This window comes from Flavobacterium xizangense (assembly GCF_054075145.1).
The window spans coordinates 94,060-151,730 of sequence record NZ_JBSIPG010000011.1; the positions used below are offsets into that span (position 1 = coordinate 94,060).

Sequence of the window (57,671 nt, forward strand, 5' to 3'; positions counted from 1 at the left end):
AATCAATCAATCAATCAATCAATCAATCAATCAATCAATCAATCAATCAATCAATCAATCAATCAATCAATCAATCAAGCAATCAATCAAGCAATCAATCAATCAATCAATCAATCAATCAATCAATCAATCAATCAAGCAAGCAAGCAAGCAAGCAAGCAAGCAAGCAAGATATTGTGCCACTCGCCAAGAAATCTGCAAAAGCTTGCTTGTAAAAGTAAAGGGTGATAATTGGAAAGTCTTAGTTTTTAACAGTTTTTACCTTCCATTAAAAAGCACACCGTAAAACCACTTAAACAGATTCCGAAGAATGGAATCTTAGAAGAAATTGCGTTATTAAATCAATATCCTGCTTTGGGATTGTGTGCACAGATGCAATCCAATCCATGCATCTGAGAATAGTGTGCAAGAAAGTACTGAACACTCTATTTTTTAGGATAAGAAACAGGATGCCAGGATCCGCAGCCAAATAATTGTTTTTGCAAGTTCTTTTTTGATGAAAATGCAAACAGATAAAAGTAAGTTGTTTTTTCAATAGACCAGAAGAACCATAAAGCAAAGATAATCGGGCGTCAAAATATGAAAAGTTAATTCACCGGTCATCATTCTTGATAAAAAATTAAATAGAGCTGATACAATAATCCAAAAGGATTTTAATATGAGTGGATTTCCTTTAAAACTTTTGATAAATACAGAAATATCCAACACGAAACGGATGTGATTTCCAGAATGAGACAAAAAATATTGATTCAAGATCCTTATATTGCAGTGGCAATAGATGTAAGTCTTGTAAAAGACTTCATGGCTGCACCAATTGCATGAAAATGAAGTACCATAAGCTGCTCATAATCCGAATCATTTATGAATAATCCTAAAACTAGCCTCAATTTCCAAATTCTTCACATAAGGGATCGCTATGGATGAGTTAAAAGTGTCTTTTTATGTCGTCCCTTCACCAAGGCAAAACAAATTAAAGTTTTATGAGCATGAAGCAGGCGTTTAAGCTAAGAAAAATATCAACCCCGCCCCGAGCTCATAACCTCTTTCGCTAACTGCTTCATCTTTTGGCATAATTTTTAGAATTAAAACTGGAATGATTCCAGAGAAAACCTACTCCCTAAATTGATTATGCCAGCCCATAAAACTATAATTTTGCATCAAATAATCCCAGTTTTCTATAAAATAATCCGTTCAAATCATTACTATAAGGCAGTACGGTCCAAAATAAGAGAACAAAGGAAGCTCTTGGAGTCCCACAAACTATTACCAAAATAGTTACTCCCACCTTATAACCGCCTACTGCACAATATTCAGTTTTTCATTTCCAAATTATTTTTGTGATTTTTTAGACAAGAGAGAGGATAGGTCTCCCTCTTGAAAAAAAATAAACAACAAATTAACTAAATGAAAGTGACCGGTAATATCAATTTTTGATTAAAAAAGATGCATTGCCACAAATTCTTGTGGCGTCTTTCTAAACTTGCTTTTAAAATTTCTATTAAATGTCGCACGGCTGTTAAAACCAAGGTCCATATAAACTTGTTTCATCAAAAAATCTTTCCTGTTGTGCGTTTTTATTTCTTCAACAAACGCATTTAACCTATAGTCATTGAGATAACTTTTAAAGTTATTCTTTGTGCAATAATTTACTGCCGTGGAAATTTGAATAACATTCAAGCCTAAGTCCAACGCTAATTGCTCTAGGCCATAATCCGAACTCCTCCATGGCTGCTCGGTCCTCATGTAAAGATCAATCCTTTCAAATATTTTATGGTAGGAAAGTTTAACGTTACTTTCAGGCTCTTGTTTCTGATCATAACTTATTTTTGTATCCAATTTTTTTCTAGCTTTAAACAAGAGTATTGAATTGTACTTATTTATTTCGGTCCCATAGTATAGTATCATAAAGAGCAGAATCAGATTAAATACCAAAACAAAGCTAAAGGCGAAGTTTTCATATAGCCCGGTATGCTTATATGGTTCCCAATAGGAGCCATATAGAAGGTCTGCAGGATATACAAACATAGTGCTGCAGGTAATCAAGATCGTTTTTCTTAAGGGAAAAAACATATATAATATCCAAGGATATAAAAAAATGTTTAAAAAAAGGAACAACCAAGCGCTATGGTTTAAAACTCCGTACACCAGATCGAAAAATAGAAAAAACACGCAGCTTGTATTGACAAGCTTGGCAAGATAATCAGGTGAAAAAAGATAGGACAAATAAACACCTAAAACGATCCCTACAAAAACAGCACCTGCAATAACTGATATTAAATTACTGAAATAATAATTTACTATAATCAAAAAAAAATGTTTCAAGGCCAGGATCGGCAGGCAATGCCTAACAAAGGCACATTTCAGCATATTTATTTTCAATTCAACTTTATCCATTGTAAAAACCGTTTAAGCATTTTCTCTGTTTTAAATGAGAATGCATTATGAAATCTAAAAAAAATGAATATCTACTGTCGTAAATTTCCATGGCCCAATCTCTTTTAAAATATCCTTACTATTACTAATTAAACATTTCCCTACTCTGAAAATTCATTTTGAGGACTCGTAGCTTACCTGACCCGATACTGTGCATCATTCTTCTGTAGGGTCAGCTGCAATGCCCTTCGGTTAAAAAAGTGAGGACAGGATACTAGTTTCTAACTATTAATATCGCCATTATTCTAATCTAATGACGATTTAATCACCTATGAAAACCAGATTAGCATGAATATTCCCTTGATTATGAATTTTGAAAACAAAAAAGTAAGATCATCCTGTATACAAGTAAGTCCTTCTGTCAACCCTCGCTAAAGACTTTGAATAGGCTCGAAAAATCAATCAGAGTTTCCAATTCTCAAATTATTAAAATCTTTATGGTTGCTTTTTAAAAGCTTCTTGGTCGTTGGATGCTATCAGGGCGTGATGCAGTCTTTCCGCCATCTTTTCTATACTGTCAGTTATAGAATCCATCACCATTTCCATACGACGGTGCTTTTCATTTTTGATCAATTTTAAAATTTCCTCTACAAAATCGCTATTATATTTTTCAGCAACTGAATCCTGAGTGTTTGTAAGCCTGATGATATTATCGTTTACAAAGATTGTGACATTAAAATGCTGTTCTTCATTGCTGATGTAATATTTCCCCCCCAGTTCATCATAATTTATATCTGTACTACCTGATTTTAACAATTCCGTTATTATCCCACAGATATGACTTTCAATTTTAGAATGAACCCTGTCTTTTTTTTTGAAGAATTTAAAGATGTATAAATACCTATAAGGGTCCAAATATCCAAAACTCATAATATGGGATTCAATTTCCAAAATATTGGAAAATTCAAAAAAATTAATCAAGTGTCCCGACATGCCGGAATTTGTCAAAAATTACATTACTTTAGGTAATGCCCAATCATGCTAAACACTCCTCAATACTATTTAGAAATAGAAAATCATACTGGCAAAAGAATCTCAGATGCCTCCGCTGATGTCGACAAAACACTGTATAATAAACCATACCATTAAGAAAAAAATCAACATCGTCGCGTAGCTATAGACTTTAAATTTAAATTTATCATTTTCATTCATACTTCGTTCATTTATGTTATCATTACTCTTAATTGAGAGCATATCGCAGGATAAGCTTCAATTGATCTGGTTTAAGCCTTTGCATTAATTCCGAAGTCAATCTGTTTTAAAATTTCAGATTTTAGGGTGAAACTATCGAGAAATCGCACAGTTTCCGCATCAAACTTCATTTCATTGAATTCTTTTTTTGTAGATACGATCAATAAAAATCTAACCTTAGACTCGATGAATTTCACATATATTAAATCATCGTAACCATTTATATTGATAAACCCGAAAGAATATTCTTGAAGTTGACCACCAGTATCTCCCTTGTTATTGTTTTTATTTACGTCAATATTAAACTTATTGCAATAGCGATTCTTGATAAACCTTAAAAAACCATTCGAGGAATCATGTACAAGAATCTTTTCTTTTAACATCTCTTTCATATTATAAGTTTTATTGTGAATATTATAAACTGACAAACGATTGTGTTAGATTCTTTTGATACTATCTTCAAAATCAAAAACAATATATTTCTCCAAGCCCTGCGGGCAAAGCGTATGGACAAACTTTCCACAGGCTAGAACTGATTCTTCTTTAAAATTTCAATCTAAAATGAAAAAAACTGTAAATATTTTTTGTAAATGTTGTAATTATAGCCCAAGTACACTACTTAAAAGTAGTTAACGAGAAAAATTTCTGATTATCGGTCGAATCTTCTGATAATCGTAATTTCCGAAAACTTAAAGTTTTGATAGTCTGTTTAAAAGGGAAATGGACAACTGTATGTCCACGCATGAGCCTTGCTGGAAAAATTCAAAAAAAATTGCAATAGATTACTGGCAAAAATTACAAGTTCTGATTCCTCAAAGCCCAAGGCTTGAATATAATAACAGACTTAACCTGCCTTTTTTGGCTGAGAGCAATGGAATTGGAGAAATGGAAAAAACAAACATGAAACAACAGTAGTCTAAAGACCCAGAATGCAAAAAAGCAAGAACAAAATGTCAGATAAAAAGTCAAAAAAAAAACTCAGGGATGCAATGAATTCGCTCGATCAAGCTATACTATGACGGCAAGCAACTATTTTATGGTAGGTCTTTCCTTAATGGCAAAATTGCCAGGATAAATTGATCGCCAATATCACCAGATTTAAACATAATGTTGCCTTATGACATTCAAAAACATATGTCAAGGTAATCAGGCTTGGAGGGTTTTCTTTACAAGAGGACTAAATTAAGCAATAGAATATGCTGCAATCCAGGCACCGATCACTAAAGAAAAATGTGGTGCCCAAATAAGCAGTTTCCGCAGGATCATAATTAGATCATATTAATTCTTAATTTTTAAGAACCTGTTGAAAAGCTCCTGTTTACGTTTTGAAATGGGTAAAAACATCCCATTTACCAATTCACAGTAACTGCCGTCTTTTTTTATTATTCTGACTGTATATTTTATATTAATAATATATGATTTGTGGATTCGGAAAAAAACAGCTGGATCCAATACACTTTCATAAAAAATCAGATTTTTATTTGAAACATGTGCTTTTCCGTTAATTAGAAAAAACGTCGCATATTTACTGTCGGAACCTACATAAAGGATATCTGCAGTCTTTATTAATTCAACCTTGTCTATTGAGGCAACAGCTATATAATCTCGGTTATCCGAAAAATCTTTTTCGATCTTATCAATATGAATACTGCTAAAATCAAAGTAATTTTCCATCTCTATTTTTTTTATTGCCTTATTAATGGATAAAATCAAGTCTTCTATAATAACCGGTTTTAAAATATAGTCTATGGCGTTATATTTTATCGCTTTTAAAGCATATTCATCATGCGATGTGACAAATATAACCTGTGACTTTGAAATTTTTATCTCATCGAGCATTTCAAAAACTTCTCTGCCGTTGAGCCTTATATCCAATAGAAGAATATCGGGGTTCATTTCATTAATAACATTTATTGCATCATTTATTGTTAAGGCTTCTCCTATTATTTCTATATTGATACAATATTTACTGATAAGATGTTTCAGCAGCATAATATTGTTTACCTCGTCGTCAACCAAAATTGCTTTGTATTTTTTCATAATCTTAGAATTATTAGCGGAATTCCGCTTCGTTTTTGCCTAAAAAAAAATTTAAAATTAAAATTTAAGATCTAATCATGCGTTATTTTAAATTTAAGATAACTGTCGCGTGCGACCTCAAGCCCTTTAAATCATTGACGTGAATCTCAAAAGATTTATCCTCTCCAGAAAAGGAAGCATTGAAGACTTGTGTCCGTTCTCCGCCAATAGATGTTCCCCCGGATTTTTAATGATAATCTTCTTTTTATTATTCAATTTAGGCATTGAGTTGCATCTTGCTGATGAAAAGGAATTTCCAATACATCCCCGTTCGTTGGTATTCCTGTCAAATACAATTTATCTCATATCATCATAATACTTTTTTATATTGGGAAGCACTTTAAATAATTGTTGTTTTACTTTCAGCACATAAAGGTTGGCGAGAGCAAAAAAAACATTATCCGCACTTTTATTCAATACATTACTTGAAATAAAAAACTTAAATGTCAATGAGTCCAAAAAATTAATATTATTATTTCCTTTATCCCACATTCCGATATAAAATGCCTTGCCCGACAAGGCAAAAACCTTGTCCGGCTGGTATAAAAACCAATACCAGGCAATTCAAATATCTGCAGATCTAAATAACGTAAATAAAAATAATACATTTTTATCTTTAATATTAAATCTCCACTTTTGTTTTTTGCAAAAATATGCGCATGGATATGCAAACAAAAACTGGAGAAAAAGTTAAGCTACATTTTTATTATTAGTTCGTTTGTCAAATTCTTCAATTGTTTTATAGTTCAAAGCCGAATTCCTTCTTTTTTATTGTACCAATTTCGATGTATTCACAATAATTAATTTACTGCCATAAACCAAATCCATCTTTTACCTGTATATAGATGATATCTAAAAATCAAGCCTGTGCTGGTTCTGTTGCTGTAAATTCCCTTTTTAGAATATCACGTTCTAATTCTGTTTCTTTTAATTTTTTTTCAAGCCCATGGATTTTTGCCTGTTCAGGGCTAAACTTGAATTTTCCTTTCCCAGGAAAACTTCCTGTTCCAAATTCATGGTAATCTTCAGGCCATATGTGCAGCAAAGGAGCTTGTTCCAAGTTCCTTGGCTATCTTTGAGATCATATCTCTTTAATAAATTGATTGGGCAGCTTTTTCTTTAAAATCGTCATAAGCTTTACAATTCTCTTTCAAGCTCTAAAGTTAAGATTTAGTTCTTGACTTTTTCTCCATGCTAAAATAGCAAATCCATATCAACAATAGGCATTAAAAAGCCAAGGCAATTTAGTCGAAAATCATCTTGGGAAACAATCTTGGTGGGATCGAAAACAAAAAATAAGAAAACCGCAAACCCTTCTCATAGTTTTATGACGGCGCGTACTATAGTATGTAAGATTGAAAGCCTGCTGAAGTAAGGTATTTTAGAGATCAACTAAAGCCGCACAAAGGCCGGCTGTATCTTGCCTGCCAATAGATTTTTGAATGCAAACTCATTTCTTGCTTTAAGAGAAAATCCAAAAGGAAAACTCTTCATCAGGTCCATTGAATAATCTTTAAAGATATCATTATCACTCATAACGTTATGACTCTTTATATCAAAGTATCGGTATTAATAAATTTATCATTAATATAGTCCAAATCAGACTCCCTACAAGAATTAAGGTCCATGTAATTTTATTTAAATTTTTCATAATTATTTCGATTCTTGTTTATTGATACTGAATTAACAGAAGTTGCTTATGCACAATTATATTGTATAGAGTTTTGCGGCAGAAACATTTACCTGCAGGATGGTGCAAGGCAACTTGTTTACCTATCCTACAAATTAGACAACTACCTATTTAGATTAAAGCAACAATACCCTTTGGCCTCCTTGAGCAAAAAATGTTACTATTTGTGTCAAATATTATCTATTTCCGATAATCCAAAAAGCAAAAAGTAGTTATAGGTAAGATTCACGGATTAACGAGCTGATTTATGGAGTTAAAGAAATTAATATTTTTGAATTTTATTTGCAGAGACCAACTCATCAGCGGAAATATTTTTTGATTCTCAAGCGGGCTTGGTAATTCTTATTCTTAAGCATCAAATTATAATGTTACCAAGGCATTTATCAAAATAAAAAAAAAGAATTAAGCAAAATAATACAGTACACAGCTACTGACGGGAGCTTTCGGTCATAGTAGTCCAAGAACTATACATTGAGTCATTGGAAACATAGAAATAAGCTGAATATACCATTATTGTTTTTTTACAAATGCAAAATTTTTAAGCTGATCCATTTAAAATCCTCCATTTTTTTAAATGATGTTCCCGTTCTGTTCTATTTTATCTACTGTGTATGGCATCCTAACTGTAAAAGGACAGTAAGTCATAAAATTTAATTTGGCTATAATTGAACTATTCTTGTAGATATCTATTAATCGGGGCCGCATTTAGTGGTAATCTTGCCGTAACCCTTTTTATTTTGTTCCAGGCATCAAGACTAAGACGGGACAGCTATTGATTGGTCCAGTATTGTTCAGAACAATACTATTTTTACATTTAAATCTTAGGAATAAATCGAATTTAGAAGCCAGTATATTATCATAAATTTTCGCATTATTTGATCTTAAACTTTATAGTGACAGCAGTTCCCAAAGACACATCTTTGGTCTTCAGATCTTCAATATCCAAAATAACCTTCGCAATATTAGATGAGGCGTTTATAATGTCTATTCTCTCTTTAACAATGGTTGTGGACCAGGACTTATAGACAAACTCCCTATTTTTTATCAACCTTGAAGCGGCTTCTCTTCCTATGCCATTATCTATAACCTTGACGACGCAAAAACTATCTTCTATAAAACATCTAATCTGTAGCACTTTCTCACCTACTTTTGGGCTTAAGCCATGAATAATTGCATTTTCCACAAATGGCTGAATTAACATTCCTGGTATGAATATTTTTTCTTTATTCACTATAGTCTCATCTGTAAGAATCGAAAAATTCAATTCTCCATTTAGCTGAAGATTACTAAGCAATAGATAGTAGTTGATATAATCTAACTCATCTTTCAAAGAAACTAATTCCTGTTTAGACATATCTAATGTTAAGCGGAGTAGTCGTGAAAATGCACCAAAATATTTATTCGCTTCTTCTTCCCCTTTCAAAATCATGATACTCTGCATATTATTCAAAATATTAAAAACAAAATGAGGATTCATTTGGGCTTTTAATGCAGTTGATTTTAAAATAATTATTTCCTTTTCCCTTTCAAAAATCTTTTTCTGTTTTCTGGTTTTTCTTTTAAATACATAAATTACAAATGCACTTACTAATAAAAATATAAAACCAATAAAATAAGGGGTCTTGTAAAAAATCTGTTCAACAAGTATATTTATTTTAATTTGATTGGTCGCTTCAGATCCATAAAAATCCTTGACTTTAAGTTCTAAAACAAATTTGCCTGCTGGCAGATTATATAATTTAATAATGCCCGACCCTCCGAGATTTACCCATCCATCTGTTACTCCTTTGACGCGATAGAAATAAGTATTCCTACGATTATTATACATGTCATTTGTTGTGAATTCAAGTGAAAAATAATTTTTATCGTGAGGTAGTACAATATTCTTATTTTTGTTTATATAATCAATTACATTCCTATTTTTCTTTATAGAAAAGTATTCTGTTTTTGAGATAAAAACCTTAACACTTCTTTTTTTAAACGTGAATTTTTTAGGGTTTAGTTCAACAATTCCATTTAATCCCCCGAAATAAAAACAGCTGTCATTCTTTTTATAAAATGACCTGAGATTAAATTCATTATCAGGCAATCCATCTTGGAAATAATAATTATTAAATTTCATATTATTTTTGTGCAGAACCGATAATCCAAAAAAGGTTGAGAACCAAAATTGTTTATCTGTTTCTAATATGCCACAAACAGTATTATTGGACAATCCACTTAATTTGTCATAAATTTTTATTTTTTGGGTCTTTAAATTTAAACAGGCAACCCCTGAATTATTGGTTCCGATCCAAATATTGTTATTTTTATCCTCGTGCAGTACAAAGATAACTCTATTGGAAAAAAAAGAATTTTTGACCTTGAAGTCTATAAATTTCTTCCCTTTGCTTTTAAAGTACAAACCTTTATTTGTAGCTATCCATAAATTGCCGTTGCTGGATTGTAGAAGGTCATAGACAATTAAATTGTCAGAATTAATATTGTCCAGCTTGTATCGAAATAATTTTCCAGTTTTTTTATACAAAATGAACAACCCATTATCAGATCCTAGCCACAGTGAATCTTTGGATTTTGATTTGAGAAACAAAGACTGGAATTTCCATTTATCCTCGTATTTTCTGGTTGTAATTATATTTGTATTTAAATTGATTGATTTTACAAAACGCCCTTCACCAACGGCCCATAAAATATTGTCCTGATCTATCAACATAGAATTATAAATATTACGAGAATAAGATGGGTCGCAAATTTTCAGTAATGAATTATGATTAGCTTTTAATTTAAAAAGTCCTGAGTAAGAGCATACATATAAATTTCCGACACCATCAGAAATTATCCCTCTAGTACTAATTTGCGAATTTTTAAATTGTAAGTGTTTCTTAAATCTTTCATCTGTAGCTTTCAACATAACAACATTGACATTAGTAGAGAACCAGATAATATCATTAGAATCCATACTTAATTGATTATTTAAAATATTTCTTCTTAAGCTAAGAGTATCAGTCGTTGTAAATGCAGTCCTCTCTTTATTGATGATAGAGATATAAATTTTGTTTTCTTGAGCAGTAAAAAATTTTGTCTTTTTATACAAAAAATTATCATACGGACAATCAAACATTTGCACATTTAGATCCTTTAAATAGGTATAATTATACTTTTTACCATCAAAGAGAATAATACCACTGGTGTTGCGCTTAAAAATTTTTCCATCTTCAATAAAATGCAAATTCCGGCCATCTTCTTTAAAGTTCAGAACAAAGTGCATACCCTTATTGTCAATTAAATATAGGTTCCAACTAGATTTTACTAATATTTTCCCTTGATCCAATTCTTTTATCACTCTTAACGATAGTTTTTCAGTATCAATGACCAGACTGTTCTTTCCTCTATATCTTACTTTTTTATCAAGTCTAGGGGACCAATATATCTTTTGATTGTAATTCTTATCAATTTTTATAATGTAATTTTCACCAGTACTAATCCATATATTATTTTTCTTATCAAGAAGCGAGTTAATATCTTCATTGCTTCTAATCTCATGACTTGCTTGCCATTTAATATGCTTGACATTAAAAGTTTTTGGATTAATAATGTAGGCGCCAAGAAGATTAATGGCCCAGATATTGCCCTTCCCATCCTGAATCCAATTATTGATACTACCCGTGGCAATAGAAAGGCGCTTTTTATCACTACCCTCAAGAGTAAATTTTACCTGATTCCTCCCATCATATTTGAAGAATGTTCCTTCTGTATTTACAGCATACCAAACAAAGCCATCTTTATCAATAAAAGGTTGACTGGTTATTAAATACGTATTAAATTCATCTCGAAGATGAATTCCATTTGTTGTATAGTTTTGACCAAAAACCTGAACGGAAAAGAAAAATAGAAAAAGATTTAAACGAAAGGATATAGTTCCCATTTTTAGTCTACATAATTAAAATTTAACATTTGCACAAAAAGACGTATTCTATTGGTTTAGACGATTCTTCAAAGTCGAGACCACTTAGCAGTAAGTTTCATAAAAACTCTAATTTTTCAGCCAAGGTGATTAAAACGAAAATATAGCTTTTATCAAATAAACAACTTTACTATCTTGATGCAAGTACCAACTGATTGATTTCACTTTTTAATTAAAAAAATCAAAAATAGTGCAGAATCTGCTATCATACCTAAAACCATAATTTACATAAAATTATGATGGCGCTGGCAGATTTGCTTCTATTGCAAAAAACAAAATTGGAGCCTATGAAATTTTTTTTAGGATCCCAAACGAATCGTAACTATGATAATCTTATTATAAACTCTGACTTTTGAAGGTAAGAATATGCAATTGTTAGAAAGATGGAAAATCAAACTTGAAATTAACTTTCAGAAATTATTAGATACAATTAATTCAAATATAATAACTATTCCTAAGTTATAGTTCAAAATCTTCCAATAAGTATTACTTAATATTAATCATCTGAAGTGGCTACCCTTTTTCCACAAAAGTTTAAGACCGTCCAAGCTTTTATTACCCCAATTTTCAACATTACTGTTGAATATAAAAAAGCAGCCCTGAAGGCGGGCTGCATTTTCGTAAGATCGCTCTAAATAAAATTATTAGTTTAGCTGCCAGGTAGTCATTCTAAATGGACTTGAAGAACTCGTAAAAGTATAGACGGTATTTGAATATCCTAGTTTAAAATCTTCTTTTTTGACGTATAGTCCATTAGGATCCATCAGGTTTTTATCAAATCCAGCAAGGAATACAGGGGTCGCAACAGTTGTATCTTGGTTCCATGACTTATGATTTAAAATAATTTTTTTGTTTGCGGCATCCTCCTGCACATCAACAAAATGCAGTAAGGCTCCCCTGCCCTCAAAAGTGTAATAAATAAAATTACCCCTTGAATGATTTAGATATAACTGCACAGAAGTAATGTATTGCCCATCAGGTAAATTTGCATTAATTTTATCTATTTCGGCTTGAAATAATTTTGAATTCGTAGATGCATTAGCTGTGTAATCGTCAGGATAATAGCCAAATCTGGAATAAACTTTTCCCGGCAGCAATATGTTATAATCGTCTGTGGGTCTTGGAGGTGTATTGGTATACTTTATTGTAGCACTAACTCCACCTGTCCCTGTTGCAATAAAACTATCAGCCACAGCATTATAAATAAAATTTGAAAGCTTTTGATCTTTAATTTCGATACCAGGTTTTGATACCGCTCCTGTTGGAGTAAATGAAAGTGCAACATTATAACTATCTCTCACCGTCGGATCCAAAGATGTTCCCACACCAAAGCGAGCTTTCGCATTATAACTAAATTCAAAATTCTTAACCGTTGAACCGTCATTTATTTCTAACAATCTGAATAATGGGCTTGTTTCAGTTCCGGTTATAGCATCAATCATAGGAACATTTTTTTCTAAATCTGTCCAATCAGCACCAGTTGCTTTTTTAAATCGCAATTCGTGTCTATTTCTATTTGTTCTAAAAATGATTTCCCCTTTTTCTTGTCCGTAATAGAAGAATTGAAAATCACCTAAATATCCTTTACCAAAAAGCGCTGCTGTCGGATAATTAGCCGCATCAGATAAAAGATGAATTCTATTGCCTGTTGAAAACACTAAACTTACAGTACTGCCTAATTGAATTTCATACTGACTTGTATATTTTTTTGTATCTGTTCCAATACCATCAGTAAAGTCTGATGCCATCTCCACTTTCCCTTCCGGTAAAAATTTAAACAGATGTGTCCATCCTCCTAATTGTGTGCTATCAGTATAGTAAACTGCCTTCCATCCCTCTGCAGATGAAAGAAGCAGATCGTTTAATTCCTTTTGTCGCCCGCTTAATCGGCCTGTAGCATTTTGATCAAATTTGGTATCGGCTTCCGGGCTTGAACATGATCCTAAAAGCAAAGCTGCAAAAGCGATCATCGAGCACTTGTATATATTTTTTACTTTCATAATGTTGATTTTTATAAAATTTTACTGTCCTTAATCGTTTATTACAGCATCGGTATTTTTTTGGGCTTCGTCTCTTAATGCGTAAAAGTCTATATTAAAAGCATCTTTGTAATATTTAACTACAAGCGCTTCTTTCGCTTTTATATTGGCTTTGGCATTAGCATCAGTTATGCTTTGTAAAATTTCATCATATTCAGCTTTTGAGCTTGTTAAGATTGTGGAGGCAGTTTCTGCGAAATCTTCATATATATTTAATCTCGCATAACTTGTCAAGAAACCTAAAGCTCTTGAAGTAGCGGTAGCTTCCACATACCAGCTAGAAGTATATCCTGTAGGGGTCAGTTTTGACCACGCTTGCTCATCGAAAGGTTTTGTCTGGTTTAAGATGTGAACATACTCGTGCTGAATTGTATGAATAAATTGTGATACATCCGCTCTGTCCTTTTTATTTAGCTGATCTATCTGAAAGAGAGTTACCTTTTGTCCTGCATCTGCAAGTCCTAATGTTACGGTACCATTTGTGTTAAGATTAATACCCCCAACAAGTACGAACTCTCTTGGTGCAATTTTTTTAACAAAATTTTCACCGCCGACTTTTGTATAACTATCAATCCAGATTTTCTTAACCACATCCATCGCAGGCTGTACTTTATCAATTTTTGGAGGAAAGAGATATCTGTTATTGTCAACTAAATTTTGATTCCATTCGTAGCTGACCGAAATATTATACGGATCAAGGAAATTTACACTTATCCAATTATCTAATTCCGTTTTTAAAGGTGTAGAGAAATCTAAATTACTTTCTTTTGGCTGCTCTTCGTGAGTACAGGATGCAAGGAGTATAGCTCCTGCCATTATAAATGCCTTTGTCTTTACTATTTTCATAATACTTCTAATTAAAATTATCTAGGATTTTTTTCAATACCATTGTCTGAAGCTCTAAGTGGAATTTGTAACGCCCTTCGAGCGTCATCTTTTTCCAGAATGTTATTTCTAACCACTTTTCCAAATTCTAACGTATTATGTTCAACAACAAGGTTAAAACGTTTAATATCAAACCATCTAAGTCCTTCGCGTATAAAATCCCTCCTACGTGCCTCTGCAATAGCCTTAATATAAGAAGTCTGGACCGGGCTTAAGGTATAGAATGGTGTAAACTCATTGGAAACTGCCGGATATTTGGCAGTAACTTTCTCTTCATCCAAAATATCTGTCGCTGCATTGTAGCCGCTTGTTCTTGTCCCTAAAAAGTATCCTAATTCGGTATTCACTTCTGCCATTCTGTTTTTCATTACCAATGCTTCAATTCTGTTTAAATACATTTCGTCAGCACTGAATAAAACGCAAGCTGTATAGGGTTCTCCAATACCCGCTGTTAAATTTGTGTACTTAAAATATTCGTAAAGTTTTGGAACCAATACATTTATACCTCCCATATATTGGCCCGAAGCAATAATTAACTGGGCTTTACCCCACATGTTTGTTGGTATGCCCAAGATTTCATCTGACCTGTTTCCTGCAAGGGCAAATCTGTAAGAATATCCTCTGTTTGCTATTGAATTAGGGTAAGAAATCAATAAATTTGTATCCTGCTCTGCTTTAGAGTATTCAAGTGGTCTTTGCGCATAAGCTGCTGCATTAAAAGTTGAATAGTTTCTAATTTTTGTTGGTTTAGAACCTAATCCTTCGGTATATTCTATTACTTTATCCCAATCCCCTTTTATCAAATAAAAACGGCTTGCAAAAGCTTTAGAAGCTTCAATGTTAAAATGATATTTAGGTTCTTTGTAATTATTAGTAACATATTTCAACCCCTCAATAAGATCTTCTTCAATAAAATCAAAGACCTCTTTTACAGTGTTACGTTTATATTTTACCAACAAAGCCCCTTCTGGCTCTCTAATATATGGCACACCAAGATCTGTCGCGGCGGTGGCAGGATTATATCTATTAGCCCAGAATGAAACCAGCATAAAATGATTGTACGCCCTTGCAATTAAAGCCTCCCCTTTTTGTGGATTTAACGGAGTTGGATTTCCTAATTTATCAATTGCATCAAGTGCCTGATTTGCTGCTGCAATAGCTTCATAAGATCCGTTCCAGAATGCATTTTCTGTATCCAATCCAATCTGGGTCTGCATTTCCCAGTTATAGCTTTGTTCATTATCTAAATTTGATGATTGCAAACCGCTATCAAAAACATTGTCTGACATTGTTTCCGCAATAGCAAAATAGCTTCTATTTGGATAAGCCATGACCAACAATTCTGAAATTTTCTCCGGTGTATCTATCATTGTTCTGTTATCTGGCACTTCCGAAAGAAAATCATCACAGCTGCTAAATCCAATAAGTACTAATAATGACAGTGTTATTTTTATATTTTTCATAATCAATATTTATTATTAAAAAGCAAGGTTTATGGTAAAAGTATATTGTGACGTGATGGGGAAAGCTACACCTCCTGTATTACGAAACTCCGGATCTTGTCCGTTTAATTTCCTGTCTGAATAGATCAGCCAAGGATTAACTGCTGATGCTTTCAAATTAAATGTGCTTAACCCTAGTTTTCTCTTATAATCACTTGGAAACTCCCATCCTAATGAAATATTTTTCAATCTCACAAAATCACCGCTTGCAATTCTAACATCGGAGAAGTTATAAGTATTGTAAGCAATTTGAAGGTCATCAACACCATAATTTCTATTTAAGAGTCTATCTGCAATAACAGGAACATTGGTATACTTTTCATCTCCAGGGCTGATCCATCTATTTGCGAATTCCTTTGTGAAGACTGTTTGATCGTTGTATTCATTGCTATAAGCAGGATTTAATCTTACTTTGTTTCCTCCTGAACCTACAACGAAAACATACAATGACCAGTTTTTATAAGTAAATGTGTTTGCTAGACCAACAGATTTATTTGGCTCAACAGATCCCTCGTATTTAAGGTAATTCATAACATCATTGGTGTCCTGAAAATTGGCCTTAGTGATATTGTTCTCTGCACCATCTTGCAATTTAAAAGTTGGAAGTCCTTCTGAATTTAGTCCTGTAAACTGATAGGAGTATAAAGAGTTTCTAGGATGTCCCACAGTATTCCCTCCGTTAGCGGCAATTAAATCAAAAACAGCTGGCTTGTTTGAAAGCTTGGCAATTTTTTGGTCATAGACAGAAAAGTTTAATGTCGTAGACCATTTAAAATCCTTGGAAACAATATTTTGAGTTGTTACTCCAAGCTCAATACCTTTAGTTTCCATATCTGCATTATTGCCTTGTTTCACTTCCTGTCCACCGACTCCCGAGGTAATCACAAAGTCGATCAGATCAAATGCTTTACGCTGATAAACATCAGTTGTAAGCTGTACCCTGTTGTTAAACATTCCAAGGTCTAATCCAATGTTGGTCTCAAACTGTTTTTCCCATGTCAAATCTTTATTTTGTAAATCCTGAATACCAATTGCGTTTTCTCTATCTGTTAGATTAAAACGATCCGTTACAAAACTCTTATAAATAGCCAAAGAATTCGTCGCTGGCCCGGCAGTAGCTGTTAAACCGTAAGAAGCCCTAAGAGCTAAAGTATTAACAGATTCAAGATCTTTCATAAATTCCTCTTCTTTAATATTCCATTTGCCGCTAAATGTGTAGGTGGGAAGCCATTTCGAAGAACCTTTGTCTCCTTGTCTGTTAGACCCATCATAACGACCAGTAATAGATCCTGTATAACGACGATTGTACGTATATCCAATCTTACCAAAGAAACCAACCGTACGCTCTCTTTCTGCTGCAAATTCGTAGTAAGAATCCCCTCCATTAACAATCTTTTCAATTATTTTGGGATCAATGAATGAAGTAAGTCCTTTTTCATATTGAATTCCAACCGCAGTAAAATTGTCATTATTTCTATCTAAAGATCTAATTTCAGTACCAAAGAACCCTTCAAGCTCGTGTTTTTCATTGATTACATTCCTATAAGTAATACTGTTCCTAATGTTATATGAAGTCATATCATTAGTGAATTTCCTTAAGAATCCTCCATTTGGCAATACAGAAATTTTTGGAGCGGTTAAATCATTAGGATTTTGGTATAAAAACACGTTGGCGGTCTGAATCTGAGTATTTGGATTATCTCCCACACCTGCATTATAAGCGCCGACAACATTCGAACCTTCATAAATTTTATGTTCTCTTGATGTATTTGCATAACGCGCCGAACCAGTAAAGTTATAAGTCAGGTTTTTATTGATCTTATAATCTAAATCAGCTTGAAAACGAATATCTTTTACTTTAATTTCAAGAACATTGTTTTCTAACTCATTGAGAATGTTCATTGGAGCCCAGTTATTTTGATAATATTCTAAATTTCCATTATCATCATAAGGCCTAAGTGTTCTGCTTGTACTCAATACATAATTGAACGGGTTGATATCAAAATCTCTAGTTACTTTACCAAAAACAACATCATCTTTGCTTTCATAAGTTCCAGGAGCTTGCTGATCACGTGCAGAAGCAAGTGTCGATAATGTAATATTTAATCTGTCATTGATATAAAATGTACCTTTAATGTTAGAGGATAATTGTTTTACATTATCAGCCAAAGTCCATCCCGGATCGGTATAATATCCTAAAGAAGCATAAAATGTATTGTTTTTTCCTCCACCAGAAAAACTTAATGAATGATTTTGAGTAAGAGATGGTCTAAATAAAACCTTAAACCAATTGGTATTTACCAATTCGTATTTCTTCAAAAATTCATTAATATATGGCTGTTCATTTTTAATTCCAAATTGCCCTCCGGTCTCTGAGTAACGGTTTATTTCTTTAGCCAGAATATTGTAAACCCCGCCAAATCTGCTTGTGTAGCTAGAACTTATGTCTAAATATCCTTTTGCTCTCATTTCCTGAAAGATACTCATAGATTCCTGAGAATTTAACACATCATACTGAGTATAGCTTGGTACTGTTCTAACTGTATTTTCAACGGTATAGTTTATTTTTAAGGGAGAATCTCTGCGTCCTTGTTTTGTGGTTACAACCACAACTCCATTTAATGATCTTGAACCATAGATAGAAGTAGCCGAAGCATCTTTTAGAACTTCAATACTTTGAATGTCATTAGCATTTAATCCTGCGACAGCAGAACTCAATAATGTCGCAGAGTTTCCTGATGCTAAATCTGCAAAAGTAATATTGATGATATCTTCCTGAACAACTCCGTCAATAACCCATAATGGTTTTGTATCTCCAAAGATTGAGGATGATCCACGAACTGTAATTTTTGGAGTAGAACCAAAAGTACCTGTTACATTTTGTACTGTAACCCCGGCAGCTTTTCCTTCAATCATTCTACTTACGTCTACTACCCCGTCTACTTTTAATTCAGCCCCTGAAATTTTACTGATTGCTCCTGTAAATGTTCTTTTTGAAGTTTTTTCGTATCCAGTTGTAATTACTACCTCTTTAAGATTTTGACCAGCTTCTGTTAAAACAATAGTCGGTGTAGTATTTTCTATTCCAATCTCTTTAGATTCCATACCGACATATGAAATAACTAAACGAGTTGCATTTGTGGGAACTTCCAAAACGAAATTTCCGTCAAAATCCGTCAATACTATCACTTTTGTTCCTTTTACAGTTACTGTTGCGCCTGGAAGCGGATTGCCAACATGGTCTGTCACTCTTCCTTTGATAATAGGGCCTGCATTTGATTTACTAACCAGCTTTTTTAGGTTGTGTGTTTTAGTGGGAACTGCAAAACTTGAGAATGCAATTGCTAAGACCAGCTGGAATAATATTATTTTTAAATTTCGATAGAATAATCGCTTTTTTTTTGCTGCTTGGTTTTTCATACTTTGGCTGTTTTGATTTTTATTAATTTATCTTCAAATCAAAAAGTAATTTTCATTAAATGAGAATTATTTTCGATTGCTTGATTGCAAGACCGCAGTCAAATTCATTTTTTAAATCCGCAATTTTTTCATATGCATTCTTTTATGATCATCTCTTCCACTTAATCGAAATAAGTTTTTTTTAACAATTAAATAATCAAATGTTAAATTAACTGTAAAACTAATCGCTTAACCGTATTTTGCATATTGAAAAGTAGTTAACGGTCAGATAATATAACTTAAAGGGATAATGGGCTGGTTAACGTAATTTTTCACTAACAGCGGTCTTGGATGGTTCCAATTAGAATACTACGATTAGGCTTTCATCACCTGCAGTTTAATAAAACGGATAAAGTATTTCCTAAAGCTTTGATTTTAGAAGGTTCTTGCGACTCATCGTAAAATATTTTGAAAGAAATTGAGATTTTTTGATTAATATCATTAATCGGTAAAAATGAACACGAATTTGTTTTTTCTGACCGTACACAACTTTTTTAGGTATATTGTCCGCAGGAAAGGAGAAATCTTTTCCGGAAATGAATTGTTCTTTAATTGCTAAAGGCTATAAAACTCAGTGATGTTGACTATTTGTTTTTGGTTTAAGCTGACCAGCTCATTTCGGTGCAGAGTGGGTATCTTTAAGAACTCCTTTTTTTGTGTTAATTATTGTTTCAAATACAGAAAAATAATTATTCCTTGGTTTTGCTTTTTTTCTTTCTAATTGATTCTCCATGGTTCAGGAAGATCCTGATCTTCTTCCTTTTCGTGTTCCATAGGTATCCTATCCAGACTGTTTTCCAATATGCCTGTATGGTTTTAAAATTATAAATCTTAAAGTTCATAGCACATTCACAGGCATTTGCTAATCTTTCTGTACCTACTCTCTTCTCAAAAGATAATAGGCCGAGACAGCTTTTATAGTCCTGTTCGGGACGGTTTCTTCTCTTTATTATCTGTATGATATATCCTCCTGCTGCCGGATCATTACTATTTGCCCAGTCAATAAACCTTAAGCACTCCACAGGGCTATAAACTGATGTGTGTTTGCCCGATATTCAGGATTTGCGGTATAGATGCTGGGCTTTGTATTTCTGACACGAATGGCTATGGGATTGTATTTGAAGTATATTTAAACGGCAGGGTTTGTAAAACAGCGGCTTTACTTTTTTCTTTAAATATTAATAGGGAATGCTGTAGTAGTTTTTCTCCTGGCTTGACTCAACGTGCCCGTTCTGGTGAATTTGAACCAAAGCAAGGTGATTCACTTTAAATTGAAAAAGGGTGGTCAATTTGATCCGAAAGCAGTGGTCAATTTGACCATTTTCGCCATTATTCTGCTTAAAATATTCAATATCAAGCAAAAAGAAACAATGATATACGAATTGTTTTATACACTTTTAATTCTTTTAAGGCATTATTAAAACAAAATGATGTGTATTACTGCTCATCTTCAGATTACTTTTAGCTAACAATTACTCTATTTCATTAGGTAGCAAAGTTAGAATCTCGAATCACTAACTCTGAAACACTGCCAAATATTTTCCACTGACGTTTAATGCAAAATATAATCAATCGCGTCCTGCTCTGTCATGTCTCAGTAGGTATACCCAATTATTACAACCCAAAAATATATTTATTAAAAAACTATCATCTTAAAATTTCGCATTATTTGATCTTAAACTTTATAGTGACAGCAGTTCCCAAAGACACATCTTTGGTCTTCAGATCTTCAATATCCAAAATAACCTTCGCAATATTAGATGAGGCGTTTATAATGTCTATTCTCTCTTTAACAATGGTTGTGGACCAGGACTTATAGACAAACTCCCTATTTTTTATCAACCTTGAAGCGGCTTCTCTTCCTATGCCATTGTCTATAACTTTAACGACGCAAAAACTATCTTCAATAAAACATCTAATCTGTAGCACTTTCTCACCTACTTTTGGGCTTAAGCCATGAATAATTGCATTTTCCACAAATGGCTGAATTAACATTCCTGGTATGAATATTTTTTCTTTATTCACTTCAGCCTCATCAATAAGAATCGAAAAATTCAATTCTCCATTTAGCTGAAGATTACTAAGCAATAGATAGTAGTTGATATAATCTAACTCATCTTTCAAAGAAACTAATTCCTGTTTAGACATATCTAATGTTAAGCGGAGTAGTCGTGAAAATGCACCAAAATATTTATTCGCTTCTTCTTCCCCTTTCAAAATCATGATACTCTGCATATTATTCAAAATATTAAAAACAAAATGAGGATTCATTTGGGCTTTTAATGCAGCTGATTTTAAAATAATTATTTCCTTTTCCCTTTCAAAAATCTTTTTCTGTTTTCTGGTTTTTCTTTTAAATACATAAACTACAAATGCACTTACTAATAAAAATATAAAACCAATAAAATAAGGGGTCTTGTAAAAAATCTGTTCAACAAGTATATTTATTTTAATTTGAGTCGCAACTTCAGCCCCATAAAGATCCTTGACTTTAAGTTCTAAAACAAATTTCCCTGCTGGCAGATTAATTAATTTAACGATGCCTGCCCCTCCGAGATTTACCCATCCATCTGTTAATCCCTGGACACGATAAAAGTAAGTGTTTTCAAGATTATTATACAAGTCATCGGTAACGAACTCAAGTGAAAAATAATTTTTATCGTGAGGTAGTACAATATTCCTATTTTCGTTTATATAATCAATTACATTTCTATTTTTCTTTACAGAAAAGTATTGTGTTTTGGAGATAAAAATTTTAGTATCTCTTTTTTTAAAATTGAATTTTTTAGGATTTAATCCAGTAATTCCCTTTAAGCCTCCGAAATAAAAACAGCTGTCATTTTTTTTATAAAATGAACCAACATTAAACTCATCATCGGGCAGTCCATGCTGTACATAATAATTATTAAATTTCATTTCATTTTTATAAAGAACCGATAATCCAGAGGAGGTTGAGAACCAAAATTGTTTATCTGTTTCTAATATGCCACAAACAGTATTATTGGACAATCCACTTAATTTGTCATAAATTTTTATTTTTTGGGTCTTTAAATTTAAACAGGCAACCCCTGAATTATTGGTTCCAAACCAGATATTTTTATTTTTATCCTCGTGCAGCACAAAGATAATCCTATTGGAAAAAAAAGAATTTTTGACCTTGAAGTCTATAAATTTCTTCCCTTTGCTTTTAAAGTACAAACCTTTATTTGTAGCTATCCATAAATTGCCGTTGCTGGATTGTAGAAGGTCATAGACAATTAAATTGTCAGAATTAATATTGTCCAGCTTGTATCGAAATAATTTTCCAGTTTTTTTATACAAAATGAACAACCCATTATCAGATCCTAGCCACAGTGAATCTTTGGATTTTGATTTGAGAAACAAAGACTGAAATTTCCATTTATCCCCGTATTTTCTGGTTTTGATTACATTTGTACGTAAATTAATTGATGCTACAAAAGCCCCTTCACCAACGGCCCATAAAGTATTGTCCTGATCTATCAACATAGAATTATAAATACTGCCAGGATGTGATGGATCATAAATCTTTAATAAACGCATCTTGTCAGCACTTAGTTTAAAGAGTCCAGAAACAGTACTTACATACAAATTTCCTAAAACATCGGAAACTATTCCTGTAGCTATAATTGGTGATTTCTTAAAATACAAGTATTTCTTAAATCTTTCATCTGTAGATTTCAGCAGTATTAGTTTGGAAGTATTCGAATACCAGACGATGCCATTGGAATCCATGGTCAAGTAGTTATTTTGAATAGTTCTTCCGCTCATTAGCTTCCAAGTACCGGTAGTTGTAAATGCTATTTTCTCCTTATTAAATTTGCTGATATAAATTTTATTAATTTGGGCTGTAAAAAAATTTCCATCTTTATATACAAAATTATCATAGGGACAATCAAACATTTGCACATTTAGATCCTTTAAATAGGTATAACCGTACTTTTTACCATCAAAAAGAACAGTACCACTGGAATGGCTTTTAAAAATTTTTCCATCGTCGCTAAAGTGCAATTTAGAACTGTCTTCTTTAAAGTTGAAAACAAAGTGTATGCCTTTTTCATCTATCAAATATAGTTTCCAACGCGATTTTACTAATATTTTTCCTTGATCTAGTTCTTTTACTACTTTTAAAGGAAGATTTTCGGCATTAATAGTGGCATTTTTTTCTTTTATATATTTTGCTTCCTCTGGAAGCTCAGGAGATAGGAATATCTTTTGATTACAATTTTTATCGATTTTTATAACAAAATTTTCACCAGTGCTAATCCATATATTATTTTTCTTATCTATGATCGAGTTGACGTCTTTATTACTTCGGATCTCATGTTTTGATGGCCATTTAATATGTCTGACATTAAAAGTTTTTGGATTAATAATGTAGGCTCCCAGAAGATTAATCGCCCAGACATTCCCATTCCCATCCTGAATCCAGCTATTGATATTGATCGCGGTACTGGAAAGGAGATTTTCATCAGTGCCCTTGCTAGTAAATTTAACGATATTCATTCCATCATCCTTAATAAATGTTCCTTCAGCATTTATAGCATACCATACAAAACCATCTTTATCAATGAAAGGCTGACTGGTTATGGAATATTTTTTTAACTCATCTGCCAGTTCAAGTTGTTTCGTTGTATAGTTTTGTCCGAAAACCTGAATAGAAAAAAAAATTAGCAAAAGATTTACACGAAAAAATATAGTTCTCATTTATCACTGAAAAATTAAAATTTGACATTTGCACAAAAAGACGTATTGTGTTGCTTTTGACGATTTTTAAAAGTAGTAAACACTTGGCAATAAGTTCCATAAAAACTGTAAAATTTTTGGCAGTGTTTCAAAGTTAGTGATAAGAGATTTTAGATTCCTAATGTTTTGATTTTGAGTTGATTTTATAAATAAATATCTTAATGATGAGCCGTAATACTGATCTATTTTGTTTAATGTTGCCATAAATAAGCAAAAATGGCTAAAAAACCGACATAGTGTTCCAGAGTTGGTGATGATGCAAATTGTCCAAAATATAAATAGAATCAGGTAATTAAAAACGGGAGAACGAAAAACTATAGTAAGAAAAATTATATCTGGCTGGTTTATGCATTGGAAAAGAATTCTAAAACCATTATAAGCTTTAAAGTTGGAAGGCGAACCAACAAAACATTGAGCCTTGTTCTGGATACTTTAAAATTAGCAGAATAAAACAGTAAGTCTATCCCCAATATCCTGTTTTTAAATATTTTCATTTAGCAGGTAAAGATTTAACAAAATCATTTATATACTTCTTTAGCCTTTCCTATTTAAATTTTAAATTGCAACTAAGTTAAAAAACTATATGAGAATACATCTTTTTAGAAATAGCGGCATTTATTGGAATATTTTTGTTTTTGGTTCTGTTTCTTGCCTTATTTCTGTTTCCAAACAAATTTAAATTAGCAGGTCGCCTTCTTTCTTTCAGATTGATTTTATTTTTGTTTTGGCCAGTAAAAGGAGGTTCATCTATCTATTTTGTTGCCAGAAGATCTCTTGCATCTGAAATTCTGGCTTCATGATCTTTGATCTGGCTTATGCATCGCGTATCAAGTTAACGTAGAGTGACGGTTTCGTCTCGAAGCTTATTAAAATCCGAGATTAATTAAAATCTTAAACACTTTAAATCTTCCATAAAATGTATAAAAATTTCTCCTGTAAATGTCAGCAAATAGTCCAATTGAAGACAAATGGGGCCATTGTTTCATTATACCTTGCCAATTTGTTACTAAAAAGCCTAAGTATGCTATGTTTTATTACATCATTATAAAAAATTTGGAACCTTCAAAAGTTAAAGGCACTGTTATTAAGTTTTCCATAGATTTTCTATTCCTTCAACCACAAAACCTGTTTATTTTTTTTAATCAGTAATAATAGCTTATCGAGAGCATTGCCGCATTTAATATTTAAAGCTAAACAAAGAATTAATATGATCAGAATTTGGACAGTAGGCTTCGAATATCAGTTCCCCGATGCATAGCAGGGCACTTGCGCAACCATAGCGCCACTAGAAACGAAATCCTTTTGCACAGGGGTTCGGAACAAAAGATTGAAACGGATAGCGGGAAAAGTTTTTAAAGAATAATTAATTGAAGTATAAGAAAAAAAGCAATAAAACAAACTCTTCAATGTGGGCTTGCCTTGTATGCGGACTGCTTTATTTTTTTGCTTCCATTACGCAGTTTTAGCAAGGATCGATGCAAAAGATTAGTAGCCGATTGATAATTAATATCCAAAATTACTGCTGTTTGTTCGACACTTAGACCCTGATGGTAACGCAAATACAAGGCTTCTTTCTGGCGGTTTGGCAAGTTATTTACCAACTGATTTAACTTTTTTACCCTTAAAGCATTTTCGCTATCTGAGGTTAATTCATTTTCAATCGTGAAGTCCAAGCAAAAGCTAACAGAATCAATAGACACGCTCTTTTTAAAAAATTGTTCTCTTTTATGAAGCCTGGCAATTCTTTTTCGCACACTTGCCAAAAGATAGGCTTTTACAACTACTTCCCTACTTAAGGAATTTCTATAAATCCATATATCTACAAAAACATCCTGAATACAATCTTCCACCTTATTGTGGTCTGACATTAAAGATTTCCCATAGATCATCGCAATAGGGAAATATTTTTTAAACAGCATCGAATAGGATAGCTCATCACCTGCTATCATACTTTTCCATAGAAAACTATCATTGCTATCTTTGCTCACATTTACAACCTGAATTTTCAAAATAAAAGTTTTGGTAATTTTTTTTATATCATTCAAATTACATAACACCTAATTAACTGCAGGACAACTACAATCATATCGTTCTTTTTTACAGAATAGATTGACACCTAAGGTAAGCTGGTGATAAGCTCCTGAATCAAATTTCACATTTCCAGTTATCTGGGAATATGTATAGGAAAACATAACATTCTTATAATTCACCCCAACAATGGGTGTGAAGTATTGTAAATTTTGTGAGGTTCTGGAGTTTGCTTTCATCCCATCAAGGCCTTTTCTGTAGGACAGGCCAAGCCACAAACTGCCGAAATCCATATTCTTATAGGTCTTAAGATTAATATCAATATATTTTTCTTTGGTTTGATCGTAGAGCTGAAACAGCACCGAAGGCTCCCATGTAAAATTTTCTCTTTGGCCAAAAACGTAACCTGCGCTGAGTAAAAACTTCCTTACATTGTCGCTCTCATAATCCGTATACAATTCTCTTCTTGTTTCCAACAGCCCTTGAACAGTTACATGGGCATAGAAATCCATATAATTGTACGAGGCTCCTATGTCAACATTAAAATAGGTATCGCTCTGAATAGAACCAAAAACAATAGGATCAAAAGTGTCGGTAAACTGCGTTTCATCTAACTGGTTTTGTATCGTACCTCCACTAATACCAAAGGAAACCTGATTCAAATCTATCTCGTCCCTTGAAAACATGATATGATGAGCATAAGTAAGCTTCACACCTTTTTGCGAGTGGTAACCGTTCTTATCATTAAAAACAATAATTCCGGCACCTGATCGCTCTGCTATCCTGCCATTAAAACTTAGGGTTTCAAGCGAAGGGGCATCTTGCTGACCCAGCCACTGCTTTCTGGCAGTTAATCTAATCTTAGTACAATTTGAAGCCCCAGCCATTGAAGGATGTATGAGGTAATAATTATCCGATAAATAATCAAAATAAACCGGTATTCCTTCCTGTCCGTAGCTACTGCTATAGCAAAAAGCCATAAAAAACGCAATGAGAATATGTATTCTAGACTTTAAATATATTAGGTGATAACAATTCATAATGTATTTTTTAATTCATGCTTCTATGTGATAAACCTCTCGTTTGATCTCTATTTTTTATTTATCTTTTTAACGAAAAATGCGATTTAAAGATCTTTTCTGTATTATTCTCGGTGTAATGTACCACAAACCAATAGTCACTTGAGGGAAGCATATGACCATTGTAAGTTCCGTCCCAGCCTGAACCTGCAGGTGTAATTTCAGTTATAAGCTTTCCATATCGATCAAAAATGGCAATAATGGAGTTTTTTTGATCTTGCAAATCAAAAATGTTCCAAGTATCATTATACCCATCGCCATTAGGGGTAAAAAATTTAGGATAGTTAATTATTAATATATCCTCTGTAATCTCTCCGCAATTATTTTTTTCTCGCACTGTGATTGATCGAATGCCCGAAGGGATATGGTCAAAAACATTACTGTCCTGGTAAGTGCCATCATCGATGCGGTATTGGTAATTTCCTTCCGGCTTAACATTTACAGTAACGGTCATTGGGCTCGCAAAATAATCAGGAACAACAACTTCAATGCTTTTTGGAGGATAAGATGCATCAATTTGCGTGATAGCAGGTTTAGATTCACAACCTGTACGTTTATTAGTGACAATAACTGCATAATTACCAACTGAAGTCGCCAGATAATTATCAGAAGTTGCCCCGGATATAATAGTATAATTGCCATCTGTAATGCTAAACCATTGAAAACTATAGTCAGCAGCCGACATTCCTGTAGTAATTGTATAGGGAGAAACCAAAGTATTGCTGTCACTATCAAGACAAATTGCAGCTTTTTCAGGCAAGATTGGCAGCGGAGCAGCATCCACAACAACTTCAATAGCAGCACGAGGTCCCTCACAGCCATTATTTTGGCTAACATAATAGGTGACTTTTCCCGCTTTGCTTGTGTCGGGAACAGGTGCATTAGGTGAACCGGTACCGCCGGCAGATGAACTGTACCATAATAAATTTAGTCCTGTAGCGGTAAGTGGAACTGAAATTTCATCCTGACAATATAAAACCGGAGAAGATGTTGCTGGCGCTGATGGCGTAAGAGATGTTATAACTTCTATAGCTGCTCTAGGACCTTCGCAACCATTTACGCTCTGGCTGACATAATAGTATACTGACCCAACAGTAGATGTAGTGGGAGTGGGTGAAACGTTGCTTCCAACTCCTCCAGCTGCAGCGCTATACCATAATAAAGAGGTTCCTGTGGCAGTCAGCGGATTAGCCATATTGTTTTGGCAATATCTTACAGGAGTTGTAACATCAGGAGCTAAAGGCAAAGGCAAAACAGTAACCGTTACAGCTGCTCTTGCGCTTTCGCAACCATTTATGGTCTGGCTTACGTAATACGTAGTACTACCTGCTGTTGCTGTATCGGGAACCGGAGCCAAGGAACTTCCTGGACCAGCCGTAGGTGCCGTGTACCAAAGTAAGTTTGCTCCCGTTGCCGTTAAGGGGCTTGCAGCTGAATCTTTACAATAGACTACAGGGGAGACAACAGTTGGCGACGGCGAAGCAATAACCTTTAAAGTGATTAAATTTCCCGTACTATAACAACCTGAATTGAGCTGATTCTCGACCCTTACGTAGATATTCTGCTGATTTGGAGAAGCGGTATTTCTAAAACTGGCGATATTTGCAATAGCATTTGTCTTGGCATCTGCATCAATCTGGCTTGTATAATAAGTAATAAAATGTAGTTGACCAGGGAACAAATTTTCAATTTCTGCAGTTACGCTACTAAAATCAAAAGTACTGATTCCATCCGTTTTTGTACCTGAAATATCATCATCACAACCGCTAAATTCTCTACTGAATGAAGCTGGGATTTTGGTATAAGCAACATTTAATGTTACCTGCGAGATATTAAAACACCCACCATTACTGGTTCTGGCATAAATCTCTGTATCTCTGAATTGCTTTTTATTTGAATAAGCGCTTACTGCTGAGATCATATTGGTACCAGATTGGGCATCGGATAAAGTTTCAAAGAAATCAATAGTTTCGCTTAAATAATCAGTTGAAATGGCAGGTTTTGCATCCGCTAAATTAAAAAGGGCAAAACCGTCATTGTCCGTGTCGCAGATATACAATTGAGCAGCTTTAACAAACGGGATATCTGTTACCTCAATGGTAAAGGAAGCCGGGACAAAACAATCAGGGTTGTCCTGGTTATAGATTTTGGCATAAATTGTTTGGGCTTTAGATACGTTGGGATAAGCTGAAGGATTATTAATTAAGTTTGTTAAGGCTGCGTCTGAGTAAAAAGAAACAACATAGGTCGTTCCCGGTTTTGGGATTTGTGTACTCAACAATTCCGTATTTCTTTGTGTCAGATCAAAAAGTGCAAATCCGTCTGCCGCAGTGCCTACCGATGTATCATCACATTGTATAAGTTTTGAGACCGCAATCGGTGCCGCACTTGGAGAATCAAAGACATCAATATCAAAAGTGGTTGTAGCTTTACACAAAGGATTGGCGCTGTTTGTTACCTCTGCATATATTGTTTGGCTTTGGTAAGCCACCAAATTGGTATATTTGGCAGGATCTGCTATACTGATGTTAGCCGCGTATCTGGCCGCATTCTCAAAATAGCGTATAGTAAATTTTGCAGGATCCTGACCGTTTAATATTTGGGGACTATTGAGTGTCAAATCAAATCTAAAGAGCCCATTATTATTGTTATCACAAATTTGAATAAAACTCCTGTTGACCGGAGCCGTTGCTGTAGTTTTAAAAATTTCGACGCTAGCACTTAGGTCAGGTACAACGTTTGTAGCATACGTGCCAACAACGTTTGTAGCTTTTACCGTATAAATTCCCGGTACAGCAGTATTAAATTGGTGGGTTACCTTATTATTGTTAAGCACCGTTTGAGGAGGAGTACCGTCTCCAAAATCCCAAGTTACGGTGGTAATATCCTGATCAGCAATCAATTCAAATTCAGTCATATCACCTAAACATGTTTTTTTAAAATAGATTGTCGGATCAAAAAAGATAGATTGATTAAATGTTGGTAATCCTCCGTATGAAATTGTACCCAAATCAAGTCCATTTATGTTTAAATTAGCAGCCGCACCAAGCTCATTAGGGTTATTAATGATACCTAAAAATGGGTCGGTAAATGTAGCAATATAAATCTTTTTGTCTGGAGCCAATTGCAAGGCAGCAATCCTTTGCTTTGTAGGACTGTCCAATAAAGTTACTCTCGATGCGGCTATATTTGGGGCAGTTAAATCAAATTGGTATAATTTTCCGAATTTATTTAAGGTTGCGTATAAAACTTTTCCATTAGGGGAAAATTCCAATCCATACAATCCGTATTGATTGCTCATTAATGTTTTAGCATTTGACAGGGTTCCAGTTACATTATTAAAATCAAATAACTGCAAGCTTCCCTGATTGGTGGCCTGATCACCATAATTACAAGCTGCCACCTTTGTTCCATCAGGAGAAAATTTCATGTATCCTAAACTATTTTCAACGTTTTGTACACCAGGTGTTATAAAATTCGTACTGGTTACAATGTCGCCTATATTGGTAGTTACCGGACCCGATAAGCCCGCAGCGGTTAACAGCCGTGCTTCAAATGTGTTGGTATTCCAAAGGTGGGTCAATACCCAAAAACCCGTTTTATCTGCATTTTTGACAACCGATATTTTCTCGCACATAGATGCTTTTACAAATACATTTCTTGTCGTTACGGCTCCAAGCCCACCGGCAAGGCTCATATCTACAATGGAATAAGACAAGCCGTGCGGCTTTGCTTCGGCATCAATTGTAAAAACATAAAATTCCGTTGTTGAGCCTGGCTTTGGAACAATAGTAGCGGATTGGGTTGTCGAAGGATCTCCCCACAGCCCGGTTCCGTTTAACATTACGGTATGATTTTTATTGTATATGGTAATTCCGTCTGTGTAGAACAGAAGTTTTCCAGAAGCATCACTAATAGTAGCATTTCCCTCGAAAGTCTGCAATTGCCCGTCAGTTTTAACTATCGGAGCCCCACTGTTAAAATCCAATCCGGCCTTTAGACCAAAGTACCAAAAATTGGCTTCACCCTGTGCAAAACAGTTTAGGCTGCAAAACAAAAATAATACTGCAAAATATTTCATATTGTTAATAAATTAATATACTATTGACACAAATTTAACATTAATCATCTCAGTATTCTTAGTTTAAAATGACGTCATTTGTATAGATTCAGGATTTAGAACTAAATTATTCTCCTTTCCAGGCATCGTATTATAAGGGAACATTATTATCAAGCTTTGTTAGGTTAACTCTTATAATGAAAAAAAACAAGATCTCACTTCTTTTCCCTGTGCAAAAAATAAGTTTAAGTAATCCGAATTTTATGTTTTACAAATAATGTAAAAAAGTTAAAAAAGGAGTCCGGGCTATTACAAAAACAGACCGGACTCAACTAGTTCAACTTAGGGCAAAAAAGTATAAAACAAAGTAACCACCGGCTGGTCATGAATCCAACTGGTTTATTTTAAAATGTACTTAGTAAAGTCCATTTAGATTTCCATTAAAATTAAGCTCTGCATTAGATCCTTTATTAAATTTAGCAGTAGCTTTGAAAGAAAAAGGAGCATTTTTTGTACTTGGCAAAGCACTGTTAAAGGTTAATGTGGCTTCCTCTTTGCTTGTTATAGTAGTTCCATTACCATCAGTTATAAGTAACTCGATCTTAGGCAAAATAATGTTTGAAGAATTGGGAGCCAGTACCTCACCTGATGCACTTAGTGGAACAAGGAATGTCAGGCTGATTGTATTGGAAGGTAAACTAGCTTTAATGGCAGAATAATCTGAACTGCTATTGTAAGCGACCAGTCTGAAAACGGCATGAGTAGCCGTTGCGGAACCATCTGCTGCTGCCTTAGCGATAAACTCTATGGCAGAATTTGAAACAGCATAATTCTTACCTCCTGCAAAGATAGAATTCTCAACAGCGACAACGGCTTTCACTGTAACAGTAATCTCATTGCTGGTCAGCGTACCGTTTTTAGCTACAATTTTATAAGTACCGGCAGCAGCGGCAGTAAATACAGCTCCTGTAATAGTTGTACCATTTGCCGTGAAAATACTCGCCGATGTTACATCCTGGCTAAGGTCATTTAATACCTTTAGTGTTACTGAGGCTCCTAAATCTACTGTTGTTGCAGTTGAGCTCAGCACAATTGAGGTTGCAACAGCATTAACTGTTACAACAACTTCATTGCTGATAATTCCGTCTTTTTTAGCTGTAATTTTATAGGTTCCGGCAGTTTTAGGGGTGAACACCTTACCCTCTATAGTAACGCCGTTCGCATTAAAAACAGCAGATGCTGTAATATCTTGTTTTAAATCATCGACCGCTGTTAAAGTTATTGACTTGCCCAAATCAATAGAAGTGGCACTGGAAGTTAAAACAATGGCACTAGCCTTAGGGGAATCTTCATCGCTGCTACAGGAAACAGATACCAGAGAGGTGCCGATCAAAAGGAAAAAAAGTAATTTTTTCATAAAATAAATATTAAGATTAAAGTTGAGTTAAATATTGGTTATTATTATTGTGTCAAATAATTTGCTATTGGCTGAATTTATTTTACAATGATAAATTCAGAACGTCTGTTAATAGTATCCTGCTCCTCTGTACAGTTATCCTGACAATCAACCTTAGGTTCAGATTCTCCAAGTCCACTTCCTGAAACCCTACTCTGGGGAATACCTTTGGAAATTAAATACTGAACAGTTGATTTTGCTCTTTTCTCTGATAACAAATCGTTGTATTGTTTTGATCCTTTTGTATCCGTATGCGATTTAACCTGGATTATCATATCAGGATTCAACGTCATTACCTGGACCAGCTTATCGAGTTCGAAAGCGGCTGATTGTGTAATATTGCTTTTATCAAACTCAAAGTATATAGGCTTTAGCACCACCTCTGTATCGGTTACAATTGAATTGATAGGCTGTAGATCTGCCTGCACCTTCGTATCTCCGGTTTTATCTGCAACGTTAAATGTGTTACTTGCAAAACCTTCCCTGGAAACCTGTAGAGCGTAAAATCTATTGCAATCGACCTTGTAATTGACTTCGCCATTTTGATCGCTTATTCTTGTGGAAATTATATTACCGGTCGAATCAACAATTGCCACATTGGCATTTTGCAGCAACTCCTTTGTATTGGCATTTCGCACCGTTACCAAAACCTCTGACGCGCATACCGGCGATGCCATATAAATCTTATCGGTTCCGCTGCGGTTACTGGATAAAAAGCCAATATTCTTATTCTTGTTATACGTCAAGGCAAAGTCATCTTTCTCTGTATTTACTGGTACACCAAGATTAGTGGCTACAATATCTTTTGATAAATCTACCTCAAAAACATCTAATCCCCCAAATCCTTGCCTGCCGCTGGAAGCAAAATACAAGGTCTTGTTGTCCTCTCTAATAAAAGGAAAAGTTTCTTTTCCTTCTGTATTTACGTTTTTCCCCAGATTGACTGGTTTTCCGTAGGTTCCATTACTATTTACTTCTACCTTCCAGATGTCTACACTTCCATAACTTCCCGGCATATCAGAAGAAAAATAAAGTGTTTTGCCATCGGCGCTTATACTTGGATTACTGGTCGAATAAGTGGTGCTATTGAAGGGAAGGGAAGTTATATTGCCCCATTTATCACCCAGCCAGGACGCTTTAAACAAGCTGTTTCTACCTATTTTTAGATTCTTCTTTTTGTCCTTTTCAAATGAGGAAACCCTGAAACTATTACTTGCAAAATAGAGTGTTTTTCCATCTGCAGTTATACTTACCGGACCATCATGAAATTTACTGTTTATTTCCTTTAATAAACTGATATCGCTTATGGTCTGATCCAAATTAAACTTGGCCTGATAGACATCCAGATACGGTTCTTGGTTCCAGCCATACTGTTTGCTGGCAGAATTTCGGGCACTCGTAAAATATACTGTCTCGCCATTTAGCACTGCGCCAAAATCAGATTTATCACTATTGATTTGCGATAATTTCACTTCAAACCATTTCTGCTGATCCAATAGTCTTGGAATGTAATCTGGATTTTCTTTGAAGGTGATCGCCCTCTGATCATTTGGTGACAGACTTACAAATTTTTGCATTTGCTCATTGGCAGCTGCGTAATTTCCATTGGCTTTCAGCATTTGACAGTATTGGTAGTAGGTTTCAGGATCCTGCTGCGTCTGAACAAGTTTTTCGTACCATTTTACCGCCTCTTTACTATTGAACATATTGTAATAGGTAACTGCCAGACGTTTTATAACATAATTATCTGACTTTCCTTCATCAACAATTTTTTGATATTCCTTTGCTGCAGATACATATTCAAACTGATCAAATAATTTATCGGCCTGCTTGGTATTGCTGTTTTGTGCATTGGCAATCGAATTTGCAATAACAAAACTAAAGATAACATATAACTTTTTCATTTTTAGGAATTGCTTTTGGGTTAGAAAAATCTTGGTGATTGGGAAATCTTTTTGGGGTAATTCAGATCAAACAACAATACAATCTCATGAGAAGAAGGTGTTGTGACATTCAGATCTGAAATAATATGATCGTAAGCATATCCTATTTTAAAATTAGGCGATACGGCAAAGTTCATCATAAGACTAAAACTATCATCCAAGCGGTAAGCGGCACCAGCCTCTACTTTTTCATTAATTAAAAAATTGGCTGTTAGATCTACGGATACAGGAGCACTGAAAGCTGATTTAAGCATTACAGTTGGTTTAAACTTTAAATTTGGATTAAGATCAAATACGTAACCTCCTGTCAAAAAATAGTGCAGCGATTCTGATCCATATTGCAGGGATTCGCCGCTCCTGTCAATATCCAAATGCGGAGAGGTAAACATATTAGGAATGGAAAACGAAACATAATATTTTTGCGTTGAATAAAACAATCCCGCTCCCAGGTTCATATCTGCCCTGCTAACATTTTCAGAAAACGCAGGATCATTCTGATCCGGTAATGTATTATTAATATCAAAAAGGCCAATTTTAAGCAGGGTTGCACCGGCTTTTAAACCGAGAGCCAGCTTGTGTTCGCCCCCGAGATTTAAGGTATAAGAGAAATCGCCATATATATTATTCTCCTCAACAGGACCTATCTTATCTGAAATGACACTAAGACCAATACCCACGTTTTTACCAGCTGGCATCGAACCCGAAAATGTCAGGGTTGTAGGTGCATCCTCTATTTCTACCCACTGCTTTCTATACAATAAGGCAAAAGATAAATTTTCCTTAGATCCTGCATAGGCCGGATTAATTACATTTAAATTGTACATGTATTGCGTATACTGCGGATTCTGTTGTGCCTGAGCATCCAGTAATGCCAGTAAGATTGTAATCAACGTCAAATATATCTTTTTCATTAGTTTAGTTTTTTGGTTTTTTAAGTTTCCGGCGCTCGCGACTGCCCTGTCCCAATTACAAATATCTAGTGTGTAACGTAAATCCATCCGGTCAAAGGTTTGTCGTTTTGCTGTTCGATTACGTAATAATAGGTGCCGTCTGGCAATTCTTTCCCACTATTAGTTGTCCCATACCATTGTTTAGTGTAATTATCAAGGCTGAACACAACAAGGCCATATCGGTTAAAAACAGTTAGTTTCTTAACTTTGAAATCTGATAAATCAAAGTAATCATTCAATCCATCACCATTTGGTGAAATACCTTTCTGAGGCTCGCAGATAACAGGTTTTATTACAAGGGTTTGTGAATTGGCACATTGATCTGAATTAGGAATGAACATGTAAGTTGCCTCTTTAGAAAGATCAATTACTGCCGGAGACCAAGTACCTGAAACACCATTTGGAGATGTTGTTTCCAATATGGGGGCTGTTGCAGTTTTACAGATTGGGGCTATTTCTGAAAAGTTTGGCGTTGTGGCAAAGATGGTAGTAACGCTGGTCTGCTTTTTTGATGAACAGGAAATATTAGAAACGGTTACTTCATATCGACCGCCGTCAACAATAGCAATTGTTGGTGTAGTGTCAGGTAATGCTGCACCGTTCAAAGTCCAGGCATAAACGACATCTGCGTTATTATAATTTAATGGTGTAACAGATAAATTTGCCGTTTCAAATTCACATAAGCTAAAATCAGGCGTTAGCGTGAATTGAGGGTATAAATCCTTTAGCTGTATAGTGAATGAAACTACTTTATAACAATTATTTAAAGAATTGGAAACCCGTGCAAAAATAGTTTGCGGATTCGATGTATTGGTGTATGATCCAGGTGATGAAATAGCGTTTAAATTGGCTGCAGCATCAACCGCTGTTGTAAAATACGAAACTGAATAATCAGATCCCAACGTACCTAAAATAGAAGCTGAATTTTGTGTTAAATTAAAAGTAGCTGAGCTTTCAATAGAACACAACGTAATATCTGCCGGCACTCCTGTAATAATTTCGTTGTAATACTCCACAATAATAGAATCGGCTCCGGTAGTAGGCCCTGAACATACAACATCACCATAACGTGATAAAACCTTATATTCTCCTGGAGCGCTTACCACTAAAGTAGCTTTATTTTCTCCGGTCAGTACTACTCCGTCTTTTTCCCAAACAATATTAAATTTAGCAGGATCAAGTTTAGAATCCAGTGTAATGGTACTTCCATAACAAACTGCCTGTCCGTTTGATTTTAATAAATCAGCTCCCAGATTAATCATCTCCAAATCAAAACTTCCTATAAAAACTGCAGCATCATGTCCCCAATCATCAGCAAGATCGGCAATGGCAAATTTTATATGATATTTTTTTCCCGGCACAACACTCGATGCTGCTTTTAAAGGCTTGGTATAACCTTCATAGTTAATAGGGTTTAGGTAGGGATTCTCACCTGGCAGGGTGCTGCCATCATCAGCCAGAAATTCTCCTAAGGGTGTAAAATATCTGTCAAAGTACGCTGCGTTGACAGAAGGGCAATCGTCGGTTCCACGATTAGGGTCACCATCTACATAAGCATCATTATAAAAATCATTATTATTAACTGTAACAACTGAAACCGGCTTTTGAGTTCCCGGCACAACCGCAATATTTTTTGTAATTCCGGTTTCCACATCAGTCAGCAAAACCATAAAAGTATCCGAAATTTTACGGCAATCAGAAATTCCATAATCCTGCGATGCAAAAACGAAATTAAAATCTATCTTGTCTCCTGAAGGTATAAAATCAAATTCTAATTTAGTAGAATTTAATGATCCTCCCGACAGGCCATTGTCTTCCAACTCCTTATTTAAATCATCGTCACCAGATGCGGTTGACCAGCCCGGCCAGTATACCCCTCCATCTCCCTGAAAACCAGACAATGGTCCTTCTCCTCTTTTGGCTGTGCCGGTTGCCAGTACAATTCCTTTGCTCAGACTAAATGAGGATCCGTTCTTATCAAAACTTCCAATTCCGTTTCCTGTACCGCCATAATCGGCGTAATTGTGCAGAAAGCCAGTCGAGAATGTAACATTAGTTGCTGTTCCGCAAGTACCGTTTAACAATACATTGTTTACCAAATTTTCTGCAGATGTCTGGGCTTCTGATGCAGTTGCATTAGCCAGAGGATCAATTTTCAGGTAATTTGGCAGGGTAATTACCCCAATATCAAAAGTAATAGTAAGATCAGGTGTTTCCCTATCAGGTGTTACCTCAAAAGTATACACTCTCAGTTTATAAGTCTGACCAGGAATTAAGTCTCTTGCAATAATAAAATCATTAAATCTTTGGCAAATTAACGGGGCTGCATCAACTCCACATGTATTTGGAGCAAACAAATGATAGGATAAGACTGAATAAGGTTCAGCATCAAGAATACCTTTTATATTTTTAATTACAATGGCGTGATTTGTTGAAGTAGCCGTAAATTCAAACCATACATCATCATCCGGAACAACACTCCCCATGCCGTCTCCAGAGCACATTAAAGCCTTTGAGGACTGGGTTGCACCAGCTATGGTCGAATTTATGGTATTTACCAAATTAACTCCAGGGTTTACAGGAATAGCCACAGCCTGGGTACATTCATCATTTGCAAGCAACAAACTGAATTTTTTAGGCCCTGACCAGCTACTTAACCTATCCCCGCCATCACATACAGCTCTTACATAATATTCATATAAAACACCAGGCTTTACCAAACCCGAGGAGACCGTTGGGATAAATGTTGCTGTTGCGGATTCTACTGCTCCGACTGCATCGGCGGCGGGAAATAATGAATTGGCAGGTAAAATTAATACCTCATATTTATCTGGAGTTCCAACAGTACTCCAGCCCAGAGTAATTTTATCGGTGGAAGGATTACTGGCAGTTAATTGAATTGGGGCACCACATGGATTTGGTGTACAGGTTGCGGTACCCGAATATAAAACAGTTCCTTGCTCTCCTATCCCAAAGTCTTTTGAATAAACTATCACACCATCCGGATCTAAAATATCTATACCCACCAAATTGTCAAAAATCCCCCCTATATTCCAATACAATTCAAATGGTGCAGTATTAAATAAAGGTACTTTTACCGGAAATTCCGAATACGCTGTAGGCGGCCCGGTGAATCTTTTTACCTCAACCCCTCCCTGCAAAACACTCAAGGACATATCAGGATGCCATGTTGATCCTGCTACAGATGTTTTTAAAACAAAAGTATAATCACAATAATCCGCAGGAGAACCCAATAGAGTTTGGAACTCAGCTCCTGAACTCCAATAACTTTGGTCTGTTGAAGAACATTTTGTTCTTACATATACAATATAACTGGTGTTTGGATTTAATCCCGACAAATTGTAAGGATTTGTTGTAACGGTTGTCCAGCCGGTTGCATCCTGAGTTGGCGGCAGATCAGCTGCAGGCAAAATTAAAATATCCCAGGGAGCAAATGGTGTTGTGTTGTTTTCTGTCCAGGATACCTGAGCCGAATCACTAAGAACGTTGGTGACAGTCAATTTAGTGGGCGTAAAACATGTTTGTTCTTTACAAACTGGCGTATCGGTAAAAATTACAGTTCCCGGTTTAAGCCTGTTTAAGTTGGTTGCAGGCATGTAAAAAATTGCCTTTCCTGCAGCATCTTTTACAGCCAGACCAACCTCCATAAAATAGTACCCTCCTTCTTTCCAGAATACTTCAAAAGGAACCCCGGCGCATAGCGGTACCTGCACTGATTTTTCAAAAACACCTCCTCCATCAAAATCAGCACCTATTGTAGCTACTACTATACCTGCTTGTCTTATTTCCATTTGCTGATTTAAACTTACCCATCCTCCTTCTGAATTGGTAGTCATGGTAAACGTATAGGAACAACGGTTTTCATCCGGACAGGTAGCCGTGTTGACTGTAATTTTCTTGATCTTACTGTAAACACCGGCTGTACAAAAAGATCTGATATAAACATCATACAGGCGAGCCGCTGTAAGTCCTGTAATGGAAACCCCATTAGTCGTTGTTTGCTTATCACCCCAGGAAGCGTCTGTAGCACCAGGTTCTGGTGATCCTGCAGCCAGTACAATATATTGATACGACGAAGCAGTTCCATTCCATGTTAAATCCACAGAATTTAAAGTACTTGCAGAAAGCTGTAAATCAGTTGGACTAGCACATACTTCCAGTGTTTTAAAAGCAACAGGCTTAGACCAGTTGTTTTCTCCGGCAAAACTGCAAACAGCCCTAACATAAAAGTTATAGTCTGTGTCAGGTTCTAGGGAAATGGTATTTACATACGGAAAAGTCGTTGTGTTTTCTGTGGCCAAAGTACTGCTATCAGGCTCTGCGGCACCGGATTTACTGATATAAATATCCCATGAAACAGGTAATGGACCGTCTGGTTCCCATGAAAAAGTAGCTTTGTCTGTTGAAACTGCACTAGTTTGCAAATTTTTTGGCGGAAAACATTCCGGATTGCTGCAATTAGCATTACCGGCAAATATTTGGATGCCCGGATAGACTAATGCCTGATCCAGACTATATATAGTTTGCCCAAATGGGTTTATAACTGAAAGTCCTACCTGTTCATCATCGGAGAAGCCTCCGTTCCAATACAGTTCAAATGGTCCTTCACATAATGAAAGAGATTCAACCTGCTCTATACCATCCTTAAAGTTCCCTCCAAGGGTAGCCACGATAAAGCCATTCTGCACTACATCCATTGTAGTTCCATTCCAACCATTACCTGCAGCATCAGTAAGTTTGAGGGTATAAGTGCAAACCGCAGAGCAGGATGGTAAATTAAATCGAAAAGGTCCGGCCCAAGGACTAAAAAGTCCGTCTCCACAATCTGATCGTACCCAGTATTGATAACCTGTATCGGCTAGCAGAGGGTCTCCAGTTTCTGTTAATTGTGATACAACAAAATTAGTTGGATCTGTAGCTGTAACACCATCTGTAGCGGGAAGTCCCCCATCAGCATTCTGAACAAAAACCTGCCAGGAAGATGCTCCGGAATTCTCGGACCAAGTTAATTTTGCACTATTTGCCGTAATCGCAGATGCTCCCAATTCACTTGGCGCCTTGCAGTATATTTCCTGAATACTAAAATTAAAATTTGTATCCTCGGGAGCTCCGGAGGACGAAATAACAATATAGATAGTTTTTCCAGCGCTTACAATAACCTCGGGAATATTTCTTACCGACGAAGTTTTATCGGCTTGGGAAAATCTGCAATTATTTGCTATGTCAATACACTGATCAAAAACAAAAACTCCCAGTCCTTTTGTTTTTAACGGATCCAGGGTGACCGACAAAGACTTATCGCCGGTAGTGGTATTGGTAAAAGAATAAACCACATCATTACCGCTTAAAAATCCATACGAAGTTCCACAGCCTGGGTAACTATCGTAAATATTATTACCATAATTAAGGGTATTATCAGCTGTAAAAAAAGGAAGTCCTGTCACTTGTATTGCTTCATTGCACAATGATCCGATAGTACTTGTCTTAAAGGTCCCTGGAAGTGAAATTTCACTACTTGAATCCGAACATACTCCCGTTACATAAAAATCATATTCCGTAAAAGGAGTAAGCGATCCTACATCGTAAAAGGTCGTATTTATAGATGAAACAACAATTCCTGTACCCGGTGTGAACCCTTTTAGTCCATACTCAAGAGTATATTCTGCAGAGCCGCCATACCATTGAAGCCTTGCAGCAGTTGAAGCAATATCTGTGACATACAAATAGGACGGCTGATCACAAGCAACTCCACGTTTCACATTTTTTTTCTTCAGAATATTGCCTGATGAAAAGTCAATATTCTCAGTCGGTATTCCGTAAGAGAAAAGGCCTCCTCTAGGTTTTTTACAAATTTTAGGGTCATCAATACTATTTAATGTAGCATCATGGTGCAATAACGAATTGCAATTAAAAGATTTATGGTTAAAACTTTTATTGTCATTATTTAATCTACAATAACTATACGATGACCAAAATGCTAAAATGGCTGTCAGAATAATTTTTTTCATAAATAGGTTGTTTTTTTGGTTGTTTTTTGGGTGTTCTTGAACTATGAAAATCAACTCAACATAAACTAAAAGGATCCTCTTTAGTTTAGTGAAACAATCACTGCTATTAATTTAAATATCAATATGCAAAGCGTTATGGCTACAAATATGATTTTGTATTTGTTAATCTTGATCATCTATAGTTTTTTTTATGTCTGTAATTTCTAGAAAGTCGTGAAACATTCTAACTCGTTAAAATTGTTATTAAAATGTAAAACTAAAGTTAAAATGTGCATAAAAAACCTTTACAAGACCCATTTTTGTTCTAATTCAGAAATATGAACAAATAGCTGATACCTTATATTTACAGGTCTCCCTTAAAAACATTGTAAAGATTCATGATAAGATTAACATTGATGTGAGGCAGCAGCATTTCATTGCAAGAGGTAAAAAAAAGTCTACTGCTTTTAAATGATTTTTTTACACTTATTTATATGTAAGTATTATCATAAAATAACATGTATTAGCCAACATTTTCAGTTAAAAAAACAACTTTTTAACATTTCTAATTAAGACTTAATACCTATTTTTGCGCAAACAACCATTATGAGCATACAAGATTTTAACGTAGTATTTTTATACATAGGACTGGCTCAGGCATTTTTTGCTTTAGTGTATTTACTTTTTTTCAAGAAGATGAAAACCACCGCCGTCCTTTTTGGTTTTTTTCTCATAGCGTTTGTTAGTCCGGTTATCGACCATTTAATCGCTACTCAAATATCAATTGATAAACAACCCCGATTTTTTTATACCCCGACAGGATTTTATTTTTTTGTGGTTCCTGTTTATTATCTCTATGCTGAAAGTTTATTGGAAAAACTAAGCAAAAAGAAAATAATACTGTTTTTGATTCCGGGAATTATTGAATGCCTGTTTATGACTACAATGTTCTGTATGCCGGAAAAATTTTCCCTTCAATTCAGAAATGAGAATGTAATGTTCTTTACCGTGATATATGGAATATTGTTGCCCTCCCTTTCAATTTTACTTATTTTACGCATTCTGATCAGGGTTGTAAACTATAATAAAAAATATTTGGACTTTTTCTCCAATACTCAGAAAGTGAATCTAAAATGGCTTATTTCAACGTCCATTTTTTTAATGCTTACCTACGCTTTTCAACTAATCACTTTATCATCATTCCTTGACAATACCCTGCGTGATATAATTTTTTTATTAGATAGTATCATATCTCTTTTATTTCTGTATTGGATAACAATTTTTGGAATCAAGCAAAATCACATTCCGGCTGATTTCGAAATTTTTATAAAAACCAACATTATTACCGAAAACAATAAGGACACAGCGATAAATGACATTGCTGATTTTGAAAAAATTGAAAATTTTATAATAGAAAGCAAATGCTATAAAAACTCTAATTTGACTGTTATGAATCTAGCAGAATTTGTAGATATACATCCTAAGAAAGTTTCTTATCTCATTAATCAGTATTCTGGCCAAAACTTTAATAAGTACATAAATAAATACAGGGCCGAAGAAGCAAAAAAACTTCTGCTTGATGTAAATTACGAAAACCTAACCATCGAGGCAATAGCTTTGGAGGCTGGATTTAAATCAAAGTCTGTTTTTAATACATTTTTTAAGCTGGAAACCGGTTATACCCCAAAAGATTTTAAAAGAAAAGGAAGCATAAAACAATCAATATTGTAGAGAATAGTGAATTTGCAAGCTGTGATGATTATGATTCAGTAAAATCAAAAACTTATAAAAAGCATTATATACCCCATTTATACTGGGGTTTTCAATATCCAAGATTTTTTTAATACAAAAAGCGTATCGAGATTACTTCCTTTCCTAACGAAAAATCCCGATACCACTCCTTGCTACTAATGCAAAAAAAATTTAACCAAACTTTTTTCAACTAAATATATTATTAACTTCATATTACTCATTTTAACTCCTACAATTAAAATTTTTATATAATAAGTCCTTAATAAATCTAGACAAACGTATTGATTTATCATCCAAACAAAAAACATTCTGTATCACTTTTTGTTCATATTCAGAAATACGAACATTAATGTTGCGTATTCTAATTAGCTTTAAAAATTGCAATGCTGAAAATGAGCAGTCAATGTCTGTCCTGTTACTGTTTGTTGAACTTACAAATAAATAGGACTGATTTAATATATCAATAAACGATCCGCATTTATATGCCTTTATGTTTTTCATACTTTCAAAAAAATAAAAAAAAATCTATAGAACAGGTAAATACACCTACTTGAAAAACCAAATATTTGTAATATTTTTATTGTAAATTTTATTAGACATTCAATTCTTTCAAACCAAGATTGTTACTTTTTATTTAAAAGAAATTATAATTAAAACTTAAAATTATGGAAATTGGAATCATAGGAGTCAGTTCACTTACTCTAGCATTGGCATCCAGATCAGCGGAGGCAGGCTATAAAGTTAAAATATACAATCCAAGGGGAAACTACCTGATTAGAGATGTGGCACAAAAAATGGGACCTAATGTGCAGCTCAGCGCACTCGAGGAATCCGCCGATACCGGGCTCGTGCTGTTATTTATTCCTAAAGATGACTTAGAAAGAATTCTTCAAACCCTACCTGATATGTCCGGAAAAATAATCATACACACCAGCTCTCTGATATTTGACCCTCGCAAGCTATTATCAAGCATTACTAATGCCCTGACCTATCAAATTACTGCTGCTCTGGTGCCCGAAGCCCATGTCGTAAAGTTATTCAATCCTGTTGATCTAAAAACAAAAAACAGCTGCATTGATTGCAGCCATAAGGATGAAATATTTTTCATGGCGGATCATCGTGGTTCGAGAAACCATGTAAGGGATTTTTTAAAGAAAATCAATTTTTCACCAATTGATCTCTCCAGCAACCTTCGTCTTAGAAATGCAGCTTTTAACTTAAAATCAATTATGAATCCAATCAAAAGCAATCTGAATAAATCACTAGTATAAGCAGATAAGTTGTTTTTCATTTGGAATCAATATAGGATTTATTACCTTAAGCTTTCATAAACTAGGCATTAACTCTCACGTAAAACCGTATAATATTACTTAACTAAAAAAAAGGATCTGTCGTATCTGTCAGAATAAAATATAAATTTTTAAATGATTTAAAAGTTAAACTGCCAATTTACAGAATGATTTAAACATAGATATTCCTGGTCTAATCATCTGATTCTTTCTCAGAATATGGACAACTTCAATTCCGCTCAATGTTCGTCTTGCCGATTCAAAGCTTTTAAAGCCTAACCCATTTTGTATCCTCCATTTTATAAATCGATGATCCTGCTCTACAATATTGTTGAGATATTTACATTGCCGGATTTTAATCTTTGAGAATGAACGTTTGTTATATACTTTGATCGCTGCGGTATTAGAACCGCTTTTATCGATGTTTATTACTCTTGGCCGGTAATTATTAGCAATTGCTTTACTTAGAAAAGACTGAGCACTCCTTCTCTGTCTTTTTCTGGTCAAAAGAAAGTCAACCGTATTACCTAATTTATCTGCTGCTCGATATAAATAACACCAAATGCCTTTAACTTTGATGTAGGTCTCGTCCAATCTCCAACTCGCCCCCACTCTGCCTTTTCTATTCTTCATCTCTGCCTCAAGTAAAGGTGCAAAATTATATACCCAATGCTGAATCGTGGCATGATCCACAATCACCCCCCTAATCTTCATTGTTTACTCAACGTCACGATAGCTAAGTGTAAATCTTAATTTAAAATATACTGCCTGAAGGATTACGTATTTTGGATAACAATCACCTTTAGTATTCATTTTTTAATAGTTTTGAAAAACCAAAGATAAAACTTAGTCATAGATGCGACAGAACCGTAAAGCCGCTTAAAAAACTGTGATAAGCAAAAAGCTGCCACAAAAAACGAATAATAAAGAGGAATCTTTAAAATGTTTCTGTCGGCAGCTCGATAAAATAGACAAATGTTTTTACCAAGATCGGCAAGTCTTAAATCTTATTTTTTTCTGAACAAATAGTCTACAAATCGCTTCACTTTGGGACCAAAAAATAGAATAGTCGGAACAATGATGCTAAAGGCGGTCATCCATGATCTACACCATTTGCTCAGGAAGTTTTCGCTAAAGCCTGCATTAGTGCTGATTATTATAAATGAAATAAGACCTGTAGAAATAAAGCCCATAATAAAAGCCACAGCTATTTTCTGTTTCATTTCTGTTTAAATATCTGTTAATATATTGAATAAGAAAAATGGTCTTGCTTCCTGTAATAAATACCAGAAACAATTAGTTTTTTCTATCCAGACACTTTAGAGGAAAGTGTCAAACCGCTCAAAATGGCAAGTGTAGCCATTGGGATTCTTTATTAGGTAATTCTGGTGCACTTCTTCCGCAGGCCAGAATTTTGTGAAGGGTTCTAATGTTGTCACCACTTTACCTAGCCATCTTACAGAATCATTAACTATATTAATGATTTCGTTGGCAACTTCTTTCTCATGCTCATCTTGGATAAAGATAGCGGAACGGTAGCTGGATCCTTTGTCATTCCCCTGACTGTCAACTGTTGTTGGATCATGCATTCTGAAAAAGTAATCCAAAAGCTCCAAATAGGATGTTCTATCCAGATCATATGTAATTTCTATTCCTTCTGCGTGTCCGGGATGGTTATGATATGTTGGATTCTCGTTCTGTCCGCCGATATAGCCAACTTCAGTATGGATTACGCCTGGACGCACTCTAAACAGGTCTTCCATTCCCCAAAAACAGCCACCGGCCAGATATGCTTTTTTAAATTTTTTCATAATGCTTTTTAATTGGAGTAATTCTATTTTTTTTTAAAACAGCCTGTACCAGTAGATAACAGCCAAGACAGTTTAGAACTGGAATGCATAAAATAAAATTGGTTCCGATTCCCTTTAGCAGGCACAGGAACCAATTAATAAGAAAATCTTAGATAAGATTATACTCAGTCTTAACGTTGCCTTTGATAGCTTTAGAATAAGGACAGGTCAAGCTAGCCCCTTCTATAATTTTTTGAGCTACTTCACGGTCGATACCGGGCAAGCTGATATTCAAGCGTGCTTTCAATTCATAGCCGTCATCAGTTAACACTAGATCAATCTCAGTATCTACATAGTGATCAGCAGGTAATTTAATTTCTAAATTGCTCGCAGCTTTACCCATTGCGCCAATAAAGCAAGCTGACCATCCAGCTGCAAATAATTGTTCAGGATTGGTACCTGGTCTGTTGCTTCCCGGCGATGAAAGAATGATGTCTAATTCACCATCTGAACTTTTAGATGTACCTGTTCTTCCGCCTGTTGTTTTTGTAAATGCTGTGTAAAGCACTTTTTCATTGTTTGTTTCCATTGTGAAATTTATTTAAATTAAGTTTTATTTTATAGGTTTTGTTGTTTTTTCATAACCAAAAGTGGTCTGTCCTTTTCAACAATATAAGTGGCCAATTCGGAACCTTTGACCTTGCCGACATTTTTAGCGGCGTGGTTCTTTCCTGCTGGAATAAACAGTACGTCTCCAGCATGGAGGATTACCGGCTGTTCACCCTCAATTTCGTACTCTAGGGAACCATCCAGTACATAAATGATCTCTTCACCCGGATGTGAATGCATTCCAAAAGCCGAACCTGCTTCAAAGTCAACACGCACCTGAATAGCCTCGTGTCCTGAAACACTAATATCATGACGCTGCAGGTCTGTACGATGTATTCCGGACTGCTGTGCTGAGGCATTGCTTGGGAACACGAGCACTACCAGCCCTGTGATAATACTTGCAAGAAGTATATTTTTTTTTCTCTTTTTCATAATTTTTTATTTGAAAAGGGCAACCGATGTCCGTTGCCCTTGGTAAGGATTAACGCATTGATTTAAAGGCCGCGCGCAATTCTTGTGTAAATAATTGCGGCTCTTCCCAGGCAGCAAAATGGCCGCCTCTGTCCACTTCATTAAAATAAATTAGATTTTTGTAAGCTTTACGTGCCCAGCTCTCAGGTGATGCATAAACATCTTCTGGAAATGTGGTAACAGCTACCGGAATGGTAATCTTATCAGACTGCATTGATCCTGCACTAATAAGGCTTATTTTTTGGCTCTCCCAATAAATTCTTGAAGCAGATGCCGCTGAATTGGTAAGCCAGTATAACGAAATATCATCAAGCACATCATCTTTGCTTAGCGATTGTTTAGCATCGTTTCCGTATGCCCATGTAGCAAAACCAGGATGCAAAAGCAGCCATGCAGCAAGACCCGCAGGTGAATCAGTCAAACCATAACTCACACCTTGTGGACGGGCTTCCATAGTAGATTTATAGATAAATCCACCGCTAACAATCGCGTTTCTCAGTTGCTCAAAAGAAGCACGTTCTTTGGCAGTAAACGTTTCAGGTATTACACCTGTTCCTAATGCCATCCCTGCTTCATTTGGCAAGGTAGCAGGTAAATTACTATGAATGGCTTTTAATCCTGCCGGTGCCTGCAGAGCCATAAAATGAACTATAGCTGCTCCCCAGTCACCACCTTGAGCTACATATTGCTTGTAACCCAATCGCTTCATCAATACGTCCCATGCTTTTGCAATATGTGGTGTATCCCAACCGGCTTGAGCCGGCTTGCCTGAGAATCCAAAACCTGGCAAGGAAGGTATGATTACATCAAAAGCATCTTCAGCTTTTCCGCCATAAGCAGTTGGGTTGGTTAACGGATCGATAACTTTCATAAATTCAAATACTGATCCAGGCCATCCATGGCTCAAGATAAGCGGCATGGCATTTTTATTTTTCGACTTGACATGGATGAAGTGAATATCAACCCCGTCAATTTTAGTAATAAATTGAGGATAAGCATTTAGTTTTGCTTCCGCTTTTCTCCAATCATACTTGGTACCCCAGTAGTGTACCAAATCCTGCAATTTAGAAAGCTGTGCCCCTTGTGACTGGTCAGCAACAGTTTCTTTACTAGGCCATTTTGTAGCCAATGCACGTTCACGCAAATCTTTCAAATCGGTATTTGAGATTGCTACTTTATAAGGACGGATAGCCTCATCATTTTTTACATCCGCTTTTTTTAATCCTCCTTGTGCTGAAGCAGCTGTCAACTGTAAAGCTAACACTCCTGTCCAAAATGCACGAGATACTAAAGTTGTTGAATTTTTCATTTTTTTAATTTTTTACTTTTTAAATCTTTGTTTTTACTTTTTGTTTTTATTCTAAATTCTAAATTACTCTGCTGAAACTTGATCTGCAGTTAGGCCTGGTTGAGTATATACTTTACGTTCATGCACATGAGCAGTCGGTGTGCGGTCAATCAACAAACTCAACAATTCAGGTCTGCTGTAGTGTCCACTGGCATCCATTAATCTTTTGCGTGCATCTATTTGGGCAAAATCAATATCAGCAATCACTTCGCCTTCTCCCGATTTAATTGGCTCACCAATAAGTTGTCCGTCAGGACCTACTATAGCAGTAAAACATCCTCCTGAAATTGGTCCAATAGGTGCTCCTGTATCTTTTGCAATTTGAGCTTGCTGGTCAGCATCAAGCCAGCCGGTGGCACAAACAACAAAACAGGCAGATTCTAATGCGTGTTGACGTACATTAACTTCAGTTTGCTCACTGAACAAGGGACCGAAAATAGACCCTGGATACATAGCCGAATGAATTTGTTCCCCATCAGCAATCAGCGTATAACGGAATAATGGATTATAATGCTCCCAACAAGCCAGCTGACCAATACGCCCAACAGCACTTTCTGTAGCACGTAATCCCGAAGCGTCACCCTGACCCCAAAGCATCTTCTCATGATAAGTTGGTGTCAGCTTGCGGCGTCTTTGAATCAAAGTACCGTCAGCATCAAAAAGGAGTTGTGTATTATAAATAGTACCTCCGTCGCGTTCATTGACACCAATAGACACAACCATGTTAGCTTCTCTTGCCGCTTCTCCTATTGCATCAGTCGCCGCAGATGGAACTGTCACTGATTGCTCTAAAAGCTGCTGGTGTTCTTTCCCCATCATAAAGGGCGCCTGTACAAAGGAGAAATAAGGATAATAAGGCACTATGGTTTCTGGAAAAGTTGCAAATTGAACCCCTTGCTTTCCTAATTCAAGGATCTTGTTTACGACCTTTTGAACAGTCTTTTCACGGCTGTATAAAACCGGACTGATTTGTACAGCAGCAACTTTTACCACTTTACTTGTTTCTGAGTTTTTACTATTTTTCATTGTTTATTTTTTTAAATAATAAATTTTATTATGGGTCAAAATTAGTACGATATAAAAATTTATGCTACCAAGAAATTGGTGAACAGGACAAAATAAGGGGTGAAATAGACAATGCTGAAAGCGAATTATTTTAAATATTATCCAACAGAAAAGAATTTCTACCGCTTTAATGAAGTCCCTGTTTTTCTCTGCATTTAAAATGACTATACAGTCTTAAAAAATACTTTCTCCCTTTCAATACAGTATCTCTCATTAGCAGCAATTATGTTTTTAAAAGTTTTGCATTTATTCAAGGACGTCTACCTAAACTGAGGTACTATATATTCGCCAAATTCCTGAATCATTTCATCTGCTGGACGAAGTGAAGGCTTAGGATTAAGTACAGCATGGGACAGCCCTCCTTTTTGCTGTTGATCCCAAAAATCAATTAGCGCTTTTCGGCCTCCGCCCAGATAATTAGGACCAAAAGTTAGGGGAGCTTCAGGGTTTTCTGAAAGGTCAAAGAAGTGAGCATAACCATAAGGCTTATAAATGCCATTAGTAGCCTGGTCCCAATGTTTCATTCGTAAAGAAATATGCCTTGCCGGTTCTCCATGCCATATCCATCCATCCATGTTTTCTCCTATCCATTCAACGGTCTGTCCTGCCCTGCCTATGGCAATTGTTGGAATATGATTTACAACAGGTTTAGGTATAAGGTCCAATGAACCGTTAAGCTTACCATAATATTCCGAAGTATAGCTGGGGAATCGTTCCTCGGTCAAACTTCGAATAATTCCTCTTGCCTCACGATATCGCTCAGCACGATTCTCAAAATCGCTTCCAAAAGCAGGATACTCACCATAGCGATCTCCTGATGAAAGCCCTAAAATAAAACGCCCTCCTGATAATTGATCCAGTGTTGCCGCTTGTTTGGCGACAATTATTGGATCTCGCAGCGGCAGTACAATACCAGCGGTACCAATTGCAATACGCTTTGTCATTCCTGCTAACAATCCTCCGTAAACCATTGGATCATATACTTGTCCTGCATCACCGAAGTCAGGATCTAAAAAAGGAACATCTCTTAACCATATTACGTCTATTCCACTTTCATCGGCTTGACGTACTACTTTCTCAAAAATGTTCATATTGGGTATAGGTCCATTTGGATATCCCGCTATCGGAGCAATAAAACCAAAAGTCAGTTTGTTGGGTTGAAACACCTGTGAATATCCTTTATGCATTTTTAAAGCACTTTGAATATTATTTATTTCTATATTTTCCATTTTAAATTTTTATTTTGCTTGAACTGATATTTTATCAAAAGCGGGTTATACTTGTCCTTCTATTTTCTCTATACGTAAATCTTGGCTTTCAAATCCTATAAATCGAGAATTTTAAATTTGTCAGATGGTACAGAAGAACCTTTAATCAATAGCTGCTTAAGCTAATTATCGCAGCGATTTAAATGCTGCACGCAATTCCTGTGTAAATAATTCCGGTTGCTCCCATGCTGCAAAATGCCCTCCTCTATCCACCTGATGGAAATAAATCAGATTTTTAAAAGCACGATGTGCCCATGATTCCGAAGATGTAAATACATCATCGGGAAATACGGTAATAGCAACCGGTAATTTGATCTGATCGGTTTTCATTGCACCTGCATTAATATTGTCTTTATTTCTGTTTTCCCAGTAAATTCGTGCTGAAGAAGTCCCAGAATTGGTTAACCAATAAAGTGTAATATCATCCAGTACCTCATCTTTTGTTGGAGATTGTTTTGGATCAGTTCCGTAAGACCAATTTGAAAAGCCAGGGTGCAAAAGAAGCCATGCGGCAAGACCAACTGGAGAGTCGTTCAATCCGTACCCAATAGCTTGCGGACGTGCAGTCATCGTCGTCTTGTAGGCAAAATATCCTCCTTTGTTCAATTTAATGCGGTAATCAAAAGCTTCTTTTTCCTGAGCAGAAAATTCCTCTGGTGCTGCTCCGCTTCCAAGTGCTTTTACTCCTTCTGCCGGCAGTGTTGCAGGAAAGTTGCTGTGGATACCCAATAATCCCATAGCTGCCTGCAAAGCCATTGAGTTAACAACTCCAGCTCCCCAGTCTCCACCTTGAGCTACATAATGTTTATATCCAAGACGATTAACTAATACTGTCCAAGCTTTTCCTATTCGGTCAATATCCCATCCTGCCTCGGTTGGTTTTCCTGAAAAACCAAAACCTGGCAATGAAGGTATAATAACATCAAAAGCATCCTCTGCTTTTCCACCATACGCCACTGGATCAGTTAGTGGACCAATGACTTTTATAAATTCAAATACTGAACCCGGCCATCCATGTGTTAGAATAAGCGGCATAGCGTTGGGTTCTTTAGAACGGACATGGATGAAGTGGATATCCACACCGTCTATCTTTGTTATAAATTGTGGATAAGAGTTTAGCTTAGCCTCTGCTTTTCTCCAATCATAATTGGTACCCCAATATTGTGCTAAACCTTTCAAATTAGCAAGTTGCACTCCTTGCGATTGATCAGGAACGGTTTCTTTTTCCGGCCATTTTGTTGCCAAGATGCGCTTGCGAAGATCCTTTAATGCAACATCAGAAACAGCAACTTTATATGGGCGTATTGATTCTGATGATTTCACATCAGCTGTAATCGAATTTTGCGCAAAGCCACTGCTCACTACAAACAAAATAAACAACCCAGACACTATTGTTGAATTAAGGTCCCTTTTAATCATTTTTAATGTTTTCATTCTTATGTTGTTATAAATTATGAGACAAAAGTATTTCGCGATCTGACTCTGGGAAAGCACTAAATCGGGAAACAGACTAAAAGGTAGCTGAAACCGACATTTCGAATGTTGAATGATATTAGATCAACTCAAAAACAAAACACAGCAATATGAATCAACACCTTACTATTTTGGTGTTTTTTTAATAAAAAGAAGAGGAGCATGTATGGACTATTCCATTTGAAATTGAAAATGGTAAACCATTTACTATAAATTGGAATATTACACCTTTATAAGTAGGGTAAAATCTTATCTAACCAAAACAATGAATATATAAGGTTCTTCTAATGCAGCTTCAGCAATAAATCCGAAAACCATAATTTATCTGTATCAGTATAAGCTCAATCGAATTATAGTTAATTATGAATGTAAAATACTAATGCATTAAAACCCATTTAGTAATAAGTAGATCGTATCTCAAGAGATAAAAAAAAAAAGCATAGGAATTCTTGAACATTTTAATACTAATGAAGATAAGTCCAGCATCTAAATTTTCAAGTTTGGGGATGTCCATTTGAATATCAAATTTGACCGCTTGAGCTATTTAAAACATTAAAGACAAAGGACTTGGACACACCTTTGTATCAAAATTACAAACATCACAATTTAAAAACAAATAAAATGAAAGTAAAAAAAATGGAAATTCAAAGCGTAGATAGTCGCATCGATTGGATTGGAAGAAAAGTGACTGGAGCACACAACGGAACTATTAAGGTAAAAGAAGGTTCCTTCCTACTTATTGATGGGCAAATAACCACAGGTGAAGTTATCATTGATATGTCTACACTTGTAATTTTGGACGTAACAGATTCGGCTACCAATACACAATTTGCAGGTCACCTTGCCTCGGATGATTTTTTCTCAATTGAAAAATTCCCAACGGCGGTTTTTGAAATTTTATCAACAATACGACAATTGGGCAATCAGTATCGTTTTGAAGGTAACTTAACTATCAAAGGGATTACCCACGCTGCAGGATTTGACGCAATTGTCAATAACAGCGATGACACTTTTAACCTTGCAGGTAAACTAATTGTTGACCGCACCAAGTATGACATTAAATTCCGTTCCGGGAATTTCTTTAAAAATTTAGGCGATACCTTAATCTACAATGACTTCGACCTTGATTTTAATATCAATGCACGAGCAAACTTTTCAGAACAAATTAAAAACTAAAGCCATGCCTTACGTAAAAATCGAATTGACCCGTGAGGGAGTAAACCGCGAGCAAAAACAGGAATTAATCAGTGGGATAACCGACCTGATTACAGAAGTATTAAACAAAGATCCGCATTTGACTCATATCGTGATTCAGGAAATAGAATTAGACGATTGGGGTTATGCAGGAGAACAAGTATCAGTATTAAGAGAAAAAGGCATTACAGCCGATAAAAAATAAGTATCATGAAAAAACAAACAATAATTGTAACAGGTGCAGCATCTGGTATAGGAAAAGGAATCGCTAAATATTTTTTGGACAGAGGCGATAATGTAGTAATTAATTCAGTGACTCCAGTTTCATTGGAGATTGCGTATAATGAATTTGGAGCAGGAGATAATTTGGCGATGTACGCCGGAGATATCAGCGATAAAAATACTGGTGAACAACTGGTAAAAATCGCAATTGAAAAATTTGGTTCTGTAGATGTATTGGTCAACAATGCCGGAATCTTTGACAGCAAACCATTTTTGGAAGTTGACGAAGCTTATTTAGACAAGTTTTTGACAACCAATTTAAAAGGAACTTATTTTACTACACAAGCGGTAGTTCCTCAAATGCTTAAACAAAAAGATGGTGTTGTAATTAATATCGGAACGCCATTAGTAAATCACGGATTAGGTGGATGGCCAGCTTCTGCTCCTGTATCTAGTAAAGGTGCGATTCATGCTTTGACCATTCAATTGGCAGCAGAATTCGGAAAACAAAATATTCGTTTCAATACCATTGCTCCGGGTGTCATCAGAACGCCAATGCACGGCGATAAAGCAGATCAGAATGCAGGTTTACATTTACTAAACCGCGTAGGTGAAATTGATGATGTTGCTGAAATGGTATATACGGTTGCCAAAAGTAATTTTATTACCGGAACAATTATCAATGTGGATGGCGGCAAAGCTGCTGGTCATAACCTTTGATCATTTAAAACAATTGTAGTATAAACTTCTTTGCTCAATATTTTATGGATAAAGAAGTATCTAAAAATTATAAAAACGAATAAAATACTTCTCAAATTGGAAGTAAAATAGCACCAATTAAAAATTACAACAAAATGAACGATTTATTAGAATTTACTCTCAATGCTCATGGTGGCATTGAAACATGGAACAAATTTGAAACCATTAGCGCAAAACTTATTACCGATGGAGTGTTATTTCCCATGAAGCAGCAAGCAGGCATTCTTAACAATATTTATGTCACTTCCAATACAAAAAAAGAATTCACAACGCATTATCCTTTTATAGAGAAAGACTGGCGTACTTCTTTTGATCCTAAACGTGTTGCAATAGAAAATCACAAAGGAGAAATAATTGAGGAACTATTCAACCCTAAGGAATCATTTAAAGGACATGAAAGAGAAACACCTTGGTCAAAATTGCAACTTGCCTATTTTGCAGGATATGCAATGTGGACCTATTTCAATACACCTTTCATTTTTACAAACTCAAATTATAAAGTTAAAGAATTGGAGCCATGGGAAGAAAATGGAGAAACATTCAGAAGGTTACAAGTCGAATTTCCATCTGAGATAGCCACGCACAATCCAATCCAAACATTTTATATTAACAAAGGAGGACTTATAGCAAGACATGACTACAATGCTGAGATTTTAGGAAATTCTTCAGCTGCTCATTACCTATCTGATTATATAGAAGTTCAAGGTATTAAAATTGCTACCAAAAGAAAGGTATACATAAGATTGGAAGATAATACACCACTCTTACCTGAGCCTGTTCTAGTTTCAATTAACTTAAGTGAAATAAATTTAAAATAAAAAATTATAATTCAGGTGCAATGATTATTTCGTGGATTAAAAATCAAACCAGCATTAGTAAATTAGGAAACAGAAGGTAAAATTAAAGCTTACTGATTCTATAGCAATAGAAAGAGATATGTCATTGAACTATTAAAAATCCAAATTAAAAGATAGCGTAGTGCTATCTTTTTTTTTTGGAGTTGCCTTCTCATTTACCATAAATACTAAGGCACTCGGTCTTTAAAAAACAACAAACTGGACTTCAAAAAGTTATTCAAAAAAATTAACAGTTTTATTTTTATGGCAAAATCTTGGCACAAACTTTTTTTAACAATTAAAATTCCAGTAAAATCAAGGTCTGGCGAATTTAGGTTCGAAACTTTTTCTAGTTAAGAACTTTAGGTTCGAGTCGTGTTCACGCTACTTCCTAAAATAACAGAATAATTAGATCATGTTTAACTAAAATGTTGAGAGGAAATCATCAGCTTGATTAACAGCCTGTCTTAGTAGCGGGAACACAACTCTAACCTCTATCCTAAAAATCTCATTAAATCATACAAAATCAAACGAAGACTAATTAATTATCCCTTTCAAATCAACCAATCACTCCAACTACCCGCAGAAAGAATAAATTTCCCGCAGGCAGCAAAAACATCACTTCTTTACAATCAGATAAGACAGCGCCGGATCCTGGAGTAGCCGGTGCATCTCACTGCAGATCATATCCTGCACATCGTGCCGGATCTGGCTGAAATTCTGCTATATCATCGCGTTATATAGTTTTCCCGCCGGCGGTATTTCCTTGTAGTTCTCCTTCTCTTTCCCAAGCGCCTCATGGTTGATATCCAGGATAAAATCATTTTCCGAGAGCACGTAATACAATTGCTGGGAGAACAGCCTGGCCATGACTACCTTGGCCGAAGCAAGCTGCCCTTCAAGCTGCCCCATCGCATCGTTGAGATAGGCGGTAAATTTAGATCGCAAGCATTACAATGGTACTGCCGGCAATCGGGTCATCAATCAAAAAGATTTAATATTATTGTTATATTCGCTAAACGCTTACTAATTGCAAAAAGCCAATTAAAAAAAAGTATTGGTACCATTTGATGGCTAATATAAATTAGTGAGTGGCAACCCTGCCTAAACACTTTAAAAACAAGATGAGAACCAAATATTTTGACAAATTGTTAGAAGAAATTTCAAAAACGGGCAATCCCAATTTTGAAGAAATCGAAATTATTAGCCATTTTTTTATACCAGTTAATTCGATAAGAAATTCAATTTTAGAAGAACAGGACAAAATTCCAAAATACCTTTATTTTATAAATTCAGGTTTTATGAGGCTATTTTATTATGACCAAAATGGAGAAGAACAAACAACTTTTTTGTGTTCAAAAAATGGTTTTATTGCCTCTTTCTCATCATTCATAAACCAAACAAATGCAACAGAAAATGTAGAATGTATTACAGATTGCCAATTATTAAGAATATCCTACACTGATGCCAGACTACTTGTGGATAAAAGCGAAATCTTCAAGAACTTTTTTTTAGCGGTCTTTGAAAAATCTATATCGTCATCAACCTTAAGAGCCAATGATTTAGCACTATTAAATGCAGACCAACGCTACCAAAAAATGATAGACCAACAAGCTCATTTTATTCAAAATATCCCACTTCAATACATCGCTTCATATTTGGGGATAAAACCACAAAGTTTAAGTAGAATTAGAAAAAAAAACATTAAGTAACATTTGTGAAGTAGAATGAAATTTTGTTTTTAGAATATTGCATTTCATTTAACAACATTCATAAAATGGAAGCAATAAAAGAAATCCTAAATCAACTGCCTGCTGCATTTGGACAATCCCTGATGAATTACGGACTTATCGTGATTGTTTATTTAGTGGTCTGGAAACTATTAAAGAAACGGCTTAAGAATTGGAGAATACAGTTGAAAGAGCGCGTTGATGCAAATCAAATAAAGTCCGAATTATTAAATAGCCTTTTTACATTAATGGCAAGTACTGCATTTGTACTTATAATTTATCTTCTAAAATCACTTGGTTACACAAAAATCTATACTAACATAAATGACTATCCT

At 35.1% G+C, this 57,671-nt stretch carries 37 protein-coding genes and 2 pseudogenes (1 of these 39 running past the window's edge); 11 read left to right on the forward strand and 28 right to left on the reverse strand.

Translation table 11 applies throughout. The features are described 5' to 3' along the window. A partial coding sequence (locus ACWA1B_RS19045; RefSeq protein ID WP_456909667.1) for a hypothetical protein occupies positions 1-286 on the forward strand: 286 nt, incomplete at its 5' end. A gap of 1,148 nt (positions 287-1,434) precedes the next feature. Here ACWA1B_RS19045 and ACWA1B_RS19050 read toward each other — a convergent pair. The 3 genes from ACWA1B_RS19050 to ACWA1B_RS19060 form a co-directional block, all read right to left on the reverse strand. Continuing rightward, positions 1,435-2,394: a helix-turn-helix domain-containing protein gene (locus ACWA1B_RS19050; protein ID WP_456909669.1), complete on the reverse strand. Its 960-nt coding sequence runs from the start codon at positions 2,392-2,394 to the stop codon at positions 1,435-1,437. A 474-nt stretch (positions 2,395-2,868) separates the two neighbouring features. Then, a complete protein-coding gene (locus ACWA1B_RS19055) occupies positions 2,869-3,381 on the reverse strand; it encodes a hypothetical protein (RefSeq protein WP_456909671.1) in 513 nt (170 codons plus the stop codon). Positions 3,382-3,656: 275 nt separating this feature from the next. Beyond that, a complete protein-coding gene (locus tag ACWA1B_RS19060; RefSeq protein WP_456909673.1) occupies positions 3,657-4,016 on the reverse strand; it encodes a hypothetical protein in 360 nt (119 codons plus the stop codon). 328 nt (positions 4,017-4,344) lie between these two features. Here ACWA1B_RS19060 and ACWA1B_RS19065 point away from each other — a divergent pair, with 328 nt between their 5' ends. Continuing rightward, positions 4,345-4,539 (forward strand): hypothetical protein, encoded by a 195-nt coding sequence (locus ACWA1B_RS19065; RefSeq protein ID WP_456909675.1) that lies wholly within the window; start codon positions 4,345-4,347, stop codon positions 4,537-4,539. A 363-nt stretch (positions 4,540-4,902) separates the two neighbouring features. Here ACWA1B_RS19065 and ACWA1B_RS19070 read toward each other — a convergent pair whose 3' ends face one another. From ACWA1B_RS19070 to ACWA1B_RS19105, 8 genes are all read right to left on the reverse strand, one after another. Further along, positions 4,903-5,664, reverse strand: coding sequence for a LytR/AlgR family response regulator transcription factor (locus ACWA1B_RS19070; RefSeq protein WP_456909677.1), 762 nt, complete (start codon positions 5,662-5,664; stop codon positions 4,903-4,905). A gap of 898 nt (positions 5,665-6,562) precedes the next feature. Then, positions 6,563-6,748 carry a transposase gene (locus ACWA1B_RS19075; RefSeq protein ID WP_456909679.1) on the reverse strand — a complete coding sequence of 62 codons (186 nt, stop codon included), beginning with the start codon at positions 6,746-6,748 and terminating at the stop codon, positions 6,563-6,565. Positions 6,749-8,264: 1,516 nt separating this feature from the next. Beyond that, positions 8,265-11,318 (reverse strand): sensor histidine kinase, encoded by a 3,054-nt coding sequence (locus ACWA1B_RS19080; protein WP_456909681.1) that lies wholly within the window; start codon positions 11,316-11,318, stop codon positions 8,265-8,267. A gap of 683 nt (positions 11,319-12,001) precedes the next feature. Beyond that, complete coding sequence (locus ACWA1B_RS19085) at positions 12,002-13,357, reverse strand: DUF4302 domain-containing protein (RefSeq protein ID WP_456909683.1); 1,356 nt, start codon at positions 13,355-13,357, stop codon at positions 12,002-12,004. Between the two features lie 30 nt (positions 13,358-13,387). Beyond that, entirely contained in the window at positions 13,388-14,242 is an 855-nt protein-coding gene (locus ACWA1B_RS19090; protein WP_456909685.1) for a zinc-binding metallopeptidase, read from the reverse strand. A gap of 17 nt (positions 14,243-14,259) precedes the next feature. Then, positions 14,260-15,744, reverse strand: a complete 1,485-nt coding sequence (locus ACWA1B_RS19095) for a RagB/SusD family nutrient uptake outer membrane protein (protein WP_456909687.1) — start codon at positions 15,742-15,744, stop codon at positions 14,260-14,262. Between the two features lie 15 nt (positions 15,745-15,759). After that, complete coding sequence (locus ACWA1B_RS19100; protein ID WP_456909689.1) at positions 15,760-19,203, reverse strand: SusC/RagA family TonB-linked outer membrane protein; 3,444 nt, start codon at positions 19,201-19,203, stop codon at positions 15,760-15,762. 1,704 nt (positions 19,204-20,907) lie between these two features. Further along, positions 20,908-23,967 (reverse strand): sensor histidine kinase, encoded by a 3,060-nt coding sequence (locus tag ACWA1B_RS19105; protein ID WP_456909691.1) that lies wholly within the window; start codon positions 23,965-23,967, stop codon positions 20,908-20,910. Between the two features lie 360 nt (positions 23,968-24,327). Here ACWA1B_RS19105 and ACWA1B_RS19110 point away from each other — a divergent pair. Further along, positions 24,328-24,453: pseudogene (locus ACWA1B_RS19110) on the forward strand (IS1 family transposase); the annotation flags it as partial. A gap of 956 nt (positions 24,454-25,409) precedes the next feature. On the opposite strand, the gene ACWA1B_RS19115 reads toward ACWA1B_RS19110, so the two are convergent. From ACWA1B_RS19115 to ACWA1B_RS19145, 7 genes are all read right to left on the reverse strand, one after another. Further along, the gene (locus tag ACWA1B_RS19115) at positions 25,410-26,015 is read right to left on the reverse strand and encodes an RNA polymerase sigma factor (protein WP_456909693.1); all 606 of its coding nucleotides are present in this window, start codon (positions 26,013-26,015) and stop codon (positions 25,410-25,412) included. A 48-nt stretch (positions 26,016-26,063) separates the two neighbouring features. Next, the gene (locus ACWA1B_RS19120; protein ID WP_456909695.1) at positions 26,064-27,074 is read right to left on the reverse strand and encodes a PorP/SprF family type IX secretion system membrane protein; all 1,011 of its coding nucleotides are present in this window, start codon (positions 27,072-27,074) and stop codon (positions 26,064-26,066) included. A 61-nt stretch (positions 27,075-27,135) separates the two neighbouring features. Then, the gene (locus ACWA1B_RS19125; protein ID WP_456909697.1) at positions 27,136-31,194 is read right to left on the reverse strand and encodes a T9SS type B sorting domain-containing protein; all 4,059 of its coding nucleotides are present in this window, start codon (positions 31,192-31,194) and stop codon (positions 27,136-27,138) included. A gap of 394 nt (positions 31,195-31,588) precedes the next feature. Then, the gene (locus tag ACWA1B_RS19130) at positions 31,589-32,590 is read right to left on the reverse strand and encodes a hypothetical protein (RefSeq protein WP_456909699.1); all 1,002 of its coding nucleotides are present in this window, start codon (positions 32,588-32,590) and stop codon (positions 31,589-31,591) included. Between the two features lie 77 nt (positions 32,591-32,667). After that, positions 32,668-34,533 carry an OmpA family protein gene (locus tag ACWA1B_RS19135; RefSeq protein ID WP_456909701.1) on the reverse strand — a complete coding sequence of 622 codons (1,866 nt, stop codon included), beginning with the start codon at positions 34,531-34,533 and terminating at the stop codon, positions 32,668-32,670. A gap of 20 nt (positions 34,534-34,553) precedes the next feature. Continuing rightward, positions 34,554-35,483 carry a PorP/SprF family type IX secretion system membrane protein gene (locus tag ACWA1B_RS19140; protein ID WP_456909703.1) on the reverse strand — a complete coding sequence of 310 codons (930 nt, stop codon included), beginning with the start codon at positions 35,481-35,483 and terminating at the stop codon, positions 34,554-34,556. 65 nt (positions 35,484-35,548) lie between these two features. Beyond that, positions 35,549-41,551 (reverse strand): fibronectin type III domain-containing protein, encoded by a 6,003-nt coding sequence (locus ACWA1B_RS19145; RefSeq protein ID WP_456909705.1) that lies wholly within the window; start codon positions 41,549-41,551, stop codon positions 35,549-35,551. A 933-nt stretch (positions 41,552-42,484) separates the two neighbouring features. On the opposite strand from ACWA1B_RS19145, the gene ACWA1B_RS19150 reads away from it, so the two are divergent. Together ACWA1B_RS19150 and ACWA1B_RS19155 are read left to right on the forward strand one after the other, a co-directional pair. Further along, a complete protein-coding gene (locus ACWA1B_RS19150) occupies positions 42,485-43,261 on the forward strand; it encodes a helix-turn-helix domain-containing protein (RefSeq protein ID WP_456909707.1) in 777 nt (258 codons plus the stop codon). 686 nt (positions 43,262-43,947) lie between these two features. After that, the gene (locus ACWA1B_RS19155) at positions 43,948-44,553 is read left to right on the forward strand and encodes an NAD(P)-binding domain-containing protein (protein ID WP_456909709.1); all 606 of its coding nucleotides are present in this window, start codon (positions 43,948-43,950) and stop codon (positions 44,551-44,553) included. 165 nt (positions 44,554-44,718) lie between these two features. On the opposite strand, the pseudogene ACWA1B_RS19160 reads toward ACWA1B_RS19155, so the two are convergent. The 9 genes and pseudogenes from ACWA1B_RS19160 to ACWA1B_RS19200 all read right to left on the reverse strand — a co-directional run bounded on the left by ACWA1B_RS19160 (position 44,719) and on the right by ACWA1B_RS19200 (position 52,556). Further along, positions 44,719-45,384 (reverse strand): annotated as a pseudogene (locus ACWA1B_RS19160) (IS6 family transposase). A 194-nt stretch (positions 45,385-45,578) separates the two neighbouring features. Beyond that, positions 45,579-45,794 (reverse strand): DUF2798 domain-containing protein, encoded by a 216-nt coding sequence (locus ACWA1B_RS19165; RefSeq protein WP_456909711.1) that lies wholly within the window; start codon positions 45,792-45,794, stop codon positions 45,579-45,581. 96 nt (positions 45,795-45,890) lie between these two features. Then, the gene (gene msrA / locus ACWA1B_RS19170; protein WP_456909713.1) at positions 45,891-46,382 is read right to left on the reverse strand and encodes a peptide-methionine (S)-S-oxide reductase MsrA; all 492 of its coding nucleotides are present in this window, start codon (positions 46,380-46,382) and stop codon (positions 45,891-45,893) included. A gap of 148 nt (positions 46,383-46,530) precedes the next feature. Beyond that, entirely contained in the window at positions 46,531-46,950 is a 420-nt protein-coding gene (locus tag ACWA1B_RS19175) for an Ohr family peroxiredoxin (RefSeq protein ID WP_456909715.1), read from the reverse strand. Between the two features lie 29 nt (positions 46,951-46,979). Further along, complete coding sequence (locus tag ACWA1B_RS19180; protein WP_456909717.1) at positions 46,980-47,402, reverse strand: cupin domain-containing protein; 423 nt, start codon at positions 47,400-47,402, stop codon at positions 46,980-46,982. A gap of 49 nt (positions 47,403-47,451) precedes the next feature. Then, positions 47,452-48,750, reverse strand: coding sequence for an epoxide hydrolase family protein (locus ACWA1B_RS19185; RefSeq protein ID WP_456909719.1), 1,299 nt, complete (start codon positions 48,748-48,750; stop codon positions 47,452-47,454). 63 nt (positions 48,751-48,813) lie between these two features. Beyond that, on the reverse strand, positions 48,814-49,815 hold the full coding sequence (locus ACWA1B_RS19190) for a nitrilase-related carbon-nitrogen hydrolase (protein WP_456909721.1): 1,002 nt from the start codon (positions 49,813-49,815) through the stop codon (positions 48,814-48,816). Between the two features lie 299 nt (positions 49,816-50,114). After that, entirely contained in the window at positions 50,115-51,083 is a 969-nt protein-coding gene (locus ACWA1B_RS19195) for an LLM class oxidoreductase (protein WP_456909723.1), read from the reverse strand. Between the two features lie 165 nt (positions 51,084-51,248). Then, positions 51,249-52,556, reverse strand: coding sequence for an epoxide hydrolase family protein (locus tag ACWA1B_RS19200; RefSeq protein WP_456909725.1), 1,308 nt, complete (start codon positions 52,554-52,556; stop codon positions 51,249-51,251). Positions 52,557-53,231: 675 nt separating this feature from the next. On the opposite strand from ACWA1B_RS19200, the gene ACWA1B_RS19205 reads away from it, so the two are divergent. The 4 genes from ACWA1B_RS19205 (at position 53,232) to ACWA1B_RS19220 (ending at position 55,588) form a co-directional block, all read left to right on the forward strand. Beyond that, positions 53,232-53,771 (forward strand): YceI family protein, encoded by a 540-nt coding sequence (locus ACWA1B_RS19205; protein ID WP_456909727.1) that lies wholly within the window; start codon positions 53,232-53,234, stop codon positions 53,769-53,771. Positions 53,772-53,775: 4 nt separating this feature from the next. Beyond that, positions 53,776-53,994: a tautomerase family protein gene (locus ACWA1B_RS19210; protein ID WP_456909729.1), complete on the forward strand. Its 219-nt coding sequence runs from the start codon at positions 53,776-53,778 to the stop codon at positions 53,992-53,994. Positions 53,995-53,999: 5 nt separating this feature from the next. Beyond that, positions 54,000-54,731, forward strand: a complete 732-nt coding sequence (locus tag ACWA1B_RS19215; protein WP_456909731.1) for an SDR family NAD(P)-dependent oxidoreductase — start codon at positions 54,000-54,002, stop codon at positions 54,729-54,731. A 134-nt stretch (positions 54,732-54,865) separates the two neighbouring features. After that, entirely contained in the window at positions 54,866-55,588 is a 723-nt protein-coding gene (locus ACWA1B_RS19220; protein ID WP_456909733.1) for a hypothetical protein, read from the forward strand. Positions 55,589-56,329: 741 nt separating this feature from the next. Here ACWA1B_RS19220 and ACWA1B_RS19225 read toward each other — a convergent pair. Beyond that, complete coding sequence (locus ACWA1B_RS19225) at positions 56,330-56,554, reverse strand: hypothetical protein (protein WP_456909735.1); 225 nt, start codon at positions 56,552-56,554, stop codon at positions 56,330-56,332. Positions 56,555-56,730: 176 nt separating this feature from the next. Between ACWA1B_RS19225 and ACWA1B_RS19230 the strand changes: the two genes are divergently transcribed. Further along, positions 56,731-57,318: a Crp/Fnr family transcriptional regulator gene (locus ACWA1B_RS19230; protein ID WP_456909737.1), complete on the forward strand. Its 588-nt coding sequence runs from the start codon at positions 56,731-56,733 to the stop codon at positions 57,316-57,318. Between the two features lie 65 nt (positions 57,319-57,383). After that, positions 57,384-57,671 carry the start of a sterol desaturase family protein gene (locus ACWA1B_RS19235; protein WP_456909739.1) on the forward strand. It continues 489 nt past the right edge of the window, so only the first 288 of its 777 coding nucleotides appear in the window; it begins with the start codon at positions 57,384-57,386; the stop codon falls past the right edge of the window.

Excerpts from the sequence above, each read along its gene's own strand:
- ACWA1B_RS19195 (WP_456909723.1), bottom strand. The coding sequence starts at position 51,083 with ATGGAAAATATAGAAATAAATAATATTCAAAGTGCTTTAAAAATGCAT.
- ACWA1B_RS19060 (WP_456909673.1), bottom strand. The coding sequence starts at position 4,016 with ATGAAAGAGATGTTAAAAGAAAAGATTCTTGTACATGATTCCTCGAAT.
- ACWA1B_RS19200 (WP_456909725.1), bottom strand. The coding sequence starts at position 52,556 with ATGAAAACATTAAAAATGATTAAAAGGGACCTTAATTCAACAATAGTG.
- ACWA1B_RS19065 (WP_456909675.1), top strand. The coding sequence starts at position 4,345 with ATGGACAACTGTATGTCCACGCATGAGCCTTGCTGGAAAAATTCAAAA.
- ACWA1B_RS19100 (WP_456909689.1), bottom strand. The coding sequence starts at position 19,203 with ATGAAAAACCAAGCAGCAAAAAAAAAGCGATTATTCTATCGAAATTTA.
- ACWA1B_RS19140 (WP_456909703.1), bottom strand. The coding sequence starts at position 35,483 with ATGAAAAAGATATATTTGACGTTGATTACAATCTTACTGGCATTACTG.
- ACWA1B_RS19145 (WP_456909705.1), bottom strand. The coding sequence starts at position 41,551 with ATGAAAAAAATTATTCTGACAGCCATTTTAGCATTTTGGTCATCGTAT.
- ACWA1B_RS19095 (WP_456909687.1), bottom strand. The coding sequence starts at position 15,744 with ATGAAAAATATAAAAATAACACTGTCATTATTAGTACTTATTGGATTT.
- ACWA1B_RS19050 (WP_456909669.1), bottom strand. The coding sequence starts at position 2,394 with ATGGATAAAGTTGAATTGAAAATAAATATGCTGAAATGTGCCTTTGTT.
- ACWA1B_RS19130 (WP_456909699.1), bottom strand. The coding sequence starts at position 32,590 with ATGAAAAAATTACTTTTTTTCCTTTTGATCGGCACCTCTCTGGTATCT.
- ACWA1B_RS19085 (WP_456909683.1), bottom strand. The coding sequence starts at position 13,357 with ATGAAAGTAAAAAATATATACAAGTGCTCGATGATCGCTTTTGCAGCT.
- ACWA1B_RS19090 (WP_456909685.1), bottom strand. The coding sequence starts at position 14,242 with ATGAAAATAGTAAAGACAAAGGCATTTATAATGGCAGGAGCTATACTC.
- ACWA1B_RS19190 (WP_456909721.1), bottom strand. The coding sequence starts at position 49,815 with ATGAAAAATAGTAAAAACTCAGAAACAAGTAAAGTGGTAAAAGTTGCT.
- ACWA1B_RS19120 (WP_456909695.1), bottom strand. The coding sequence starts at position 27,074 with ATGAATTGTTATCACCTAATATATTTAAAGTCTAGAATACATATTCTC.
- ACWA1B_RS19125 (WP_456909697.1), bottom strand. The coding sequence starts at position 31,194 with ATGAAATATTTTGCAGTATTATTTTTGTTTTGCAGCCTAAACTGTTTT.
- ACWA1B_RS19205 (WP_456909727.1), top strand. The coding sequence starts at position 53,232 with ATGGAAATTCAAAGCGTAGATAGTCGCATCGATTGGATTGGAAGAAAA.
- ACWA1B_RS19210 (WP_456909729.1), top strand. The coding sequence starts at position 53,776 with ATGCCTTACGTAAAAATCGAATTGACCCGTGAGGGAGTAAACCGCGAG.
- msrA (WP_456909713.1), bottom strand. The coding sequence starts at position 46,382 with ATGAAAAAATTTAAAAAAGCATATCTGGCCGGTGGCTGTTTTTGGGGA.
- ACWA1B_RS19135 (WP_456909701.1), bottom strand. The coding sequence starts at position 34,533 with ATGAAAAAGTTATATGTTATCTTTAGTTTTGTTATTGCAAATTCGATT.
- ACWA1B_RS19220 (WP_456909733.1), top strand. The coding sequence starts at position 54,866 with ATGAACGATTTATTAGAATTTACTCTCAATGCTCATGGTGGCATTGAA.
- ACWA1B_RS19155 (WP_456909709.1), top strand. The coding sequence starts at position 43,948 with ATGGAAATTGGAATCATAGGAGTCAGTTCACTTACTCTAGCATTGGCA.
- ACWA1B_RS19070 (WP_456909677.1), bottom strand. The coding sequence starts at position 5,664 with ATGAAAAAATACAAAGCAATTTTGGTTGACGACGAGGTAAACAATATT.
- ACWA1B_RS19080 (WP_456909681.1), bottom strand. The coding sequence starts at position 11,318 with ATGGGAACTATATCCTTTCGTTTAAATCTTTTTCTATTTTTCTTTTCC.
- ACWA1B_RS19105 (WP_456909691.1), bottom strand. The coding sequence starts at position 23,967 with ATGAGAACTATATTTTTTCGTGTAAATCTTTTGCTAATTTTTTTTTCT.
- ACWA1B_RS19215 (WP_456909731.1), top strand. The coding sequence starts at position 54,000 with ATGAAAAAACAAACAATAATTGTAACAGGTGCAGCATCTGGTATAGGA.
- ACWA1B_RS19165 (WP_456909711.1), bottom strand. The coding sequence starts at position 45,794 with ATGAAACAGAAAATAGCTGTGGCTTTTATTATGGGCTTTATTTCTACA.
- ACWA1B_RS19175 (WP_456909715.1), bottom strand. The coding sequence starts at position 46,950 with ATGGAAACAAACAATGAAAAAGTGCTTTACACAGCATTTACAAAAACA.
- ACWA1B_RS19185 (WP_456909719.1), bottom strand. The coding sequence starts at position 48,750 with ATGAAAAATTCAACAACTTTAGTATCTCGTGCATTTTGGACAGGAGTG.
- ACWA1B_RS19180 (WP_456909717.1), bottom strand. The coding sequence starts at position 47,402 with ATGAAAAAGAGAAAAAAAAATATACTTCTTGCAAGTATTATCACAGGG.
- ACWA1B_RS19150 (WP_456909707.1), top strand. The coding sequence starts at position 42,485 with ATGCCGGAAAAATTTTCCCTTCAATTCAGAAATGAGAATGTAATGTTC.
- ACWA1B_RS19230 (WP_456909737.1), top strand. The coding sequence starts at position 56,731 with ATGAGAACCAAATATTTTGACAAATTGTTAGAAGAAATTTCAAAAACG.